Here is a 56,809-nt window from a genome sequence, read left to right as displayed (position 1 = left end):
GGGAGGATCCGTCGAGGTCGAGGTCCTCGGTGAGCACGGGGCCGTCGGGATCGGCGATCGAGAGGTGGGACGTGAGGCTTCCGCCCGCCTCGCCCTGCCGGCCGAGCACGACCGTCTCCCGGATGACCGCGCGTCCGCCCCGGTCCAGGTCGATCCGAGTGCGGCGATCGACGAGCGCGCCCTCGGCCACGACCAGCGGCAGCGCGCGCCAGAGCAGGGTGCCCCCCGAACCCACCCGTGCGGCGAGCGTCAGCTGGGACGTCGACCCCAGGGCGCGGTAGGCCACCATGCCGCCGACGTCTTCGAGCTCGAGGGTGCAGTCGGGCCCCACGTCCACCTCGACCTCGACGCGGTCGCCGCCGAGGAGGAGCATGCCCGCCGCGGTGAGCGCGACGTGCGCGGTGCGGGAAGTCCGACCGACCAGGCGGGGAGCCAGCGCGCCGACGACCAGGTCGACCTGCGCACGGGGATGCCCCGCCCGCACGGCGATCCGCGTCGTCGTCATCCCCGAGTGTCGGAGAGGGAGGGAACGTGTCCCGGTGCACCCGAGTGGTGCTCGTGCCCGCCCTCCTCGTCGTGACTGTGGACGAAGCCGCCGTCGGGGTGTTCTTCATCGGCGTGGAAGTGCGGTGCCATCGGTCCCGGGTCCTGGGGCACGTGCGTTCCCCGGCGGTGGCTCTCGAGCACCCCGAGCACCCAGGCCCGCAGTTCAGCGACGGAGGCTGCATCCGAGCGCGACAGCGCCAGGACGGCCCGGCCGTCGCGCGCGTCCGATGCATCCGCCACCATCTGCGGCACGTCGACCCCGACGTAGGGTGCCAGGTCGGTCTTGTTGACCACCAGCAGGTCGGCCCGTCCGATGCCCGGCCCGCCCTTGCGCGCGACGTCGCCGCCGCCTGCGACGTCGAGCACGAAGATCTGCGCGTCGACGAGCGCCGGTGAGAACGTCGCGGTGAGGTTGTCGCCGCCGGACTCGATGAGCACGACGTCGAGGGGGGCGAAGTCGCGCTCGAGGTCCTCCGCGGCGAGCAGGTTCATCGTGATGTCGTCGCGGATCGCGGTGTGCGGGCATGCGCCGGTCTCCACGGCCCGGATGCGCTCCGGTTCGAGCACTCCCGCCGAACGCAGGAAGCGCGCGTCCTCGTCGGTGTAGATGTCGTTCGTGATGACGCCGAGACGGAGTTCGTCGGCGAGCGATCGGCACACGGTCGCGATGAGCGACGACTTCCCGGTTCCGACAGGGCCGGCAACGCCGAGTCGCAGGGCACGGGTGGGGATGTTCTCAGGCACGGAAGAGCCTCCTCGTGGTCAGGGCATGGGCTTGGGACCATGCCTCGCTGAGCGGCGCACTCGCCGCGGGGATCTGGTGGGTGGACGTGATGCTCGACACCGCAGCGACATGCGGCTCGATCGACGAGCAGGCGTCGAGCACCATCGCGACCCCCTGTGCGGGGTCGCCGGGTTCGAGCTTCAGGAGCGCGGCCACGGCGCAGGCCATATCGTCGTAGACGGTGAGCCGCACCAGGCTCTCGGCATCGATTCCCGTGTGAGCTGCGATGGCCCCGAGCACGAGCGGTCGCGGCGGGGACTCGTCGAGCCCGTCGAGCGAGGCTCGCACCTCGGGCCAGATCCGCCCCGCGAGCCGGAGGAGTCCGCGTCCGAGGTCCTTCGAGGCATCGCGGATCGCGCGACTCGGGGTGCGTGCAGCCCACGCGCGCTCGATGGGTGCGACCGGAATGCAGTCGAGCGCCGCGTGCCGGGCGAGCACGGCGGTACCGGCATCCACCGTGGCCGTCGTCCGCGCCCTGGCGCGCAGGAACGCGGGCACGTCCGCGACCGGCATGCCCGCGAGCAAGGCCGGTTCCACTCCCGACGACTGCGCATGACCCCCGCTTGGGAGCCGTGCATCCGCCAGCAGCAGGCTGATCGTGTGCGATGACGGCTGCATCAGAAGAGGTTGTACAGCTGGGCGAGGGGGAGGGATGCCGCGGGCGCCGGTTCGACGTCTTCGCCGTCGATCGCGATCTCGAACGTGTCGGGACGGATGCGGATCGACGGCAGGACGTCGTTGTTCTTCATGTCGGCCTTGCCGATCTGGCGCGTCGGCTCGACCGCCGCCAGTCGGCGGCGGAGGCCGAGCTTCTCGGCGAGACCGTCATCGAGCGCCGCGGGCGAGACGTAGGTCACCGACAGGTCCGCCCCGATCGCGTCGCCGAAGGACGGTCGCATCATCACGGGTTGGGGGGTCGGGATGGACGCGTTCGGATCGCCGAGCGCGGCCCACGAGATCGCACCGCCCTTGATGACCACGGCCGGCCTGACCCCGAAGAGCTTCGGGTCCCACACGACGAGGTCGGCCAGGCGGCCGACCTCGATCGACCCGACGTCGTACGCGATCCCGTGGGCGATCGCGGGGTTGATGGTGTACTTCGCCACGTAGCGCCGCGCTCGCTCGTTGTCTGCCGGCATCCCGCTGTCCAATCGGCCGCGACGGTGCTTCATGACGTGCGCGACCTGCCAGGTGCGCGTGATCACCTCGCCGATCCGCCCCATCGCCTGCGCGTCGGACGAGGTCACCGACAGGGCTCCGATGTCGTGCAGGATGTCCTCCGCGGCGATCGTGGTCGCACGGATGCGCGACTCGGCGAACGCGAGGTCCTCCGGCACCGCCGGGCTGAGGTGGTGGCACACCATCAGCATGTCGAGGTGCTCGGCGATGGTGTTGACCGTGTGGGGGAGCGTCGGGTTCGTGGACCCCGGGATCACGTTCGGCAACCCCGCGATGGACAGGATGTCGGGGGCGTGGCCGCCGCCGGCGCCTTCCACGTGGAAGGCGTGGATCGATCGGCCGCCCATCGCCTTGATCGTGGACTCGACGAATCCCGCCTCGTTCAGGGAGTCCGAGTGCAGCGCGACCTGCAGGCCCCAGTCCTCGGCCGCCCGCAACGACGCGTCGATCGCGGCGGGGGAGGAGCCCCAGTCCTCGTGCACCTTGTACCCGGCGGCGCCCGCGAGGGCCTGCTCCTTCAGCGCGGCCATCGACACCGTGTTGCCCTTGCCGAGCAGCAGCACGTTGACGGGCAGGGCATCGAGCGCACGGTGCATCGAGGACAGGTGCCATGCTCCCGGAGTCACCGTCGTCGCCTTCGACCCCTCCGAGGGTCCCGTGCCGCCGCCCACGATCGTCGTGATGCCGGTGGCGAGGGCCTCGTGGATCTGCGAGGGCGAGAGCAGGTGGACGTGCGAGTCGATGGCTCCGGCGGTGACGATGCGCCCCTCGCCGGAGATGACATCCGTGGACGGCCCGATGATCATGTCGATGCCGTCGCTCACATCAGGGTTGCCGGCATGCCCGATCCCGACGATGCGACCGTCGCGGATGCCGATGTCGGCGCGGATGACGCCCCACCAGTCCAGGATGATCGCATTCGTGATGACGGTGTCGAGGGCGCCGTCCGCTCGCGTGGTCGTCGCCTGGGCCATGGACTCGCGGATCGACTTGCCGCCGCCGAAGACGGCCTCCTCGCCGCCGACCGTGAGGTCGCGCTCGATCTGGATCCACAGGTCCGTGTCGCCCAGCCGCACCTCGTCCCCGACCGTCGGCCCGTAGATCGCTGCGTATCGTGATCGATCAATCCACACCATCGAGCAGCTCCTGTCCATCGGCCTTGATCCGGATGCCGGGAACCCGGCGTGCGCCCCGAAGTGCCACGGCGTCGAGCGAACGCGATGCACCCGGCTCGAAGCGCTGCGACGTCCCGGAGGGGATGTCGAGGCGGAATCCGTGGGCGGCGGCACGATCGAACTCGAGGGCCCCGTTCACATCCGGGAGGTGGATGTGGGAACCGATCTGGATCGGCCGGTCGCCCGTGTTCACGAAGACGAGTCGGATGCGCTCGGCATCGCTGCGATCGGCGTTCAGCTCGATGCGGCCCGGTTGGATCCGGTAGGCGCCGGGGCCGTGCGAGGAAGTGGATGCCACAGTGACTCCTCAGTCGATCGGGTGATGGACGGTGACGAGCTTGCGACCATCCGGGAACGTCGCCTCGACCTGCACGTCGGCGAGCATCTCGGGAACGCCGGGCATCACCTGGTCGCGGCGCAGCACGGTTCGGCCCTCCTGCATCAACTCCGCGACCCCACGGCCTTCTCTCGCCCGTTCGATGACCCAGCACGAGAGGAGGGCGACGGTCTCGGGATGGTTGAGCAGGATGCCACGATCGAGCCGGTCGCGCGCGATCATCGCGGCGACCGAGAGCAGGAGCTTCTCGGTCTCGGCGGGAGTGAAGTGCATGGGGACCTCCGACGGGTGATGTCAGAAGTGTGCCATACGGGCCCCCGTGCCGAGGAGTGCGTCCCATCGATGATCAGGGGCGCTCGCTCGGTCACGCCTGGAATGGCGCGGCAGTCACCGGGATGCCTCGGGAATGGTTAACCGGATCGGAACAATCGAGAAATGTCAGAGTAATGCCACGGTCGCATGCTGGCACTACCGCAACAGTCGGCGATCACCTTCCGCCGATCCGAACCGGCACGCGAGGCCCGGCACCATCCGGCATCCAGACGCGCTGCACCACCGGCTCGACCTCCTGCACGGCACACCGTGATTCACCGATCAGCACGTTCCGGCATCTCCTCGGCGGCCTCCTCCCGGGGCCTTCGGCCGGCGTCCCCGAAATGACGCCCTCTCGCCGAGGGGTGTCCGGCGTGCCCGCAGGACGCAGCACCGGACCCGAGAACGCATCACCCCTGCATCCCACAGAAACGGAGTTCCCCATGAAAGCGACACGAACTCGAACAGCGCGACGCATGCTGGCCATCCCCGCCCTCGCGACGGCCGCGGTCCTCGTGCTCGCCGGCTGCGGTTCCCGCGCCGGCGACACCGCTGAGGCGGATGCCGGCACCGCGGCGGCGGGGAGCTGCATCGACACGTCCGGCGACACGATCAAGCTGGGCTTCCTCAACTCCCTCACGGGGGGCATGGCGATCTCGGAGCAGACCGTCTCCAACGTCCTGCACATGGCCGCGGACGAGATCAACGCCGACGGCGGCATCCTCGGCAAGCAGATCGAGTACATCCAGGAGGACGGCGCCACCGACTGGCCGACGTTCGCGGAGAAGACCGAGAAGCTGCTCACGCAGGACTGCGTCGCCGCGATCTTCGGCGGCTGGACCTCGTCCTCCCGCAAGGCGGTCAAGCCGGTCGTGGAGGAGAACAACGGCCTGTTCTTCTACCCGGTGCAGTACGAGGGCCTCGAGTCGTCGCCGAACATCTACTACACCGGCGCGACCACGAATCAGCAGATCATCCCCGCGATGGACTATCTCGCCGCACAGGGCGTGAAGACGCTCTTCCTCGCGGGCTCCGACTACGTGTTCCCGCGCACCGCGAACGCGATCATCAAGCTGTACGCCGCGGAACTCGGCATCGAGATCGTCGGCGAGGAGTACGTGCCCCTCGACAAGGACGACTGGACCACCCAGGTCTCCAAGATCGTCGCCGCGGACCCGGACTTCGTCTTCAACACGATCAACGGCTCCTCGAACGTCGGGTTCATCAAGGCCTACTACGACGCCGGTCTCACCCCCGAGACGACGCCGATCATCTCGGTGTCGATCGCCGAGGAGGAGGCACCGGCCATGGGCCACGAGGTCACGGGCAACTACGCGTCGTGGAACTACTTCCAGTCGCTCGAGACCCCCAACAACCCGGGCTTCATCGAACGCTGGCAGGCCTACCCCGACAGCAGCGGGGTGACCTCCGACCCGATGGAGGCCGCGTACATCTCGCTCTACCTCTACAAGGCCCTGGCTGAAGCGGCCGGTTCGTTCGAGGTCGACGACATCAATGCCGCCGCTGCGGAAGGCGGGATCACCGTCGACGCGCCGGAGGGCGTCGTCACGCTCGACGGCGAGAACCACCACATCTCCAAGCCCGGCAACATCGGCAGGATCAACGCCGACAACCAGTTCGACATCGTCTGGTCGTCCGACGGCTTCATCGAGCCCGATCCCTACCTCGAGGGGTACGACTGGTTCCCCGCCGACGTCCGCGATGCGCTGGTAGCCGCCGCGGGCTGATCCCCCCGGATGCGAGGTCCCGTGTCCGCTCGGGCACGGGACCCCGCACCCTCACCGCTCCAGAACTCCGACCGCACAGAGAGCGACCGCACGTGGATGCACTCATATCGCCGCTATTGAACGGCACCGCGCTGGGAGCGCTGCTGCTGCTCGCAGCGCTCGGGCTCACCCTCACCTTCGGCCAGATGGGGGTGATCAACATGGCCCACGGCGAGTTCATCATGGCCGGCGCGTTCATCGCCTACCTGACGCAGACGGTCGTCGCCTCGAGCAACGTCTCCATCCTGCTCGCGCTGCCGCTCGCCTTCATCGGCGCGGGCCTGCTCGGCCTGCTTCTCGAGATCGGCATCATCCAGTGGATGTACCGACGACCCCTCGACACGCTCCTGGTCACGGTCGGCGTGGCGCTGATCCTGCAACAGGTGGCCCTGCAGATCTTCCCCGCGCAGGGCGTGCCCGTGGAGGCCCCCGACTGGCTCAGCGGGCAGATCGACGTCTTCGGCTATGCGTGGCCCCTTCGGCAGGTGTTCACCATCGTGCTCGCGGCCCTGTGTCTGGTCTCGCTGGCGGTCTGGCTCAAGTACTCGTCCTTCGGACGCCGGATCAGGGCGACCGTCCAGAACCGGGACCTCGCCGAGACCAGCGGCATCCGTACTCGCAACATCGACCGCATCACGTTCTTCGTGGGCTCGGGGCTGGCCGGTGTCGCCGGAGTCGCCGCCTCGCTGATCGGCGGCACGAACTCCCAGATGGGCACCCAATACATCATTCCCGCGTTCCTCGTCGTCGTCGCGGGCGGCGTCGGCCAGATCAAGGGCACCGTGTTGGCCGCCTGGGCCCTGGGCATCGCCCTGTCCTTCTTCGCCGAGTGGACCACCGGGAGCATGGCCCAGGTGCTCGCCTTCGTGCTGCTCGTCGTGTTCCTGCAGTTCCGTCCACAGGGCCTGTTCACGGTCCGCACCCGGGGGTTGACATGACCAGACTCAAGCCGTGGCTTCCAGTGATCGGCATCGCGGTGTTCGCCGTCCTGCTCCTGGTCGTCGCTCCAGCCGTGCTGTCGATGCACTGGCTCAACAACCTCGGCAAGTACTGCTGCTGGGCGATCGCCGCGGTCGGGATCGGCCTCGCCTGGGGTCGTGGAGGCATGCTGGTCCTCGGCCAGGGCGTCTTCTTCGGGCTCGGTGCGTACGCCATGGCGATGCACCTCACCCTGGAGAGCACGGCGCCCGGCAGCCTTCCCGTCTTCATGATCCTGTACGACCCGCTGGCGTCGCTTCCCGCCTTCTGGGAACCGTTCCGCAGCGACGCGTTCACGCTGGCGGCCATCGTGCTGCTGCCGGTGATCGTGGCCGGAGTCCTCGGCTACGCCCTATTCAAGCGCAGGATCAAGGGGGCGTACTTCGCGATCCTCTCCCAGGCGCTCGCCGTGGCGCTCGCCGTCCTGATCAGCTCGACGATCCGCGAGACCGGTGGCGATACCGGCCTCAGCGACTTCAAGTACTTCTTCGGGTTCGTCCTGAACGACGACGCGAACAAGGTCATGGTCTTCATGATCGCCGCCTCGCTGCTGATCCTGTGCCTGCTCGCGGTGTGGCAGCTCAACCGCAGCCGCTTCGGCGAACTGCTGGTCGCCACGCGTGATGCCGAAGAGCGCGTGCGCTTCCTCGGCTACGATCCAGCCAACATCAAGCTGGTCGCCTACGTCGTCGCCGCGCTGATGGCGAGCATCGCGGGTGCGCTCTTCGTCCCCATCGTGGGCATCATCACGCCGGCCGAGATCGGCGCCTCCGCCTCGATCCTGATGATCGCCGGCGTGGCGCTGGGCGGGCGTGCGTCGCTCTTCGGCCCGGCTCTCGGAGCGATGGCGATCGGATGGGGACAGTCGAGCCTCGGCTCCAGCTGGCCCGATGGGTGGGTCTACATCCTGGGACTCGTCTTCATCCTGGTGACGCTCTTCCTCCCGATGGGGTTGTCCTCGCTGTTCGGGAAGGCGAAGGGCCTGCTGTGGAGATCGCGCGGGACACCGCCCGACGCGCTCGACGAGCCCGCACCCGTGCTCGAGCCGGTCGGCGACGGGGTGACGAAGTGACCGGCCCCGGTGGTGCGCTCGTCGTCACCGACCTGCGGGTCGAGTTCGATGGATTCGTCGCCGTCGGCGGCGTCTCCTTCGACGCCCATCCTGGCGAGGTCCGGTTCCTCATCGGCCCGAACGGGGCCGGCAAGACCACCTGCATCGACGCCATCACCGGCCTGTCGAAGGGCACGGGCTCGGTCACGCTCGGAGACCAGCAGCTCCTCGGCCGGTCCACCCAGAAGATCGTGCGGCTCGGAGTGGGCCGCACCTTCCAGACCGCGAGCGTGTTCGAGGGGCTCTCGGTGCTGCAGAACCTCGACATCGCGGCGGGGCTCCACCGCTCCTCGCTCTCGCTGCTGCGGGCCCGCCGCGGCGTCGATCCGGCGATCGAATCGGCGCTGGAGGAGATCGGCCTCAGCGAGGAGCGCGAGACTCCCGCCGGCATCCTGTCCCACGGCCAGAAGCAGTGGCTGGAGATCGGCATGATGCTCGTGCAGGAACCCCGCGCGCTGCTGCTCGACGAGCCCGTCGCCGGGATGAGCCAGGACGAGCGGACCGCCACGGGAGAACTGCTGCAGCGCATCGCCCAGCGCCGCATCGTGCTCGTCGTCGAACACGACATGGACTTCATGCGCCGCTACGCGTCGCGCGTGACGGTCCTGCATCAGGGAAAGGTCCTCTCAGAGGGGGCCGTCGCCCAGGTGCAGGCAGACCCCAGGGTGCAGGAGGTCTACCTCGGCACCGCCGCGACCACGACCGCGGGGTCCGTCCCGCCCGACGCGATGACCGAGACGACGACGGATGCCGCACGACACGGAGAGGGAGTCTGACATGCTCGAGCTCAATGAGATCCGGGCGGGGTACGGCCCGACGCTCGTGCTGCACGGCGTGACGCTGCCGGTCGCGAGGGTCGTAGCCGTGCTCGGCCACAACGGCGCCGGCAAGTCGACGCTCCTGCGCGTCGCGATCGGACTCATCAAGCCGCGCAGCGGCCAGGTCGTGTTCGATGGGGAGGACGTCACGTCGCTGCCGCCGAACAAGCGGGTCGCACGTGGCATGGCGTACGTGCCGCAGGGCCAGCAGTCGTTCCCGCAGCTGACGACGATGGAGAACCTGCAGCTCGTCGCCGACGGCCGCAAGCGCGGCAAGTCGCTCATCGAGCAGCAGCTCTCGCGCTTCCCCGCCCTCGAGAAGTTCGCCACCCGCAAGGCCGGCCTGCTCTCCGGCGGCCAGCGTCAGCAACTCGCGATCGCCCGTGCGCTCATCACCGAGCCGAAGATGCTCATCCTCGACGAGCCGACCGAGGGCATCCAGCCGACGATCGTCGCCGAGATCGAGCACACGGTGATGCAGCTCGCGAGCGAGGGCCTCTCCGTCCTGCTCGTCGAGCAGCACATCGGCTTCGCCCTCGAGGCCGCGGAGAAGTACCTCGTGCTCGCGAGCGGATTCGCGGCGAGCACCGGCGACGGCGGGGCATCCGCGGCCGAAGGCGTGCGAGAGGCGATGGCGATCTGACACCGTCCGCGCGCAATGCGGCTGTAACACGCGACCCGGGACAATGGGCCCGACATGCGAGGCGGCAGGAGGGCGACGTGGCGAGGGCGGACAACGCGCGGGCAGCCGCCGATGACAGCCTCGAAGACTATGCCTTCCGCTACGTCCCGCGCTCGTTCCGGCGCTGGAGCGCCGGGTCGATCGGGATCACGGCCCTCGGCTCGATCGCGTTCCTCGCCGACTTCTCCATCGGGGCGAGCGTCGGGATCGAGCACGGGACGAACAACGCCCTGCTCGGCATCCTGTTCGCCTCGGTCATCATCTTCATCGTCGGCCTGCCCATCGCGTACTATGCCGCGAGGTACAACCTCGACCTGGACCTGATCGCGCGCGGGTCGGGCTTCGGGTACTACGGCTCATCGATCACGACCGTGATCTTCGCCGTCTTCACGTGCATCTTCTTCGCCCTCGAGGGGGCGATCATGGCACAGGGACTTCACGTCGCGGTCGCCATCCCACTGCCGATCGGCTACCTCATCTCGACCGTGGTGGTGATCCCGATCGTGATCTACGGGATGCGCGCGCTCGAGCGCCTGCAGTTCTGGACCACACCGCTCTGGCTCGCGCTCGCACTGGTTCCGTTGCTCTGGGTGGTCGTGTCCGACCCCGGTGCGGTGCGGGCGTTCGCCGCGTTCACGGGCGAGACCGACGGCACCGTGAGCCTCGAGGCCATCGTCGCGAGTGCCGCCGTCTGCTTCGCGCTGACACCGCAGCTGGCCGAGCAGATCGACGTGATCCGGGCGATGCCGCCGCGCACGCGCGTGAATCGGCGGTCATGGTGGGCCTCGCTCATGTTCGCGGGGCCCGGCTGGGTGCTCTTCAGCGGGATCAAGCAGGTGATCGGCGTCTTCCTCGCGGTCTACCTCATCACGCGCGTCGACCCGGATCTCGGCGAGAAGGCCGCCGAGCCCGTCCGCCAGTTCATCGCCCTCTACGAATCGATCATGCCGGAGTGGCTGGCGGTCGGGCTGGCTCTGATGCTCGTCGTCGTCGCCCAGGTCAAGATCAACGTCACGAACGCCTACTCCGGGTCGCTGGCCTGGTCGAACGTGTACACCCGGCTCGCCAAGACCTACCCGGGCAGGTCGATCTTCATCTTCTTCAACCTCGCCATCGCGCTCGCCCTGATGTGGATGGACGTCTTCAGCCTCATCAGCTTCGTGCTCAGCCTCTACGCGAACGTCGTGATGGCGTGGCTGGTCACGATCGCCAGCGACATCGCGATCAACAAGCACGTGCTGCGCCTCTCGCCGATCTATCCCGAGTTCCGTCGGGGGATGCTGCGCGACTGGAACCCGGTCGGCCTGGTGTCGGTCGGCCTCGCATCCCTCCTCTCGCTGGCGGCGTTCGGCGGCCTGTTCGGCGAAGGGCCCCGGCCGTTCTCGGTGCTGATCGCCATCGGGGTCGCCGTCATCGCCACCCCGCTCATGGCGCTGGCCACGCGCGGTCGGTACTACCTGCGACGCCGGACGGACGGCATCGCTTCGCCGATGCTCGATGCCGACGGCAACCCGTCGGGGGACCGGCTTCGCTGCCACGTCACCGGGTACACTTTCGAGCGTCCGGATATGCTTGCCTCGGCGGAGCGAGGCGCTCACGGCGAGACGCAGTACGTCTCGTCACTGGCCCTCACGCTCGATGCTTCCGATCGGTACGTGCTTCCGGCCGAGCAGGCGTCGAGCGGCGACCCTCCGCCGGGGCGAACGGTTGAAGAGGTCGCGCAGTCGACGGAGAGGGGCGAGTGATGGCGGATGGGGTCGATACTCCGACCGCGATCCTCGCGAAGACCGCCGCGGCGCTGCGCGAGTATCCGTTCGACGAGATCTCGTACGGCACCCTCGGCGAGGCGGTCGGCGTGTCGGAGCGGACCGTCTACCGTCATTTCCCGACCAGGTCGCATCTCCTGGAGGGTGTCGCGGGCTGGCTCGAGTCCACCGAGTTCCCCTTGCCGCCGTTCATCACGATCGCCCAGTTCGAGGAAGCGTCGCGGGCGCGTTTCCTGGCCTTCGACCAGGCGCCGGCGTTCGCGTTCGTGTGCGCGCGCGCCGCATCGATCTCGCCGACCGGGGACCCGGAGCCGACGTTCTTCACGCGCGCCCTCGTCGCGATGCTCGCGACGAACCACCCCTCGCTGAACGAACGCGATCTGCGCCGGGTCGCGGCCGCGCTCCGCTACTTCGCGTCGGCGCAGTTCTGGGCGCGCATGCGGACGGGGTTCGACCTGAGCGCGCCGGAGATCTCGGACGTCTTCGATCGCTCCGTCGCCCAGGTCCTGACCGTCCTTCCCGCCCCGTCACGGACGTCGAGATGAGTCGTTCCCTCTCCCGAGTCCGGGCGTGACGATGCCGGGCGGCTCCGAACCCGCAGGCGTATCGGCGAGCGACGTCAATCGCACCCAGGAGGCGATCCTCGCCGCCTACGCGGAGCTGATCGAGGAACTCGGCACCGACGACGTCTCCTTCCGACTGATCGCACGACGCGCAGGCGTCGGCGAGCGGACCATCTTCCGCAACTATGCGACACGGGTGGACCTGCTGCTCGCCGAGGCCGTCTGGATCGAGCGCCGGATCTTCCCCCGCGAAGACGCCGCGAGCATCTTCGACATGCCGCTCACGATCCGGGCGGCGATGGAGTCGTACGACCGACGACCGGAACTCGCGCACGTCGTGGCGGAAACGACGATGCGAGGAATCAGCGGCGCGACGCCCAGCCCGCGACGGGCCAAGCTCGAGGCGATGATCGATGCGGAGGTTCCCTCGCTCGGAGCGGCCGAGCGCCGGGCGATCGTCGCCGCCCTGGCCCACCTCGATTCGGCGGCGACGTGGGTCGCCTTCCGTCGGGAGTTCGGCATGACCCGCAGCGACATCGCCGACGCCGCAGGTTGGGCGGCCGAAGCGGTGCTCGACCCGATCCGCTTCCGCGTCGGCTGAGGCAGTGACTGCCCGTCCGCGGCACGGGCACGGTCGACGATCGGTCATCCGGTGGAACTCTGATCTTGCATTGCCCTGGCGCGGTCCAAGGGTGCTCAACCGACGCCGAGCAGCTCCTCGAGCCGGGCGATCGGATCGTAGAGCCCGGCGTCGAGGATCCACGTCTGCAGCTGCCTGTCGAGTCCGGTGATCACCGCCACCCCGACCAGGACGAAGATTCCGCCGATGACCCGGCGGAACCACCCGTTCGGGTTCGCGAGCCAGCCGAGCCGGCGCACGAGCCGCCGCCCCAGCACGGCGATCAGGAGGAGCGTGCCGGCGAGGCCCACCGCATAGGCGATGACGAACCCCAGTCCCTCGAGGAACGACACCGGGAGGACGGCGGCGACGATGAGCGCGTACGTCGGACTGCAGCTGGAGAAGACGGGGCCGAGGGCCGCACCCGTCATGATGTCCCCGGTCGTGCTCCGCCGCGCAACGGCACGATCGAGCATCGCGCCCGATCGGGCCTGCAGGCCGAGCGCCATCGAGATCCGGTCCCAGACGGCCGGAACGAGGAGGTCGACGCCCAACAAGATGATGATGCCGCCCGAGACGAGCTGCCAGGCCTGCGGTGGAACACCCAGCAGCGACGTCGACGCCTTGAGCAGGAGGGTGAACACGACGACGCTCACGGCGAGCGAGACGGCGATGACGAGGGGCCGCCACCGGTCCGTCCGAGTCGCCCGACCACCGCCGGCGGCGCCCCGTGCCGAACCGCCATCGCGCACGATGGCGCCGCCCACGACGACGGGAAGCAGCGGCAGGACGCAGGGCGCGGCCACCGTGAGCACGCCCGCGGCGAGGCTCAGCAGCAGCGATGCCGTCACGGGATGGCCGCGATGAGCGACTCGATCGAGGGGTCGTCGTAGAGCACGGTGCTCGAGATCGCATCGCCGCGGTCGTCGACGAAGACGACGGTGGTCTGGATCGTCACCCCGTACTGCTGGCGCAGGTCGGTGCGATCGTCGTAGTCGACCTTGAACACGGTGAGGCCCTCGGGTGCACCCTCCGAGCGCAGCTGCTCATCGAGCGCCCGGCAGTTCGGGCACCAGGATGCGTGGAAGAACAGCACCTTCGCACCTGGAGTCGATTCGATCGCCCCGTCGGTGTAGTCGACGTACGCGCCGGGTGAGGCTGCATCCTCGGTCGCGGGACTCGAGCCGTCTCCGGGCACGTCGGCGTCGGCGTCGGATTCGGCCGATGGAGCGGGAGCAGGGGCTTCGGATGACGCCGCCTCGCTCGGAGCGCCCGTGCCTGCGGCCGCTCCCGGCGATCCGGTGGTGCAGCCGCTCACGGCGATCGCCACGAGGGCGAGCATCGCCGCGGTTCCGATTCGTGCGCGTGACATCTTCGTCCTGTCGTCGTTGGACCTGTCGTCGTTGGACGGGCATCCGCCCGGGGCCCAACGCTATCCGCGGCACGGCTCGTCGGGCGGCCGGACTGGTTACGGATCCGTGACGTCGAAACGGTGTCCGAGTCCTCCTCCGTCACGGGACCGTAAGGAACCGAGGGACCGGCCTGCCGGTGGAGCGTGCATCGTGGTGGGATGGCGAGCATCGTTGGGCTGATCGGCGGCACGGGTCTGGGCGATCTGGTCGACGGCGACATCCGGCACGTCGCGACCCCCTACGGGAGCGCGGAGATCATCGTCGGGGAGTTCGCCGGCAGGTCGGTCGTGTTCGTGGCCAGGCATGGCGCCGGGCACACCGTCGCACCGCACCGCATCGACGCCAGGTCGAACCTCTGGGCGCTGGCGAGCATGGGGGTGCGCGCCGTCGTGTCCACGGCGGCCGTCGGCTCGCTCCGGTCCGAGCTGCCGCCCGAATCGCTCGCGATCCCCGACCAACTGGTGGACCGCACGCACGGTCGGCCGGACACGTTCTACGACGAGGAGACGGTGCGCCACCTGCCCTTCGCAGAGCCGTTCTGCCCGGTCCTCCGCGGCCTCGCCACGGATGCCCTCCCGGATGCCGCGCCACGGGCGACGGTCGCGGTCATCCAGGGGCCGCGCTTCTCCACGGCCGCCGAGTCGCGGCTGTTCCGCGACTCGGGAGTGGACCTGGTGAACATGACCCTCTGCCCCGAGGTCGCGCTCGCGGCAGAACTCGGCATCGGGACGGTCACCCTCGCCATCGTGACCGACACCGACAGCGGGAACTTCGCCGACGATCCCGACGCCGCCACCGCCGAACTGGTGTTCCGCAGGCTCGCGACGGTGCGCGGACGGGTCGTCGAGGCCGTCGGCCGCATCGTCGAGGCGATTCCCGAGGCCTACGCGCCGCGACCGCTCATCGACGACGAGGCCATCGCCTTGATCTTGGCCCGACCGGCACTGCGATGACCCTCCTCGTGACCGGCGGCGCCGGGTTCATCGGCAGCGAGATCGTCGCGCTCGCCCTGGCCGAGGGGCGCGACGTGCGCGTGCTCGACTCGCTGCGGCCGGACGTGCACCGAACGGAGCACCCGGCGGTGGCGGGCGAGCGGCTGCCGGACGGCGTCGGGTTCGTTCGCGGCGACATCCGCGACCCGGACGTCCTCGATGGCGTGCTCGAAGGCGTCGACACCGTGCTCCACCAGGCCGCGAAGGTCGGGCTCGGCGTCGACCTCGCCGATGCGCCGGACTACGCCGCGACGAACGTGCTCGGTACCGCCGAACTCATCGCGGCGATGGCGCGTGCCGGGGTGCGGCGCCTCGTGCTGGCCTCATCGATGGTCGTCTACGGAGAGGGCGCGTACGTGGACGACGCTGGTCGACGCAGGCGTCCGGCGGCGCGGACCGTCCGCGACCTCGAGGCCGGGGTCTTCGACCCGGTCGACGAGACCGGGCAGCGGCTCGCGCCTGACCTCGTGACCGAGGAGGATGCCCTCGACCCGCGCAATGCCTACGCGCTCACCAAGCTCGCCCAGGAGCACCTCGTCACGACCTGGGCGCGTTCGACGGGCGGAACGGCGGCGATGCTGCGGTACCACAACGTCTACGGGTCCGGGATGCCCCGCGACACCCCGTACGCCGGGGTCGCGGCCCTGTTCCGATCGATGATCGCGCGCGGCGAGGCGCCGCGGGTGTTCGAGGACGGAGCGCAGCGACGCGACTTCGTGCATGTCTCGGATGTCGCGCGCGCGAACCTCGCGGCCGCCGACCGGCTCGTCCACTTCCCGCCCTCGACGGCACGCGCCTTCAACGTCGGGTCGGGATCCGTGACCTCGGTCGGGGCGGTCGCTGCCGGCCTCGCGCGTGCGATGGGCGGCCGGGAGCCCATCGTGACGGGGGAGTACCGCCTCGGCGACGTGCGCCACATCACCGCGTCGTCGTCACGGGCCCGCGAGGAGCTCTGCTGGAAGGCGCTCGTGCCGCTGGAGACCGGGCTGCGCGAGTTCGCCGCGGACGGGGCATCCGCTCACTGAAGGGTCGCGGGCAGCAGCAGGTCGAAGCGGCAGCCGCCCGGCACGTTGCGCACGGCCACCTCGCCGCGGTGCGCGCTCATGATGCCCTTCACGATCGCGAGCCCGAGGCCGGCACCGGCCGAGTAGCCGTCCTGCAGCGACGGCGTACGCGCCTTCGAACCACGCCAGGCCGGTTCGAACACGCGATCGAGGTCGTCCTCGGCGATGCCGCCTCCCGCGTCGATGACCGACACCATGGCGCGGTCGTCGACGAGCCCGACCGCGACGGTGATCGGCGAGCCGTCGGGCGTGTGCTGGATCGCGTTCATGAGCAGGTTGGCGATCGCCCGGGACAGTTCGCGCGGGTCGGCCGTGACGACCAGGTCCTGGGCGAGCGGCACCTCCACGCGGATGTCCCGCCCACGCGACACGGGGCGGAGATCGGCGACGGTGTCGCTGACGATGTCGGAGAGCGACACCTCCTTGAGCGAGAGGTGCAGCGCGTCGGAGTCGATCTTCGAGAGCTCGAAGAGGTCGTCGACCATGCTCGAGAGCTGGTCGGCCTGGATCCGCATCTGCCGGTGGTACCTGGCGGGGTCGGGCGCGATGCCGTCCTCGAGGGATTCCGCCAGCGCCCGGATGCCGGCGAGCGGGGTCCGCAGGTCGTGTGAGATCCACGCGACGAGCTCGCGCCGCGACGCCTCGATGCGCTGTTCGCGTTCGTGCGCCTCGGCGAGCTTGGCGCTCGTGGACACCAGCTCCTCGGCGAGCGCGTTCAGTTCGCTGTTCGAGTAGCGTCCGGCGGATTCGAGGCGTTCGCCCGCACCGATGCGCCGGGCGGCGGCGGAGAGGGAGCGGGAGGTGCGGGCGACGATCCAACTCAACACCGCCACGAGCACGAGTGAGACGAGCCCCGAGATGCCGGCGACCGCGACGGCGACGGTGAGGTCGTGCTCCGAGAGGTACATCTCGTTCGCGACGCCCACCATGCTGGCGACGACGGAGACGATGGCGGTGAGCAGCAGCACGAGCATCTGCACGACGAGCGAGGCGCGTCGCAGCATCAGCAGGGCGAGCACGCTGATCGCGCCGACGATCGCACTCGTGACGAGCGCGACGCTCGCGATCGCGAGGATGTCAGACCAGGGCATCGGGGGCACCGCCCATCGTGAACCGGTAGCCGACGCCCCAGACGGTCGTCAGCATGGTGGGCGAGCGGGGATCCGGCTCGATCTTCTCGCGCAGCCGGCGCACGTGCACGGTCACGGTCGAGAGGTCCCCGTAGTCCCATCGCCAGACCGCGCGCAGGAGGTCCTCGCGACTGAACACCTGGTTCGGATGCTTCAGCAGGAACTCGAAGAGGTCGAACTCGCGCGCCGTGAGTGCGAGTTCCTCGCCCGCCCGGGTCGCGACGCGTGCCGACGGGTCGAGCCGGAACGCACCGCATTCGAGCACGGACTCGGGCGTGAACTCGTCGATCGACCGGCGGAGCACCGACTGGACGCGCAGCACCAGCTCGCGCGGCGAGAAGGGCTTCGCCAGGTAGTCGTCGGCGCCGGCCTCGAGGCCGGCGATGCGGTCGTCCGGGGTGCCGAGCGCGGTGAGCATGATGACCGGCGTGGAGATGCGTTCGCGCAGCCGCCGGAAGACCTCGATGCCGTCGATGCCGGGCAGCATGCGGTCGAGCACGATGAGGTCGGGTTCGGTGCGTTGGACCGCGTCGAGGGCGGCGAACCCGTCGCCGACCTCCTCGACGACGAAGCCGCCCGCGCGCAAATAGCTCGAGGCGACCTCGGCGACCGTCGGGTCGTCATCGACGAGCAGGACGCGCCGGCCGACGAGGTCCTCGTTCCCGGTCGTCGATGGGGCGGTGGGTGGCACGTTCACAGACTACGACCGTGTCCGTCGACGCAACGGCCGGACGGGACATCCGTTCGCGATCCGTAAGACTTGCCCCGGTGCCGGGACGGTGGCGGGGACCTAGCGTCGGAGCATGTCCGGTTCCGGTGTCGACCTCGTGCTGCCCTGCCTCGATGAGGCGCAGGCCCTGCCGTGGGTGCTCGGCCGCGTGCCGGCGGGCGTCAGGGCGATCGTGGTCGACAACGGCTCGACCGACGGTTCGGCGGAGATCGCCCGGGAGCTGGGCGCCCTCGTCGTGCACGAGGCGCGTCGCGGGTTCGGCGCGGCCGCGAACGCGGGCCTCGAGGTCGCGGATGCCGCGTACGTGGCGTTCTGCGACGCCGACGCCTCACTCGACCCTGCCGAGCTGCCTCGACTCGTCGCGATGCTCGAGCACGGCGAGCACGGCGAGCACGGCGAGCGCGGCCGGGGCACCGGTGGCGCGGGACACGACGGCGGAGGAGGCGGTGAGGGCCTGGGACCGGCCGACCTCGTGCTCGGCCGGCGTCGACCGACCACCCGCGGGGCGTGGCCGCCGCATGCCCGGTTCGCCAACCTCGTGCTGTCCGCCGGCATGAGCCGGCGCACGGGCGTGCGCCTCCACGACCTCGGCCCGATGCGCGTGGCGCGCACGGCCGAGCTGCGTGCGCTCGGCATCCGAGACCGTCGCAGCGGCTTCCCCCTCGAGATGGTGCTGCGGGCCGCCGCGGCCGGATGGCGCATCCGCGAGGTCGACGTGCCGTACACGCCGCGAGAAGGCCGCTCGAAGGTGACCGGCACGGTGCGCGGCACGTTCACCGCCGTTGCCGACATGTCCCGGATGTTCGCGGAGGTGCCGCGATGACGACCGTCGTCATCATCGCCAAGGAGTGCGTGCCGGGCCGCGTGAAGACCCGGTTGAGTCCGCCGTTCTCACTCGAGGAGGCCGCGCGGATCGCGGCGGCGAGCCTCGACGACGTGATCGCCGCCGTCGCGGCACTGCCCGCATCGCGCCGTGTCCTCTGCTTCGCCGGCGACCGGGTGCCTGACCTCGCCTCCGCCCTCGGGTTCGACGTCATCCCGCAGGGCGAGGGCAGCCTCGACGAACGCCTCGCGCGACTCTTCGACGAGATGACCGGACCGACCCTCCTCGTCGGCATGGACACGCCGCAGCTCGCAGCGCACCAGGTCGCTGCAGTCTTCGGGACGCCCGCGGCGGGGGATCCCGCCTTCGACGCCTGGCTCGGTGGCGCGACCGATGGCGGGTTCTGGGCGCTCTGGATGCGGGCGCCCCGCGGCGACGTCATCCGAGGCGTGCCGATGTCGCGCCCCGACACCGGTGCCGTGCAACTCGCCAGGCTTCGCGATGCCGGGCTCGCGGTCGGCGCGCTGCCCGTGCTGACCGACGTCGACACGATGGACTCCGCGGCGGCCGTGGCGGCGGCCGCGCCCGGCACGAGGTTCGCGAGCGAGTACCGCCGGCTCGCGCAGGGGGCGTCGAGGGCCGGAGCCGGCTCGTGATCGCGACGTCGGGTGTCTTCGGGGCGGGTCGCGGCGAACCCTACGTGCGCGTGCTGACCGGGCCGCGTCCGGCCTCGCTCGTGCTGCGCAGCGTCGACGGCTCGCACGACCCCTTCCTCCTCGACGTCGGGAGTTGGGTGCGCGCGGCGAGCCCGGCGGACCTCACCGCGCTCGATGCCGCCACGGGGCCGACGCTCGACGTCGGCTGCGGGCCCGGGCGGATGGTGCGCGCCGCCGCTGCCAGGGCGATCCCCGCCCTCGGCATCGACATCGCGTCGCACGCGGTCGCACGCACCCGGGTCGATGGGAGCCTCGCGCTCCAGCGGTCGGTCTTCGACCGGCTGCCGCTCGAGGGCCGGTGGCAGACCATCCTGCTGATGGACGGCAACCTCGGTATCGGCGGCGATCCCGAGGCGCTGTTCCGGCGCTGCGCGGCACTGCTCGCCCCGGGTGGGTCGCTGGTGATCGAGGTCGACCCGGATGACGCCCTCGCGGTCTGCTCGACCTGCGTCCTCGTCGACGACGACGGGCACGAGAGCGATCCGTTCCCGTGGGCCCGCATGGGAACGCTCGAGGCCGAATCGGCCGTGGTGCGTGCCGGCCTCGCCGTCGTCATGCGGTGGGCGGCGGCCGGGCGTCAGTTCCTCCGCGCCGCGCGCGCGGAGGAAGGCGATGCACGCCGCACGCCGGCCACGGCCGCGACGGCGACCGTGATGGCGACGAGGGCCCAGGCGACGGCGAGCGAGCTCGCATAGGAGCCGACGAGGATCGTCGGGTTGGCGTTGCCCCGCAGCGACGCGATGAGCGCGGGAAGGGCGATCGCCGTGAGGATCGCGCCGACGAGCATCGCACCCTGGACGACGGCCACCGGTCCACGGCCCAGGCGCCGGTCCGCGCGAGCGGCGCCGAGCCCGACGGCGACGACGACGGGGGCGACCACGCCGTCGTGCAGCACGATCGCCGCTCCGACCCAGGTCGCGATGCCGAGGTAGCGCTCAGGCGGCACGTCGACGAGCAGCACGATGCCGCCGATCGCGGTCAGGCCGACGCCCAGGGCGATCAGGATGCCGCGGGCGAGCCTCATGCCGTCACCTCGATCGCCCGGAGCCACTTCGTCTGCATGACGCCCGGCCGCCCCGGTGCGATGACCCGCGCCGGGTAGCCGTGGTCGAGGTGCAGGACGGAGCCGTTCAGCTCGAGCGCGACGAGGGTGAGCGGGTCCCGCGCGTACTCGGGAGGCATCGTGGTGCGCGCGAAAGCGCCCTCCGCCTGCACGCTCGTGAACACCAGCGGCCCGCCGGGCTCCGCACCGGCCGTCGCCAGCAGGTCGATGAGTCGCACCCCGCGCCACGAGGCGCTCTGGCTCCACCCCTCGACGCACGCGATCGGCAGCACCACGTCGGTCTGCGGCATCCGTCGGAGCGCGTCGAGGTCGAAGGCGCGAGTGCCTGCGGACGAGTGCACCTCGAGCGCCCATGCCGGCCCGACGGCGGCCGGTGCGATGCCGGCCTGGGCGGCGGTGCGGTTGACGGGCAGGCCCTGCGGCCCGACGCCCATGCGGCGCGGCGCGAAGACGTTCATCGGAGCGAGGGCGTCGACGCTCTGGCCGGCCGTGAGCACCACGGCGGATGCCGCCGCCGCGCCGACGGCCGTCACGAATCCGCGGCGCGAGATGACCCGCCCCGCGGCATCCGACGTGCCGTGCCGGTCCTCGTCCCGCCGCCGCCAGTGCCTCGCGATCACCGGCAGCTTCACCCCCACATGGATGGAGAGCCCGCCGATGACGACCCACGCGAGCGCGAGGTGCGTCGTGCGGAACGAGAACGGGAAGGGATACCACTGCACGATGTTCAGCAGGCCGATCGTCACCTCCACGAGTGCGGCGCCGACGAGCACGGCGATCGACACGCGCTCGAGGAGGTGCGGCAGGGACCGCACCGGCGGCCAGGTGAACAGGTTCGGGAACACGCTCCAGAGCTTCGCCAGCAGGAGCGGCGCCGCGGCGATGCCGCTGATCACATGCGCACCCTGCGTGAACCGGTACAGCTCGACCGGTCGGGTGGGAAGGACGAGCCACGACGCGGGATGCTGCAGCACGTGGCTGTACAGCCCCGTCGCGAAGCACACGAGGAACGCGGTCGCGAGCAGCCGGCCGACCACGACCGCCGTGCGCGGCGACTTCACCGGGTCGTCGGCGGTGTCGTGCGCCCGCCGCATGAGCGGTGCGATGCGCTCGGCGAGGCGCGCGGCGGCGCGGCCGGTGACGTTGGACATGCGATCAAGTCGAGCACCCAGCGTGCCCGGCCGCAGCGGCAGGACCTTACGGTTCGAAGACGCGGGCGTCACGCGGCATCCGGATGTCGCGGCCGTCGTTCCGTCCGTTCCGCTTTCGTAAGAGTCGGTGCGCCCGGCGGCACCCGCTCCTTCGTAGGGTCGGGACGTGGCGATGCATCCGACGGACACCGTACGAGGCGCCGCGCCCCGCACCGGGCGCCTCGCGCCGTGGATCGGACTCGGCGCAGCCGTGCTCCTCATCGGGCTCGCCATGCTCGTGCCGGTGCTGCTCGGGCAGAGCGTGCACGTGAAGTCCTTCCCGCCGCTGCACGCGGAGTGGTCGCCACGGCTCGGGCCGGGCACGCTGCCCGCCGTGGTGCTCGCGCTCGCGGCGGCGGTGTACGGCGTCGATGCCGCGGCCCGCGCGAGGTGGGGGCACCTGCTCGCGGGATCCCTCCTCGTGGGCATCGCGTGGCTCCTGAGCCTCGCGACGGTCGACGGGGCCGACGGCATCGGCGTGATCCTCGACACCCAGTACGAGTACCTTCGCACCGCCCGCGCGGTGACCAACTTCCCGGCGACGCTCCGGGAGTACGTCGAGCACATCCCGCTCGACTCGGCCGACAACTGGCCCGTGCACATCGCCGGTCACCCGCCAGGGGCGCTGCTGTTCTTCGTCGTGCTCGTGCAGCTCGGACTCGGCAGCGGCTTCGCCGCGGGACTCGTCGTGCTCGTGATCGCCGCGACCACGCCCGTCGCCGTGCTCGTGCTGCTCCGCCGTCTCGGATCCGAGCCGTGGGCGCGGCGTGCGGCGCCGTTCCTGGTCATGGGGCCGGCGGCGATCTGGATGGCGGTCTCCGCCGACGGCATGTTCACCGCTGTCGCCGCCTGGGGACTGTGCTCGCTGGGGTTCTCCGCGACCGCTCGCTCGCGGAGCGCGCTGGTCGGCTGGGGCGTCCTCGCCGGGCTCCTGCTCGGGACCTGCGTCATGCTCTCGTACGGGCTGCCGCTGCTCGGCCTGCTCGCGATCGCCGTCCTCGCCCTCGCCCGATCGTGGACGCCACTGCCATGGGCGGTCCTCGCCGCGCTCGCGGTCGTCGGGGTGTTCGCGGCGTTCGGCTTCGCCTGGTGGGAGGCCTACCCCGTGCTCGTGGACCGCTACTGGGACGGCATCGCGAGCCGCCGCCAGTTCTCGTACTGGATCTGGGGCAACCTCGCGGCGCTCGCCGTGAGCGCCGGCCCGCTCGTGGGCGCATCCGCGGCGATGGCGATCGGGCGGGGCATCCGGTGGCGCGAGGTCGCGACCGGAGAGCGCGTGGTCGTGCTGCTCGCGCTCGCGGCCGCCCTCACGATCCTCGCGGCCGACCTCTCGCAGATGAGCAAGGCCGAGGTCGAGCGCATCTGGCTGCCGTTCGTGCCGTGGCTCCTCGTCGGCACGGCGCTGCTCTCGGAGCGGTGGCGACGGCGGGGCTTCGCGGGCCAGCTCGGCTTCGCCCTCGTCGTGCAGCACCTGCTCGTCACGGGCTGGTGATCAGCGATCCAGCTGCAGGCGCGCCCAGACGAGGGTGGTGAGTGCGCCGAACACGAGCGGCACCGACAGCACCGCGACCAGGGCCGCAGGGGAGACCGTGGACGGCGCGATCGCCCAGAGGGCCGGCGTCACGAACGGCACCCACTCGCCGACGCCGATGACCGCCATGACCTGGGCCAGCACGATCGTGCCGACCGTCGCGGCGATGCCGGGCAGGAGGCCGCGCCCGAGCGAGGCGGCCAACGCGGCCGGCGTCGCGATGAGCGCCGTGAGCAGCACGAGGACGGGGACGCGCACGAGTTCCGCCGCGCCCGCGGCATCCGTGTCCGCGTATCCGAGCAGCAGCCCGACCGCCGCGATCACGGACGTCGCGAGGACCGCGACGCCCACGGCCCACCCGAGGAAGACGACGAGCTTCGCGATGGCGATGGCCGAGCGGCGCACCGGCAGGGCGAAGAGACCGGTCACCGTGCCGTCGGCGAACTCGCGACCGAAGATCCAGCTGAGGGCCACGCCGAACGCGAGGAGGCCGCCGGCCGCCGTGATCTGCACCACCACGCCGACGAGGCCGGCCCAGCCCTCGACGTCGGCGAGCGGCCCGAGCTTGGCGAGCACCTGCGCATCGCCCGAGGCGGCCCCGAGCCGCATGCCGACGGTGAGGGCCCCGAGACCGCCGAGGAGCGCGACCGTGATCCAGAGCATGACGCGCGCGCCGCGCGCCTTTCGCGCCTCGACGGCGATGGCCGTGCCGAGCAGCGTGCTCATGCGGCGGACCGTTCGACGTCGTCGGCATGGACGAGCGAGAAGAACGCCCGCTCGAGGTCGATCCCGCCGGGATCGAGCATTCCGATCACGCGGCCCGCGTTGACGACCGTGACCCGGTCGGCGATGCGCGCGACCTCGTCGAGATGATGGCTCGAGACCAGGACGCCGGCACCGGCTCCGACCCGACGGATGAGCGCCTCGCGCAGGAGGATGACCCCCGCGGGGTCGAGGGCGTTCGTCGGCTCGTCGAGGACGATGAGCCGAGGGCCGTGCTGCAGGGCGCCGGCGAGGCCGACCCGTTGCCGGTTGCCGAGGGAGAGTCGGCTCGCACGCACTCCGGCGTAGCGCGCGAGGTCGAACTCGGCGATGGCCCGCTCGGCGACGTCGGCGGCAGCAGCCCGGCGGAGGCCGTGCAGGCGGGCGGCGACCTGCAGGTTCGCACGCACGTCGAGCTCGGGGTAGGCGAGCGGGTGCTCCACGAGGTGGCCCGCACCGGCCCACACCTGCGGCGGGGCGTCGGCGATGTCGACTCCGTCGAGGAGCACGGATCCGGACTGCGGCCCGAGCATGCCGAGCAGGAGCCGCATCAGGGTCGTCTTGCCCGCACCGTTCAGTCCCACGATCGCGTGGACCTCGCCGGGTGCGATCGCGAGGTCGATCCCATTCACCCCCGCGCCGCCCGGGAACCGCCGCACGAGTGCGTGGCCCTCGAGCAGGGGTACCGAGTGCGCCTGGTTCATGCGCGCACCTCGATGACGTCGAGCGCGCGCTCGATCGCGTCGGCGAGCGACGTCGAGGCGGACTCCGCCCACGTGTAGAGGCCCGTGACGAGCGCGGCGAGCACCGCGGCGGCGGCGACGCGCGCGACCTCGACCGGCGCACCGTCGTCGACCAGCTGCCCCACGATGGCGGCCTCGGTGTTGCCGGTCGACCGCCACATCGCGCCCCGCAGCGCGGGTGTCGCCGCGATGAGGCGCACCCGCCGGCGGATGACGGGCGCCTCGGGTTCGGGGAGTGCTCGCCAGGCGCCGCGGACGCCCCGGGCCGCTCGGAGGAACGGGGGATCGTCGAGCGGTTGGGCGCCGATCGCCGCGATGAGCCCCGGGTCGTACGGGTCGTCGAGCAGCACCTGCTCCTTCGCCGGGAAGTGACGGAAGAAGGTCATCTCGGTGACCCCGGCGGCACGGGCGATCTCACCGACGGTCGTCGCCTCGTAGCCCTGCTGCTCGAACAGGTCGAGCGCCGCCTGCACGAGCGCATCGGAGGTCCGCGCGCGCTTGGAAGGTCGACTCATGGTCAAATGTTAGCAGCTAACATTTTGGGCCGGGTCGGTCGGTTCGAAGACCGCGGCCGCGGTGGCGCGGTCCGAGTCGCCCACCGGAGCGCCGCGATCGAAGCGCTCGCGATGGCCTTCGGGGACCGGAGGTGGACGGTGGGCGCCGTCAGCGTTGTTCGTCCGCGCTGACGAACAGTCGCATGAAGGTCTCGAGGAGGGGCAGCGTCGGGCGGTTCGGGTCGAGGAGGGCCTGGATGCGGAGGCCGTCCATCATCGCCATCATCATCGTCACCTTCTCGTCCGCGGTGATCTCCTCGCCGGCGGTCGCCGTGGGCAGGTGCCCGCTCGAGAGATGCGACCGCATCCGTTCGCGTCTGGCGATGAAGAAGTCGTGGGCGGGGTGTTCCGGGTTCGTCGCCGCGACGGTGATGGCGAGCCAGTTGCGCTGGCGTTCGGGGTGCGCGAACTCGTCGGCGAGCACGCTCGACAGCACGCGTTCGGCCGGTACCGGTGACTGCATGATGCGGTGCGCCAGTTCCTCGTCGTCCGCGTCCCGCTGGGCGAGCGCGGCGAGGAGGAGGTCGTCCTTGCTGGCGAAGTGGCGGAGCAGCGCGGCATGCGTGACGTCCGCCCGTGCCGCGATGTCGCGGAGCGACGCCCGTTCGTAGCCGTGCTCGGCGAAGCTCGCGAGCGCGGCGCGGACGATCTCGGCGCGCCGTGCGGGGGTCTTCGCATAGGGGCCCCGGCGCGCGGGGCGGGAGGGAGCGGATGTCGATGCGGCCCCGCGACCGGAGACCCCGCCGTCAGGCGAACGATCCGTCGGTGCGACGGAGGTCGATCCCTGCATCTCGTCTCCTGATCCCAGTTCCACGGTCCCAGTCTGGCAGGCCTCGGGGGAGCCGGACTTGCCAATAGTAACCGATCTGGTTACAGTTGCGCTCAAGTAACCACGGTGGTTACTTTTGGGTGGTTGCCCAGCTCGACTGCGCGTACGATCGCGGGGTCGGTTTCACCCCGATAAGGAGTCAATGGTGACGAAGAACGTGCCCGACGCGGAGCAGCTCAGCGCCGCCGGCATCACTGCGAACACGCCGGTCGGCATCGCACCCGCGTCCGACCTGGATGCCGCGACACGCGACAGCTCCGGCGGCGCAGGCCGGGCACCCGGCGCGACCTCCGAGCCGACGCAGCCCATGAGCAGGGGATACATCCTCTGGCTCATGCTCGCGAGCTTCGGCGCGTCGATGGCGATGATGGTGCCGCTCTCGTACGGCATCGCGGTGCGGATCACCGAGCTCGCGCCCGGTCACGAGGAGGTGCTCGGGTACATCACGGGCACCGCCCAGGTCGCGTACCTGCTGATCAGCCCGCTCGTCGGCATCTGGAGCGATCGAACGAGGTCGCGGTTCGGCCGACGGGCGCCCTTCCTCTTCCTCGGCACCGCCATCGGCCTGGTCGGACTCGTCATCATCGGCCTCGCCCCCGAACTCCTCATCGTCGGGGCGGGCTGGATCCTCGGCATGGTGGGCTGGTCGATCGCCGGTGCGGCGCTGCAGACGCTCCAGGCCGACAAGCTTCCCGAACAGCAGCGTGGCCGCGTCTCCGCCCTGACCGGCCTGATGACGCAGATCGCACCCGTGCTCGGCATCGGCGTCGCCTACGCGGTCTCGTCGAGCACCTTCCTCGTGTTCCTCGTGCCGGGCGTCATCGGCGCCGTGCTGATCGTGCTGTTCCCGCTCGTGAAGCCCGAGGGCAGTTCGAAGGGCCTGGCGCCGTCGACCGAGGTCACGGCGAAGTCCGTGTTCATGAGCTACGGCTTCAGCATCCGCAAGTACCCGGACTTCGCGTGGAACTGGCTCGGCCGCTTCGTGTTCTTCGTCGGCCTGTACTTCAACACCACATTCGGCACGTTCTTCTACGCGCAACGACTCGACATGCCGGTCCGAGAGGTCGCCGGCGTGGTCGCCACCGTGGGCATGGTCGGCGTGCTGGCCGCGACGATCGGCGCACTCGTCGGCGGGTTCCTCTCCGACAAGCTGCAGCGCCGGCGCCTGTTCGTGATGATCGCCGCCGTGCTCTTCGTGGGCGGCGCCGTGCTCGAGGCCACCGCATGGTCACTCCCGCAGATCATCGCGGGTGCCGTGACCATGCAGCTCTCGATCGCCGTCTTCGCGACCGTCGACCAGGCCATCGTGTTCGCGATCATCCCCGAACGCAACGAAGCGGGCCGCTACATGGCCGTCATCCAGTTCGCACAGAAGATCCCGAGCGCGATCGCCCCGATGCTCGCCGGGTTGGTGATCACGATCGGCGCGATCGGCGGCGAGAAGAACTACACGCTGCTGTACCTGGCGGGCGGAGTCTTCGCCCTCATCGGCGGTCTCATCATCCTGCTCAAGGTGAAGTCCATCCGATAGCCGGCCGATTCGCCCGACGCACGACCAGAACCAGGACCTCGAACGGAATCGATCGACCATGCGCACTGCACCCCACGACCTCGCCGTCGACAGCGGCGGAGACGGATTCGCCGTCACCGGGTCACGGCCTCGGCTCTCCTGGAAGGACCCGGTGGACCGCGACATCCGCTCCGCCTACCGCGTGGAGGCCGAGGTCGACGGAGCGACGCCCGCGGTCGCGGAAGTCGACGGTCGCCGCCTGGTGCCGTGGCCCTTCGATGCCCTCGGCAGCGCGCAGGGGGTGCGCTGGCGCGTCCGCGCCACGGCGTCCGATGCCGCGTGGTCGGAGTGGGCGGCCTTCGAGTCGGGCCTGCTGGACCAGGACTGGTCGGCGTCGTGGATCTCGCCCGTGGAGCCCACGGTCGGCTCGTCCGAGGATGCGGGGTACGGGAAGAGGGCGGCGCACGTGCTCGCCGGAACCTTCACGGTCCACGGCGACGTCGTCGCCGCGCGGCTGTACAGCACCGCACTCGGCCTCTCCACGGCGACCGTGAACGGCGAACGGGCCGGCACCAGCGAACTCGCGCCGGGCTCGACGTCGTACGACCGCACGCTCTTTGCGCAGGCCGCCGATGTGACGACGTCGCTGCGCACGGGGGAGAACCGGATCGAGGTCGTCCTCTCCGACGGCTGGTACCGGGGGCAGGTCGGCGCATTCCGTTTGCCGGCCGGGTGGGGCACCACGCTCGGCGCCCGAGCGGAACTGCACCTGCGGTTCGCCGATGGAACCCGGCAGGTCGTCCGCAGCGATGCGACCTGGACGTGCTCCGGATCCGCGATCACCAGGGCCGACCTGATGGACGGGCAGACGCTGGACCTGTCGGCAGCCGAAGCCGAAGCGGTGCCGGTGCCGGTCCTGATCGACGTCGTGGACGCGCCGGCCATCGACTGGTCGCCCGCACCTCCGGTCCGCGTCATCGAGACCCGAGCGCCGCAAGAGCTTCGCCGACTCCCGGGCGGCGCGTGGATCGCGGACTTCGGCCAGAACGCGTCCGGATGGATCCGACTGAGCGATCTCGGCGAGTCGGGAACGCGCACGGTGATCGACTACGGCGAGGCCCTCGATCGCGACGGCGACCTCTGCACCTCGCACCTGGATTCCGAGCGCCCGGGCGAGGCGCCCAAGGCGTTCGTCCAGCGCGACGAGGTCGTCGCGGGTGAGGCCGGCGGCATCTTCGAGCCCCGGCACACGGTGCACGGCTTCCAGTACGCCCGCATCACGCGCACCGACGGCCGGCCCGTCGAGGCCCGGTCGGTCGAGATGCGGATCGTCCACACGGATCTCGTCCGAACCGGGACGTTCGCGTGCAGCGACGACGAGCTCAACCGCCTGCACGAGATCGCCGACTGGAGCTTCCGGGGCAACGCCGTCGACGTGCCGACGGACTGCCCGACCCGGGAACGCCTGGCCTGGACCGGCGACTACCAGGTCTTCGCGCCGACCGCGACCCGCCTCTACGACGTGCTCGGGTTCAGTCGCAAGTGGCTGCGCTCGGTGCGCGACGACCAGCTCGACGACGGTCGCATCGCGAACTTCTCGCCCGACGGGCGCCGCATCAAGCAGCACCTCGACGACCAGTTCGCGATGATGACCGGGTCCTCCGGCTGGGGCGACGCGATCATCGCCGTGCCGTGGGAGCTCTACCGCTCGTACGGCGACGAGCAGGTGCTCGCCGAGAACGTCGACGCGATGCGGCGCTGGGTCGAGTGGGCCCTCGAGCAGGCGCGCACGACGCGGCACCACGCCCGCGTGCAGGCCTCGCCGGACCCGGAGCCGTTCGAGCAGTACCTCTGGGACGGCACGTTCCACTGGGGTGAATGGACCGAGCCGAGGCAGCGCGACGCCGACGGCAATCGCATCGACCCGATCAAGGACGACCCCATGGCATGGTTCATGGCGGACAAGGGCGAGGTCGGTACCGCCTACCTGTACCGCTCGACCGCGACCCTCGCGCGCATCGCCGAGATCCTCGGCCGCCCCGACGAGGCCGCCGGCTACGCGGTCGTCGCCGATCACGTCGCGGCCGCGTGGCGTCAGGCGTACCTGCGTGCTGACGGCACCACCTCGACCGACAGCCAGGCCGCGTACGTGCGCGCCCTCGCGTTCGGGCTCATCCCGGAAGACCTCCGCGATCGCGCGCTCGATCGGCTCGTCGAGCTGATCCGCGACGCGGGGACCCACGTCGGCACCGGCTTCCTCGCCACCGGGGACCTGCTGCCGGTGCTCGCCGACGGCGGTCGTGCGGATGTCGCGTACGAGCTCCTGCAGCAGCGCACCGCGCCGTCGTGGCGGTACATGCTCGACCGCGGCGCCACCACGGTCTGGGAGGACTGGGAGGGCATCGACGAGCACGGCGAAGCCCACGAGTCCCTGAACCACTACAGCAAGGGCGCCGCCATGCGGTTCCTGCACACGCACACGCTCGGGCTCCGCCAGCAGGAGGACTCGATCGGCTGGGAGCGGGTCGTCATCGCGCCCGTCCCGGGCGGCGGCATCACCTGGGCTCGCGGAACGCATGAGAGCCCCCAGGGAACGCTCGCCGTCGACTGGCGCATCGAGGGGGAGCGGATGCACCTGAGCGCCGAGATCCCCTCGGGCACCACGGCCGTCGTGCGCATGCCCGACGGCACCGAACGCCGGATCGGTGCCGGTCGGTTCGAGGCATCCGCCCTGCTGCCGGTCGCCGCGGGCGTCCCCGCCGGTTGAACCCGACCGAGGCATCCGCCGCGGCATCCGTATCCAGAACCTGACCAACACCACGAACGAGAGGATCACCTCATGACGACCTTCCCCGATGGATTCCTCTGGGGCGCCGCGACCGCCGGCCACCAGATCGAGGGCAACAACGTGAACAGCGACTGGTGGGCGCGCGAGCAGATGATGCCCGGCATGGAGCTGTCCGGCGACGCGGTCGACAGCTACCACCGCTACGAGGAGGACATCCGCCTGCTCGCCTCCGCGGGACTCACGTCGTACCGGTTCAGCCTGGAATGGTCGCGGATCGAGCCGGTCCGCGGGCACTTCTCGAAGGCGGAGCTCGCGCACTACCGCCGGATGATCGAGTTCTGCCTCGAACTCGGCGTGACGCCGGTCGTGACGCTCCAGCACTTCACCACGCCGCAGTGGTTCGCCGCGCTCGGCGGGTGGGACTCGCCCGAGGCGGAAGAGCTGTTCTGCGCGTTCACGGAGCAGGCCTGCACGATCCTCGACGGCGTCGAGTGGGTCGTCACGATGAACGAGCCGAACATGCAGGCCGCGATCATGACGGCGATGCGGCACCTCTCGGCATCCGGCGGAAGCTGGACCAGCCCCACGGTCGAGGCCGACGGCGACCAGGAGCAGAAGCAGACGCACAGCGACTTCCTCACCTACGCCGACCCCGAGATCGGTCGCATGTTCACCCGCATCCACCACGCTGCGCGCGAGATCGTGCGGGCCCGCACGAGTGCGAACGTCGGCTGGACGATCGCTGCCGGGGCCCTGACCGCGGCACCCGGCGGCGAGGAGAAGCTCCTGCAGATCCGCCACGGCAAGGAGGACGTCTACTGGGAGGGCAGCCGGGGCGACGACTTCGTCGGCGTGCAGGCGTATTCGACCCAGCAGGTCGACGCGAACGGCCTGGTCGCGCACCCGCCGCACCCCGACAACACGCTCGTCGGCACCGCCTACCGCCCCGACTCGCTCGCCATGGCCGTTCGCCACGCGTGGGAGGTCAGCGAGCACACGCCGATCGTGATCACCGAGAACGGCATCGCGACGGCCGATGACGCCCAGCGCATCCGCTACACCCGCGAAGCGCTGGAGGGGCTCCTCGGCACGATCGCCGACGGCATCGACGTGCGGGGCTACCTGCACTGGTCGTTGCTCGACAACTTCGAGTGGGGGCACTGGGAGCCGACCTTCGGCCTCATCGCGGTCGACCGCGACACGTTCGTGCGCACCCCGAAGCCGAGCCTTTCCTGGGTCGGGCGCGTCGCGCAGCGCAACGCCCTCGAGACGGTCGAGGCGGTCGCATGAGCGGGGGCTTCGCGGATGTCTCCGCCGTCGCGCTGGCCGACCTCCTCTCGCTCCACGGCCGGCGGGCCCTCGTGACGGGCGGGGCACAGGGACTCGGCCTGGCGATCGCCGGGCGACTGGCCGAAGCGGGCGCCGAGGTCGCGATCGCCGACCTCGACCTCGACCGTGCCGCAGCCGCGGCCGCCGGCATCGCCGAGGCGCGCGGCGCCGCGACCCTCGGGGTGCGAATGGATGTCGCGGACTCCTCGTCCGTGTCGGCCGCGGCGTCCCGGGTCGTCGATGCGTTCGGCGGCATCGACATCTGGATCAACAACGCCGGGGTCTTCCCGAGCGCCTCCGTGCTCGACATGAGCGACGAGCAGTGGGACCACGTCTTCGCCGTCAACACCAGGGGCGTCCGCAACGGCGCTCGGGAGGCTGCCCGACGCATGCCCGGCGGCGGCGTCATCGTCAACGTGATCTCGACCGCCGGCTTCCGCGGCACCGCGCCGGGGCTGGCCGCCTACGTCGGCTCGAAGCACGCCGTGCGGGGCATGACGAAGCAGATGGCGCTCGAGTTCGCGCCCCGGGGCATCCGTGTGCTCGGCGTGGCCCCCACCTTCGTCCCGACCGAGGGCAACATGGCGGCCGCCGCGGCCGCCCTCGCAGCCATGGGCGACGCGGGCATCGACGCCTCCAACATGCCCTCCGCGATGTCCCAGAGCCTGATCGGGCGCGTGGGCACTCCCGACGACATCGCCCGCGTGGTGCTCTTCGCCGCGAGCGACCTCGCGACCATCATGACGGGGAGCACGCTCCTCGCGGATGCCGGCGAGACGATCTGACGATGGGGGCGAGCATCGAGACCGCCGCGACCATCAGCGTCCAGCTGTACTCCGTCCGCACCGAGCTGGCCGACCTCGACGCCGTGCTCGGGCCACTCGCGGCGGCCGGTGCCGACGCGATCGAGCCGTTCTCGGCCTACGATCGGCCGGTGGAGATCGCGGCCGCATCGGCGGCGAACGGGCTCACCATCCCGACCGTCCACGCGCCGTTGCTCTCCGACGAGATGCAGTTCGGCGGGCGATCCGTGCCGGTTCCCGCCGCCGCGGCGGCATTCGCGGCCGCTCGGGCACTCGGCGCGTCGCTCGTGATCGACCCGATGGTCGCAGCCGAGCGCTGGCGCACCGCCGACGACATCGCCCGCACCGCCGACCGGATGAACGCGGTCGTCGAGGCGGCGGCCACTGAAGGACTCAGCGCCGGCTATCACAACCACTCCTTCGAGTTCCACCAGCGCATCGGCGACCTGACCGCGTACGAGTACTTCGTCTCCCTGCTCGACGAACGAGCGGCCCTCGAAGTCGACGTGTACTGGGCTGCGGCAGCGGGCCAGGACGTGCCGCAGCTCGTGGAGCGGCTCGGGTCGCGGGTGCGTGCACTGCACCTGAAGGATGCCGTGCACGCCGTCGACGTGTTCGCCGCGGGTGGCGAGTACGATCCCGCGGTCCTCGGCCAGCGCGCACTCGGCACCGGGGGACTCCCGATCGATGCGACGCTCGCGGCGGCCCCGGGCGCCTGCCTCCCGGTGGTCGAGTTCGACCACGTGGACGGCGACGCCTTCGAGGCGATCGCCGCGTCGATCACGCACCTGCGGGCGACTGCGGCGCAGAACCGGTGAAGGGATCCCGGATGACCGGAGTGGTCTGCAACCCGCTCGATCTCGCCTACCGCTATCAGGATGTGCGGACCCCGTTCGCGGGTCGCAGCGTGCACCGGGAGGCCGCCGACCCGACGGTCGTGTTCTTTCGCGACCGCTATTTCATGTTCGCGTCGATGACGCGTGGGTTCTGGCACTCGGACGACCTCGTCGAGTGGACGCTGCAGCCCACCGACCGGCTCCCCGCGGTCGACTACGCCCCCGACGTGCGAGAGGTCGACGGCGCTTTGCTCTTCACGGCATCGCGTCGGTCGAACGGTCGCTTCTTCCGAAGCGTCGATCCGCTCGCCGACGACTTCGTGGAGATCGCGCCGAGCGACATCGCATTCTGGGATCCGGACACGTTCCAAGATGACGACGGTCGCCTCTATCTCTATTGGGGATGCTCGCACAAGGCGCCGATCCAGGGCGTGGAACTCGACCGCGGGACGTTCCAGCGGATCGGCGACCCGGTGCCGCTGATCGCCGCGAACACCTCGGCGCGCGGGTGGGAACGCACCGGTGACGACTACGTGCCCGTCGTCCGCCGCGGCGTCATGGGCAAGGTCATGGACGCCTACATCGGCGACGCCCCGTTCATCGAGGGCGCCTACCTGAACCGCGTCGATGACCGGTACTACCTGCAGTACGCCGGGCCCGGCACCCAGTTCAACACCTACGCAGACGGCTATTACGTCGGACCGGGGCCCCTCGGGCCGTTCGAGTACGACGCCAACAGCCCGTTCTCGTCGAAGCCCGGCGGATTCATCACCGGCGCGGGCCACGGCAGCACCTTCCAGGACCGGCACGGCAACTGGTGGCATGTCGCCACGATGCGCATCTCCGTCAACGCGGACTTCGAGCGTCGCATCGGCCTGTTCCCCGCGGGGTTCGACCAGGACGGCGTGCTGTTCTGCAACCAGAACTTCGCCGACTTCCCCATGAACATGCCCGACCGGGCGTTCGACCCGTGGACCGAAGCATCCGCCGGCTGGATGCTGCTGTCGCACCGGGTGGCGGCCACCGCTTCGTCCTCGCTCGCGGGCCACGGGCCCGCGCTCGCGACCGACGAGTCGGTGCGCACCTGGTGGGTTGCCGGCACCGATCGACCGGGGGAGTGGCTGCAACTGGATCTGGGTGCGGCAGCCGACGTGCACGCCGTGCAGGTGAACCTCGCCGATCACGGTCTCGCCACGCGGGCGCCGAAGCTGCAGGACCTCGCGAAGGCGACGTTCGGCAAGCGCGCCGTGTTCGCGGACCCGCAGCCGGCCGAGGTGCGCGTGGAGCTCTCGCTCGACGGCGTCGAGTGGACGCTCGTGCACGACAGCATCGGCACCGGCGCGGATGCTCCGCACGCCTTCATCGCGCTCCCCGAGGCGCAGCGAGCGCGGTTCGTCCGCGTGACGGCCGGGGCGATGCCGTTCGGCGGGCCCTTCGCCGTCAGCGGGCTGCGGGTCTTCGGCCTCGGCGACGCCGACCTCGCAGCGGCAGTCGCTCCGTCGGGCGAGCGGCGCGATCCGCTCACCGTCGCACTGCGATGGGATGCCTCGGCGGGCGCCGTCGGCTACAACATCCGATACGGCCTCGCGCCCGACAAGCTCTACCACTCGTGGCTCGTCTACGACCGCACGGAGCTCGAGATCGGGTCTCTCAACGCCGGGCACCCGTACTGGTTCGCCGTCGACGCCTTCACCGTGTCGGGCATCACTCCCGGCGACGCCATGCGCATCGACTGACACCCGTCACTTCTTCTTCTTTTCTTCTTCTGCTCTTCCTCCTTCACGAGCTCTACAGACAGGACAGCACATGGACATCGCGAACAAGGTCTTCGTCGTGACCGGCGCAGGCAACGGCATCGGACGCGAGACGACACTCCGCCTCCTCGCGCGAGGAGCCTCCGTCGCAGGCGTCGACCTCAACGCCGACGGGCTGGCCGCGACGGCTCGCCTCGCCGATGTGGGCGGCCGATTCTCCGAGCACGCGGTGAACATCACCGACCGTGATGCGGTCATCGCACTGCCGGCCGCGGTCGAGGCCGCCCATGGCGCGGTCGACGGGATCGTGAACATCGCGGGCGTGATCCAGCAGTTCGTGAAGGTCGTCGACCTGCCGTTCTCCGAGATCGACAAGGTCATGAACGTCAACTTCGGCGGCGTGATGAACATGTGCAAGGCCTTCCTGCCGACGCTGTTGGCACGCCCGCGTGCGGCGATCCTCAACGTCGCGAGCATGGGCTCGTATGCGCCGGTTCCCGGTCAGGCGGTCTACGGCGCGTCCAAGGCGGCCGTGAAGCTGCTCACCGAGGCGCTCTACGCCGAACTGCTCACCACGAACGTGCAGGTCTCGGTCGTGTTCCCCGGTGCGATCGGCACCGACATCGCAGCGAATTCCGGTGTGAGCCTCGCGGGGGACGGCTCCGCCGAGAACGCTTCGTACAAGACGACGAGCCCGGTCGTCGCCGCCACGGTGATCGTGGACGCCATCGAGAAGGGCCGGTTCCGCGCGACCATCGGGTCCGACGCCGCCGCGATGGACCGCCTTTCGCGCCTCAACCCGCGCTTCGCGACCGAGCTGATCGCGAAGCAGATGGGCGGGCTGCTGGCCACGTCGTGACCTCGGGCACCGCGCCGGGCCCTCGGGCGCCTCCTCACGGTGATGACCCGCCGATCGTCGCCGAATGCATTCTGCATCTGCCGACCTGCTTCTATCCCGCCGGTGCGGTGCTTTCCTAATGTTGCCCTCGGCTCAGGCTGACGCCGACGGAACGACCCGTCCACGCCCTGAGCCTCCCTCCGAAGGAGCATGAACGCAATGGTGCGTAACCCGAAGCAGACGGCCAGCGAGACGGACGGCGTGTCCTACCGACGCGCCCGCACGTGGGAGATCGCCCTCTCCCAGATGAACAACGGCTCGGCGATGATCTTCTACGTCCTGGTCGGCCTCATGAGCTACCTGCAGAACTCCGGGTACGGCATCGCGGTCGCCGTCGCCGGCCTGATCCTCACCGTCACCCGCGTGTTCGACGGCCTGATCGACCCGCTGCTCGCGTTGGTCATCGACCGGGTCACCTTCTCGTTCGGCAAGCTGCGCTTCTTCATGCTCCTCGGATGGCTGATCCGGTCGATCGCGATCCTCATGCTGTTCGTCTGGGGCGCCGGCAGCGGCCTCGGTGCCGGCTACTTCATCGCCGTCTACGTCGTGTACATCATCGGCTCTTCGATGAACGACATCGCCGGACAGATGTCGGGGCCCGTGCTCACCAATGACCCCAGGCAGCGGCCGACCGTGCAGGTGTGGGCGACGGTCTACGCGTACTTCGTGCCGGCGGCCTTCACGATCCTCTCGACGCTGGTGTTCCTGCCGAGGCACGGCAACCAGTTCACGGTGGGGATGCTCAGCGAGACGGCGATCACCTACGTCGCCTGCTCGCTCGTGTTCCAGATCCTCGCCTGCGTGGGCGTGTCCCGCATCGACAAGCCCGAGAACTTCGCGCACCTCACCGATGCCCGCAACAAGGTCGACGTTTCGCTCCGCGACATGTGGAACCTGCTCACCAAGAACGGGTCGTTCCTGCGGTACCTGATCAGCGGGGCATCCGACAAGCTCGCGCAGGTCGTGAAGTCGCAGGCGGTGATCGGCACCCTCATGTGGGGCATCCTGCTCGGCAATATGCAGCTCGGTTCGCTGCTCGGCCTGATCGCGATCCTCCCCGGCATCGTGTTCGCGATCTTCGGCGCGCGGTACACCGGCAAGTACGGCTCGAAGGCCGCGACCGTCACCTGGACCTGGATCTGCGTGGCCCTCGCTGCGGTCCTGACCGTGTTCTGCCTGCTGGTCGACATGCGGTCCATCCTGACGAGCCTGCCGCTCACGATCGGGTTCTTCCTCGTGTACCTGCTCCTGAACGGCGCGTCGATGGTGGTCACCGTCGCCTCCGGCACCATGCGGGCCGACGTCATCGACTACGAACTTGACCGCTCCGGCAAGTACCTCCCGGCCACGGTCACCGCGACGTACAACATCGTCGATCAGATCATCTCCTCGCTCGGCGCCGCGCTCGCACTCGGCGCCGTCGCGCTGATCGGATTCTCCACCGTGATGCCCCAGCCCACGGACAGCCCGTCGACGCCGATCCTGATGATGAGCCTGCTCTTGTTCTTCGGCCTCCCGATCCTCGGCTGGGTGTGCACCCTGATCGCCATGCGCGGCTACAAGCTCACCCGCACCGAGATGATCGACGTGCAGAAGCGCGTGGCGGAGCGCAAGGAGTCGCTCCAGTCGCAGGAACCCGTCGGCGTCACCGGCTGACGTCGCCGGCAGATCATTCCGCGTGGGCCTCGCGGTAGGCGGAGGGGGTCATGCCGTGGGCGGCTCGGAACACCTTCACGAAGTAGTTCGGGTCGTCGTAGCCCACGAACAGCGCGATCTCGCGAACACTCTGCGAGGTGGTGGCGAGCAGCCTGGCCGCCCGCTCCGCTCGGTGGCGGGCGGCGTAGGTGGCGACGGTCAGCCCCGTCTCAGCCTTGAAGCGGCGAGCGAGCGTGGACGCGGACACCCCGAGTCGCTCCGACAGCTCGGTCGTCGAGACGTGGTGGCTGAGGTGGAGGTCGATCTCGTCGGTCACCTGCCGCACCAGTGAGGAGTAGCTGCGCTGCTGGTGGCGTCGCACGTGCCGACAGAAATCGGTGACCATCTGCGCCGTGAAGCCGACCGTGCGCCGCGCATCGACAGTGTGGCCGATGCGGTGCAGGCGTTGCGCATACTCCTGGGAGATCGCATCGATCGTGGCGGGAGGCAGTCCTCCGCGTTGCGCTGCGACCCGTGACATGATCCGCAGGATCGTCGTGCCGAGGAACGGGGTGTTCAGGTAGCTGATCGTCTGCGGCATGCCGGCGAGTCGTTGCAGGGCGGCCAGCGCATGCTCGGTGGATCCGTCGGCGACGGCGTCCATGAAGTCCCGCTCCAGCCGGTACCGCTCGTCGATCACCGTGAACGACGCCGACTGCGGAGCCTCGGCGTATCCCGGGGCGATCGTGCCGCCCTCGGCCTCGATCTGATGGAGGCTGCCCAACACGTCCTCGCTGCCGGCGGCATGCAGCACTGCCGCGGCAGCTCGGTGCGCGTGCTCCGCATCGACGATCGCATACCGGGTGCGGTACAGCTTGTACACGGGCAGATGCGCGCTGGGTATGCCCAGCCGGCTCATCATCTCCTCGGCGACCCCGGGGTGCATCGGCTCGTGGGTGTACGGGCCGATGAGCAGCAGCCGCTCGTCCCAGCGCACCATGACCACGGCCATCCCGAGCGGTTCCAGGATCTCGTGGACGACGTTCGGCGCCATCTCCCGGACGAACCCTCGCAATGTGGTGGCCGTGAAGGCGGGTTGTATCCGAGGGTCGAGGCAGTGCGCGTCCTCGAACGCGTCGAGGGTGGAAGCCACGTCGGTCGTCACGACGACGGGGCAACTCAGCACCTCGGCCAGGACAGCGCTGATCGCCTCGAGCGGCGCCCGTGGCTCGGGCCCCGGCTCGGCCCTCGTCGTCGTCACCATCGAGACCTCGATTCGTCGGGCAGGCGAGTGCTGCCGATTCGGTGCTCATCCTGCGTGATCGATTCTATTGCCGCGGGCGAAGGGATCCGTACGGTTGTCTGGTCGCCCGGCGCACGCCGGTGTCATCGCGCCGAAGGAGATCCCATGACGTCGACCGCTGCTGCACCCCACTCCCGTCGGGTCGCTCCCATCCTCACCGGCTGGGCGTTCGCACCGGTGGAACTCCCGCCGACCGCGAGCTGGGATGACGTGCTCGCCGTGGGGGAGCAGGTCGACCTGCCGCACACCTGGAATGCGATCGACGGGCAGGCCGGAGGCGAGTACCGTCGCGGGCGCTCCACGTATGCGCGGCAGGTCGGCGCCGAAGCCGGCGACGTGGAGACCTGGGTCGAGTTCGCGGGCGTGAACTCCTCCGCGGAGGTCTACCTGGGCGGAGCACTGCTCGCCCGGCACGACGGCGGATACTCGACGTTCCGGGTCGACCTGACGGATCGCCTCCTGGCCGGGGCGCAGACGCTCGTCGTGCTCGTCGACAACGCGGTGAACGAGCGCGTGTACCCGCAGCAGGCGGACTTCACCTTCTACGGCGGCATCTACCGCGACGCCAGTCTCATCACGGTGGGGCGAACCCACTTCACGCTCGCCGAGCACGGCGGCCCGGGCCTGACGGTCACCCCGATCCTCGACGGTGATCGCGCCGACGTGGTGTTCCGGGCCGGAGTGGTCGGCGCGGGCGCGGAGGTGCGCTTCACCGTCGACGGGGAGGCCGACCAGACGGTGCCGGTCGTCGACGGCGAGGCGAACGCCACAGTGTCGATCGAGCGTGCGCGACGCTGGCACGGGCTTCGCGACCCCCACCTCTACACCGCCCGTGCAGAGCTCCTCCAGGGTGACACGGTGCTCGACATGGTCGACCTGCGGTTCGGGTGCCGGGAGTTCGCGGTGGATCCGCAGCGGGGCTTCCTGCTGAACGGCGAAGAGTATCCGCTGCGCGGCGTCTCGCGTCATCAGGACCGCGAGGGCGTCGGCAACGCGATCACCGAGGAGATGAAGCAGGAGGACCTCGCGCTGCTGAAGGAACTCGGCGCGACCACCGTGCGACTCGCCCATTACCAGCACGATCAGCGCTTCTACGACCTGTGCGATGAGGCCGGGATCGTGGTGTGGGCCGAGATCCCGCAGATCACCGTCTTCCTTCCCGGCGCGACCGAGAACGCCCGCGACCAGCTCACCGAACTGATCGTCCAGAACCGCCACCATGCGAGCATCATCAGCTGGGGCCTGTCGAACGAGATCACGCTCGCAGGATCGGGCGAGGAGGTGGTCGCGGCGCACCGCGAGTTGAACGAACTCGCCCACGAGCTCGATCCCACCCGTCTCACGGCGATGGCGAACCTGTTCCTCCTCGAGACCGACCATCCGCTCGTCACGTTGCCCGACGTCATGTCGTACAACCTCTACTTCGGCTGGTACGTGGGCGAGGTCGCCGACAACGACACCTGGCTCGACGACTTCCATGCGGCCAATCCCGAGGTCGCGATCGGGCTCGCCGAGTACGGTGCGGACGCGAACCCGCAGTACCAGTCGGCCGAGCCGGAGAAGGGCGACTACAGCGAGAGCTACCAGGCGCGCTACCACGAGCACATGATCACGATGATCGAGGAGCGACCCTGGCTCTGGGCCACCCACGTGTGGAACCTCTGCGACTTCGGCTCTGCCGGCCGCGACGAGGGCGGTGCCGCCGGTCGCAACCAGAAGGGTCTCGTCACGTTCGACCGCAGCCTCAAGAAGGACGCCTTCTACGTCTACAAGGCCGCGTGGTCGCGCGACCCGTTCGTGCACATCGCCGGGCGTCGCCGGGCCGAGCGGGCGGAGGAGATCACCGAGGTGGTCGTGTACTCCAACCAGAGCCGCGTCACGCTTTTCGTCGATGGCGCGGAACACGACACCGTCGAGGGGGTCCGGACCTTTCGCTTCCGTGTCCCGATCTCAGGCGCGCACGAGATCTCCGCCCGCAGCGGCGAGCTCACCGACTCCATCGCGCTGCGCAGGGTGGACGACGTGCCGGCGTCGAACGTGATGCCGACGACCACCATCGCGAACTGGTTCGACAACGCGGACCTGCCCAGCCCCGCCGGCTTCTTCTCCGTCGGCGACACCCTCGGCGACATCAAGCAGTCCGAGGACGGCGCCCGGGTCATCGCCTCGGTGCTTGAGGCCGTGGCGACGAGCCGTGGCGAGGTCGGCCAGGGCGTCGAGATCCCGCCGGCGATGCAGGCGATCGTCGACCGGATGACGGTGCAGACCCTCATCAGCCAGGCCGGCGGCGTGTCCATCGATCAGGTCGCGGCGCTGAACGCCCGGCTCAACCTCATCGCCAGATGATCGGGCCGCATCGAGATCCCGCACGGCTGCTGCCGGCCGATCCGGCAACGCGTGCGGTCGCGCTCGCGCTGTACGAACGGGTCGCCGGCGCGCCGATCATCTCCCCGCACGGGCACGTGCCTCCCTCGCTCCTGCTCCGCGACGAGCCGTACACCGACCCGGTGGCGTTGCTCGTCACCGGCGACCACTACGTGACGCGGCTGCTGCACGCCTCGGGCGTCGACCTCGGCGAACTCGTGGTCGACGACACCGCAGGGCGGGATGCGCGCACCCTGTGGCGCACGCTCGCGTCGCACTGGCACCGATTCGCGGGCACCGCCTCGGGATACTGGATCGAGGAGGAGCTCGACGGCGTCTTCGGCGTCACCACGCCGTTCGGTCCCGACACGGCGGATGCGATCTACGACGAAATCGCGGTCGCGTTGACGCGTCCGGAGTTCCGCCCGCGGGCGCTCTTCGAGCGATTCGGCATCGAGTTCCTTGCGACGACCGACGACCCGCTCGACGACCTGTCCGAGCACGCCGCGCTCGCGGGATCCGACCTCGGCGGCCGCGTGGCGCCCACCTTCCGACCCGACCGGTACCTCGATCCCGAGGCGATCGGGTTCGCGGGCAACGTCGACCGCCTGCTCGCCGCGACCGGCAGGCCCGGCGATTTCGCCGGCTACCTCGGCGCGCTCGAGGAGCGACGAGCGCACTTCATCCGGCACGGCGCGGTCTCGGCCGACCACGGCGTCGAGGAGCTGTTCACGGTCGACCTCGAGGCGGGGGAGGGCGAACGCCTGTTCCAGGCCGTCATCGCCGGCAGAGCGGATGCCGCCCAACAGCGTGCGTTCCGGGGTCACATGCTCGTGCAGATGGCTCGGATGAGCGTCGATGACGGTCTCGTCATGACGATCCACCCCGGTGTCCACCGCAACCACTCCTCGGCGACGCTCGGCCGGTTCGGGCCGGACACGGGCCACGACATCCCGGTCGCGACGGAGTTCACGCGCGGCATCCGACCGCTGCTCGAACGGTACGGGCTGGAACGCGACTTCCACCTCGTGCTGTTCGCGGTGGACGAGACGACGTACTCGCGGGAGCTCGCGCCCCTGGCCGGGTTCTACCCCTCGGTGTACCTGGGCGCGCCGTGGTGGTTCCTCGATGCGCCGGACGCGATCGCCCGCCATCGGGCCTCGGTCACCGAGACTGCGGGGTTCTATCGCAGCAGCGGGTTCATCGACGACACCCGCGCGTTCCTCTCGATCCCCGCGCGGCACGACACGGCACGACGCGTCGACGCCGGGTTCCTCGCCCGACTCGTCGCAGAGGGACGCGTGCGGCTTCCCGCCGCGGAGCAGATCATCGACGACCTCGTCGGTGCCATCCCCCGCGAGGTGTTCAAGCTGTGACCGGCCTGGCTCACGAGATCGTCTCCCACGCGACCGGCAGGCGGCTGACCCGGGAGGCGGCGGGCCTGCCGACGCCGCCCGAGCGGATCGTGCACCTCGGCCTCGGGGCGTTCCACCGCGCGCATCAGGCCTGGTACACCGCGCATGCGTCCGACGCCGCCGACTGGGGCATCGTGGCCTTCACCGGTCGCAGCCGCGATCTCGCCGATCGGCTCACAGCGCAGGACGGCCTGTACACGCTCGTCGAGCGTGGTGCCGAGGGCGACCGGTTCGAGGTCGTGCCGAGCATCGTCCGGGTCGAGGCGGGCGACGACGTGCCCGCGTTCACCGCGGCCGTCGCCGACCCGATGACGGCGATCCTCACGCTCACGATCACCGAGGCAGGCTACCGGCTCGCCGCCGACGGCACGCCGAACCTGGCGGATCCTGCAGTGGCGTCCGACGTCGCGCTCCTCCGGCCGGCCTTCGGGGCCCTCGCGGAGGCGGGCGCGATGCAGGCAGAGGTGGAGGCGCACCCGGCGACCGCACTCGGCCGGATCCTGTTCGCACTCGATGCTCGTCGCCGCGGCGGGGCCGGACCGATCGCACTCGTCTCGTGCGACAACCTTCCCGACAACGGCGGGCTGCTGCGGCGCGCGCTGGCGGAGCTCGCGGGCCTGGTCTCGTCGGAGCTGGGGAGTTGGTTCGCGGAGTCGGTCGCCGTCGTCTCGACGTCGGTCGACCGGATCACTCCGGCGATCGACGTCGAGTCCGAGTCGGCTCCCGTCACCGAGGCGAGCGGATGGCGCGACGCCGCGCCCGTCGTGACCGAGCCGTTCTCGGACTGGGTGCTCTCGGGAGCGTTCCCCGCGGGTCGCCCGGAGTGGGAAGCAGCCGGTGCCCGGTTCGTCGACGACCTCGAGCCGTGGGAGAACCGCAAACTCTGGATGCTGAACGGCGCCCACACGGTGCTCGCCGCGTTCGGGCAAACACGCGGGCACGCACTCGTGAGCACCGCCATCGAGGACCAGGCCTGTCGCCGCCTTGTCGAGGCGCTCTGGGACGATGACGCGCGCCAACTGCCCGGCCTCGATCTCGCCGAGTATCGGGCCTCCCTGCTCGAACGCTTCCGCAACCCCAGGATCGAGCACCGCCTGTCGCAGATCGCCCAGGACTCGACCACCAAGGTGCGGCTCCGCATCGTCCCCGTCGCGCTCGGCGAACGCGCCGCCGGGCGATCGGCGGGCGGATGCGCCTCCGCGATCGCAGCCTGGATGCTCGGCGTCGGCCAGGGGTTCGCGCCGACCCCGCGCGGCCTCGAGGCGGCCGCGATCGCGTCGCTCGAGGCATCCGCCCGTCATGCCCTGCTCTGCGCGCTGGACGAGCGGCTGGCCGCCGACGAGCCGTTCGCGGCACGCGTGGCATCCGAGTTCGCCGTGCTCGAGCCGTCCTGAGCGCGCGCGCATCCCTCCATCGTCGAACCACGACCACCCACGGAAAGAGCACCATGATCATCGACAAGGCTGAGGTCATCGTGACCAGCCCCGACCGCAACTTCGTCACGCTGAAGCTGACGACCGACGACGGGCTCACGGGGCTCGGGGATGCGACCCTGAACGGGCGCGAGCTCGCCGTGGTCGCGTACCTGACCGAGCATGTCGTGCCGCTGCTGATCGGCGCGGATGCCGGGAGGATCGAGGACACGTGGCAGTTCCTGTACCGGTCGGCGTACTGGCGTCGCGGGCCGGTCACGATGGCCGCGATCGCGGCGGTCGACATGGCGCTCTGGGACATCAAGGGCAAGGCGGCCGGGATGCCCGTGTACCAGCTGCTCGGCGGGGCGTCCCGGAACGGCCTGATGGCCTACGGGCACGCATCGGGCAAGGAGCTGCCCGAACTCTTCGACTCGATCCGCTCCCACCAGGAGCAGGGATACAAGGCGATCCGGGTGCAGACCGGCGTACCGACCCTCAAGGCGATCTACGGCATCGCAGCACAGGGCGCCGAGGTCGGCGACGCATCCGTTCGCTACGACCACGAACCCGCACGCCGCGGAGCGAAGCCGGTCGAGGAGGATTGGGACACGCGTGCCTACCTGAACCACCTGCCCGGCGTGTTCGAAGCGGTGCGCAACGAGTTCGGGCCCGATCTGCCACTGTTGCACGACGGGCATCACCGGATGACGCCGATCCAGGCCGCCCGCCTCGGCAAGGACCTCGAGCCGTACGACCTGTTCTGGCTCGAGGATTGCACGCCGGCCGAGAACCAGGAGGCCCTGCGCTTGGTGCGCCAGCACACCACGACACCGCTCGCGATCGGCGAGATCTTCAACACGGTCTGGGACTTCAAGGACATCATCCGCGACCAGCTCATCGACTACGTGCGCGGCGCGGTCACGCACATGGGCGGCATCTCACCGCTGAAGAAGACGCTGGACTACGCGGCGATGTACCAGATCAAGTCGGGCATGCACGGTCCGACCGACATCAGCCCGGTCGGGATGGCGGCCGCCATGCACCTCGGACTGTCGATCCACAACTTCGGCATCCAGGAGTACATGCGCCACGGTGCGAAGACCGACCGGGTCTTCGAGCAGTCCTTCACCTGGACCGACGGCTACCTCCACCCCGGCGACAAGCCCGGACTCGGCGTCGAGCTCGACGTCGATGAGGCGGGCACGTACCCGTACGAACAGGCCTACCTTCCCTACAACCGACTCCTCGACGGCACCGTCCACGACTGGTGAGCGGGCGCGCGGCGCGCTTGCCCTCGCGAGCCTCCGCCCGCTACGCGGACGCGGACTCGGGCGCTGCGGCGGGCTCTTCCTCCGGGATGCCCAAGCCGCGGGAGAACACGCTGTGGCGGAGCTGCGTCTGCATCGCGGCGACGATGTCCGCGACATCCACGTCGGCGAGCTCTGCGGGCTTCCATTCCGGGACCTCGTCCTGGTGCAGCGTCTCGGTGTTCTGCGCCACGAGCGCCTGCACGCCCGTGAACAGGTCGGGCTGCGTGGTGAACCAGCGGGCGAGTCGCAGTTCGCGCTCGAGCGCGTCGCGCAGGGTCTCGCTGTCGCTTGCGGCGCGCACCGATCGAAGGGTCGCGACCAGGGCCGTGGGTGAGAGTCGCAGCAGCGCGTCGGCAGCGGATGCCGCGTTCGACGCCGCGTCGGGATCGTTCGAGTCCGCGGCGGCGAGTCCTTCGACGACGTCGCCGTTCGAGAACGCCCAGAGCCGCTCGAGGATCGCCTCGACCGTGTCGGCCGAGTAGCAGGCGTCGATCCAGTCGCGACGCGCGAGCACTGCGGAGGGGCCGGCCTCCGTGGCGAAGCGTCGAGCCTTCTCGTCGGGGGAGGCCGCGTCGTCGGCGTCCAGGAGCGCCGCCGTGAGGTCGCCGACCCGCTCCGCCGGAACCATCACGTCGGCGAAGCCGAGCTCGATCGCGTCCGCGGGGCTGAGGTCGACGGAGTTCAGCGCGAGGTAGGTGCCGATCTCCCCGGGAGTCCGCGCAAGTCGCCAGCTGGCCCCGCCGTCGGGCACGAATCCGTACCCGGTCTCGGGCTGGCCGAGCTTCACCCGATCGGTCACCACCCGCGTGGACACGTGCCCTGCGAGCGAGATGCCGCTGCCCATCGTCATGCCGTGCATGATCGAGATGATCGGCTTCGGGTATTCGGCGAGCTTGGCGATCAGTCGGTACTCGTTGCGGAAGAACACGGATCCGATCGTCATGCCCTCGGCGGCCCGCGCCAGGATCTCGCGGAAGTCGCCACCGGCGCAGAAGCCGTAGTCGCCGGTGCCGTCGAGCAGGATCGCGGTGACGGCCTCGTCGTCGGCCCACGCGTCGAGCGCCTCGGTGAGGCCGCGCATCATCTCGAGGTCGATCGCGTTGATCGAGTCGGGACGGTTGAGCGACAGGTGGCCGAGGTTGCCGGCGACAACGGCGTTCACAGAGGGATGCACCACCCAACGGTAGCGGGCCGGGGCGCCAGGGAGAGAATCGTGCGATGCCGGAGCCGAGGGGCTTGACATCGACCGGCTGTCCACCCAGCCGATCCCGACGCCCGCCATAGGAGATTCGAGCCGAATATGGTTTGCTGGCGGGTGGGGGAGCACCGGCAGCGCACCATGCACCCGGCAGTGCGCGAGGGCGATGCACCTCGGTGGTACCCGAAGGAGCATCATGCGGCACGGTTCATTGCGCAGGTTCGTCGCGGCCTTGGGCGTCCTCGCCGTCGCGGGCGGTTCAGCGCTCGGCGTCGCGGCATCGTCCGCCACGGCTGAGCCGGTATCATCCGTCACCCTGCCCGCAGTCGCGCCGGCGGCCCTGCCGGCCGGCCTGATCGGCGTCAACCCGTTCACGCTCGCGGGCGGCTTCACCGTCTACGCGAAGGACGACGCGGTCCTCGGCAACACGGAGTTCGAGGGCAGCATCGCGGTCGGCGACCAGCTCCGGGTCACGCAGACGGCCGGATACCAGTTCGCCCATGTCATCGCGGGAACCGGGAGCTACGTCCTCCCGACGATCGACTCGGACCCGACGCGGGTGCTGGCGGGCTCCTACGATCCCGACCCTGCCACGAACTCCGGTCGGGTCGAGATCACGAATGCGGGGGCGACGCAACCGTCCCAGTTCGGCGACCTGAAGATCGTCGACCGAACGACTCCCTTCGTCACCTTCACCCGTGCGTCGTGGCTTCGATACGCGCTGGAGCAGGGCACCGACACCCCGCCGCTCATCGATGCGCGCGACCAGGTCCACCCCGCGGATTCCGTCCCCCCGACGAGCGCCGACGGCGACGGCAGCATCTACACGTACGCGACGGGCGAGGACACGGCCTCGATCGTGGCGAGCTACGTGGAGGCGAACGCCCAGGCGGACGAGGGTGAGATCGACCAGTGCCTCATCGATGTCGTCGATCCTGACAACCTGATCGGATACCCGGTCGAGATCGCCGAGGATGCGGGCGACCGGGTCGTGCTCGGGACGCTCTCGCCCGACCAGCCGAACGTCGTCCAGTACGCCGACATCGAGGGCGCCCGACTCCTGCAGTTCTCCGATGGCACCCCGGGTCCGGCCAATCCGCTCGTCATCCACGTCGAACCCGGTACGACGTCGATCCTCCCGCCCTCCATCGACCCCGAGGGCACCTACTCGCCGTACGTCATCTGGGACCTCTCCCAGGTCAGCGGCTCGGTCACGATCGCCACCGACGGCCGGGGCGACGGTTCCATCTACGCACCGAACGCCGACCTGAGCATCACCGCGCAGCCCTGGGACGGCCAGATCATCGCGAACTCCGTGGACATCACGGGCGGCGAGGTGCACTCGTACCTCTTCGCGGGCGCGCTGCCGTGCGCGGCCCCCGTCGACGCCGGGAACTTCTCGGTGGCGAAGGCGCTGAGCGGCGTCGAGGCCGGCGGGCTCGCGCCGGGCACCGTCTTCGAGGTGGGGTATCTCGCCCTCGAACCTGACGGGACGATCTCGACGGGCATCCTGGCACTCGACCCCGACGGCACCCCCGTCTCGCCCGAAGCCGACTTCCCGTTCGGCACCAGCATCGCGGTGTTCGAGATCCAGCCGGACGATGCGCTCCTTCCCCCCGAACTCGCCTGGAGCGACGTCTCCTGGGACGGCGAGACGGTCTTCACCATCGATTCCACGCATCCGACCGTCAGCCTCGTGGTCACCGACACCGCGGCACCGATCCCGGCCGGATTCAGCGTCACGAAGACGTTGGCCGGCTCAGGGGCCACGGCCGTACCCTCCGGCGAGGAGTTCACGCTCGAGTACGAGGTCGACGGCGGTGCACCGAACGAACTCGTCGTGACGCCGGGGGAAACCGCCGTCGTCGACGACCTGGCGGCCGGCGATGTCGTGACGATCACCGAGGTCGGCCTCCCCGAGGTCGACGGCATCGCGTGGGGGACCCCGACCTGGACGATCGACGGTGAGCCGCTCACTCCCGACGCGAGCGGCGCCGTCGAGTTCACCCTCGTCGGCGGCGAGACGATCGCGCTCGACCTCGTCAACCAGGCCGAGGCCGTCGGTTGGATCTCGGTCTCGAAGACCGTCATCGGCGATGGCATCGGCGCGCTTCCCGATGATCTCGAGTTCCCGCTCGTCTACACGCTCGACGGCGGGCCCGAAGAGACCGTGGTGGTTCCGGCCGATGAGGTGATCACCTTCGACGAGCTGCCCGCCGGCACCGTCGTGACGGTTCGCGAGGGGGAGCTGCCCGAGATCCCCGGTGTCGAGTGGGGGACTCCCGGCTGGACGATCGACGGCGTGCCGCAGACGCCCGATGCCGAGGGCGACATCACGTTCGTCGTCCAGCCCGGCGCGACCGTCGCGCTGTCGCTCGTCAACACCGCGAACGGCATCGGCTCGCTCTCATTCGTCAAGACGGTCAGTGGGGCAGCGTCCGACCTCGTTCCCCCAGACACGACCTACCCCATCGAGTACCGCGTCTCCGAAGGGCCGATCCAGACGGCCGACGTGGTGGCCGGAGAGGTGTTCGAGGCATCCGATTTCCCGACCGGAGTCGACGTCTCGGTCCGGGAAGCCGCGCTGCCGGAGGTCCCCGGCGTGCAGTGGGGCGAGCCCCAGTGGAGCATCGACGGCACACCGGTGGCCCCCGACGACGACGGCTGGGTGTCGTTCATGTCGGCGACGGGCACGACGGTCGCCCTCTCGCTCGAGAACATCGCGCAACTCGCGCCCGGCGGCTTCACCGTGACGAAGTCGGTCGCCGGCGATGGCGCGTCGGCCGTCCCGCCCGAGACGACGTTCACGATCGGATATCGCGTCGATGACCAGCCGGAGCAGATGCTCGAGCTGCGGGCGGGCGAGGCCGCGACGGTATCCGACCTTCCGCCGGGGGCCGTCGTCACGTTCGCCGAGCCCGTGATCCCCGAGGTGCCCGGCGTGACGTGGGGTGAGCCGGTCTGGCAGGTCGACGGGGTCGAGGTGAGCGAGCCGAGCGTCACGATCGGCGCGGGCCGCGTCGTGTCCGTCGCCCTCGTCAACACGGCGGACTCGGCGGCAGGGGTGAGCGTGCTGCCGTCAGCCGGAGCCGACACCGGTCTTCCCCTGACGGCCGCCGTGATCCTCGCCCTGCTCGGAGCGGGTGTGCTGGTGGTCGCGTCGAGACGACGCACGGCGCGACCGTAGGGCGCTGAGGCGAAGGCCCGGCCCGCCCCGTGGGGTACAGTTTTCACGGTCGTCGGGACGCTCGTGATGCCAGGCCGGCAGCACGCGGCCCGACGTTCCGCTGCGCACCGTCGCGCTCCATGACCGCATTTGCCGACTCCGCCGAGCCGGCCGACAGGAGCTCCACGTGGCCACCCTCCGACATCCAGAGACCCAGGCGCGCGAACGACGGACGACCTCCGCCCGGCGTCGACCCTCGGGTGGGGTTGTTCTCGTCCTTCGTGATGGCGGTCACCATCGCCTTCCTCGGTGGGCGGCCCGCGATGATCACGGCCGCCACCGGGGCGGTCGCGCTGGTCATCGCGCCGGTGGCGCGTGAACTCGGCATGGACTACCTCATCGCCACGGTCATCCTCGCCGGGATCTTCCAGCTCGTCATGGGCCTCCTCGGCGTCGCGAGGCTGATGCGCTTCATCCCGCGAAGCGTCATGGTGGGCTTCGTCAACGCCCTCGCGATCCTCATCTTCACGGCACAGCTGCCTCAGCTGATCGACGTGCCCTGGGCGGTCTATCCGCTCGTGGCCGCCGGCATCCTGATCCTCGTGTTCCTCCCCAAGTTGACGCGCGTGGTCCCGGCGCCGCTCGTCGCGATCGTCCTCATCACGTCCGCGGTCCTCATCACGGGGGTGCACGTCCCGACGGTCGGCGACCAGGGCGACCTGCCCGAGAGCCTGCCCGAACTGTTCATCCCGAATGTGCCCCTGACGTGGGCGACCTTCGCCACCATCGCGCCGTACGCCCTCGCCATGGCGCTCGTAGGGCTCCTCGAGTCGCTCATGACGGCCATGCTCGTCGACGAGGTGACCGAGACCCCCTCGCCGAAGACCCGGGAGGCGCTCGGGCAGGGTGCGGCGAACGTGCTCTCCGGACTCTTCGGCGGCATGGGCGGCTGCGCGATGATCGGCCAGACGATGATCAACGTGAAGGTCTCCGGTGCCCGCACGCGCATCTCCACGTTCCTGGCCGGTGTCTTCCTCCTCGTTCTCGTCCTCGTGTTCGGGGACCTCGTCGCCGTCATCCCGATGGCGGCCCTCGTCGCCGTGATGGTCATGGTGTGCGTCGCGACCTTCGACTGGCACTCGATCCGCTGGTCGACGCTCAGGCGGATGCCGAGGAGCGAGACCGCGGTCATGGTCGCGACCGTCGTGGTCGTCGTGCTGACGCACAACCTGGCGATCGGCGTCCTCGTCGGGGTCCTCGTCGCGCTCGTCGCGTTCGCGCGCCGCGTCGCCGAGTTCGCCGGTGTCGTGCGGACCATCGACACGGAAGGCGGAGTGCCGACGGCGAACTACGCCGTGGAGGGCGAGCTCTTCTTCGCGTCGTCCAACGACCTCTCGACTCGGTTCCAGGTCGCGGATGACCCCGATCGCGTCGTGATCGACATGTCGAAGTCGCACATCTGGGATGCGTCGACGGTCGCCGTGCTCGATGCGGTCATCGTCGCGTACGCCCGCCATGGCAAGCACGTGGACATCGTGGGGCTGAACGACCCGAGCGCGGCCATGCACGCGCGGCTCGCCGGGAACCTCGGCGCAGGAGGCTGACTCGCCGCCCGCGGCGTGTCCTGCCGTCGTCTGCAACGGCCGGTCGGCGGTCCGGGAGGGCAGGTCGTCCACCCGGACGACGAAGCGCCGGGTGCGGGCACCCGGCGCTTCGTGATGGAGGGCGGCGACTACTTCGTCGCGACCTCGGAGCCCTTGACGAGCTGTCCGCCGGCGAGGCCCGAGAGGATCGAACTGATGTCGAGTCCGGTGAGGGACTTCACGACCTCGGTGCCCTCGCCGAGCACCTGCCCGACGGTCTTCGTGACGGCGCTCGCGCCGTCGGTCGAGACGACGGTGAGCTTGTCGATGTTGGAGATGGGCTCCGCCGCGGCGCGCACGATCTCGGGCAGCCGCGAAATGATCTCCTGCGCGAGGGCGGCCTCACCGTACTTCTGGAGCGCCAGGGCCTTGGCATCGGTGGCGGATGCCTCGGCGAGGCCCTCAGCCTCGATCGCGGACGCGCGTGCGTCGCCCTCGGCGCGGACACCGGCCGCGAGGGCGACCTTGCGGTCGCGCTCGGCCTCACCGGCGAAACGAACCGACGTGGCCGCCGCTTCGGCATCCTGCACGGCGGCGACCTTGTTCGCCTCGGCGATCTTCGTGCGCTTGAAGGCCTCGGCCTCGGTACTGGCGTTCGCGGCGTCTCGCTTCGCCGTGGCGCGTTGCACCTCGGCGTAGGCCTCGGCCTCGGCGGGCTTGCGGATCTCGATGTCGAGGCGCTCCTGCGTCACGAGCGCCTGCTCCTGGAGGGCGTCGCGCTCCTGCACGGCGACGAGCTTGTCCTGTTCGGCCGTTGCGAGTTGGCCGGCGGCCTGCGCCTCGGCGTTCGCCCGGTCGGTCTCGGCCTTGATGCCGGCCTGCTTGAGGCTCAGCGCCTTCTGGCGCTCGGCGATCTGCTCGGCGGCGTCGATGCGCGCGAACTCGCTCGCGCGAGCCGCCTCGGCCTCACTCACCTCGGCGACCTGGCGGGCGCGGGCGGCCTCGGCGCGACCGAGGTTCGCGAGGTAGTCGCTTCCGGGGGTGGAGATGTCCGAGATGTTCAGCAGGTCGACCTGCAGGCCCTGCTCGACCAGGTCGGTCTTGGTCTCGGCGACGACCCGGTCTGACAGGCTCTTGCGGTCCGAGATGATCTGCTCGATGGTCATGTCGCCCACGATCGAGCGGAGGGAGCCTTCGAGGGACTCCTTGATGATCTCGGTGAGCAGTTCCTGCTGCGAGAGGAATCGTTGTGCGGCCCGGCGGACGCCGTCCTCGGTTCCGCTGACCTTGAAGTTGATCGACGCCTTGATGGCGATCTTGATGCGGTGCTTGTCGACGCCCTCGACGGTGATGCCGATCTGACGCTGCTCGAGCGAGATCGAGAAGCCCTGTTGCAGGATCGGCCAGACGAACGTGCGGCCGCCGATCACGACGCGCTGCCCCGACGAGGTGTCGGCGGCCCGCCTCCCGGCACCGCGGCCGACGATCACGAGCGCCTCGTTGGGCGGCACGCGGCGGATGCGGCGCGCGATGAAGACCAGCAGGGAGAGGAGGGCGACGGCGATCGCGAGGATCGAGATCACCTGGATCATGGTCGTGTCCAGCACGGTGGGGCCTTTCGGGTGGGGTGGTGGGGGTCGGGCTTCGGGGATCCCGCGGGCGAGTTCGACGGGTGCCGGTGGTCGAGCGGATCCGGGCGGGTCAGCCCGGAATGACCTTCACGCGACTGCCGAGGTGCTCGATCACGGTGACGCGGGAACCCTCGCCGATGGGCTCGTCGGAGTAGGCAAGCCGCCGTTCGATCTCGCCGGGCCCCTCGAGGCTGACCTCGCCGCCCGCGGTGGTGATCCGCGAGCGGGCGACGCCGGAGAGTCCGACGGCGGAGGCCGGCACGCCGTCGGACGAGTTCGTGAGGTTGCGGACGGCGAGCGCGGAGAGTGCGTAGGCCACCACCCCGAGCACGATCGCGAGGACGTAGGCCCAGATGAGGTCGAGCCCGGTGGTCGTGATCAGGGCGCCGGATGCGCCGAACACGACGAGCCCCACCGAGAGCGCGGTTCCGGAGATGGCGCCGTCGCCGATGTCGAAGTGATCGAGGATGTCCCCGAGGACCAGCGAGATGACGAGCAACACGAGGCCGAGACCGCCGACGATGAGGAACGGGAGGAGCATCCACAGGCCTTTCTGCGCACCGGAGAATCGCGCAGGACAGGGCGCGGGTCGAGCAACTCTATCGGGATGCGGGGCGGCCGCGGAGCGGTTCTCCACATCGCTCGACGCAGGTGGTCACGACACCGCGGGTGCCGCCACCGTGATCGCCTCGACGGCGGCGTGGCCCCGCAGGACGCGCATGCGGTCGACGACCGCGTCGACGACGGCCGGAGTGAGCGATCGGCACACGATGCTGTTCGAGCCGAGGGATTCCAGGCCGCCCGCCCGGATTCGGATGACCTCCCAGCCGACCTCGTTGAGCGCCTCGTCCTTCTCGAGGTCTGAAGCCTCCTTGAGCCCGAGGTGGGCGCGACGGGAGCGACCGGGATCGTCGTACTCGACGGCGATGCGCAACTGGGGAACGATGACGTCGGGCCAGACCTCTCGTCGACCGAAGAACGTGCGTGCGATGTGCACGGCGTTCACGCGGTGGTGGAGGCGGATGCGCTCCGCGAGCAGAGTGCGCAACCGTTGCTCGGTCATCGACGTGGCGGTGCGCAGACCGGGCTTCATGAAGGGGAGACCCGCCTCGCGGAGGGCCGCCGGGGCGACGGCGCCGGCTCGGCACTTCGCGCAGCCGGTTCCGGTGAGCACGTCGCTCACGGTGGCCTCGTACCGGTCGTGTCCGCGGGAGCAGCGCCAGTGGTACGACGTGCCGATGCGCGTCTCGGCGGCGAGTGCCGATCGCTGGCCGGGTGCGACCTTGCGGAGGAGTTCGGCCCGCGTGCGATGCGTCTCGTCGATGAGCATGCACAGCGGACACGCCCGGCGAAGGCTCAGGACGCCCGGGTCGTCGGGCGCGGCGCCGTGTCCGCACCGGAAGCTCACTGCGACCATCGTCGTCTCCTCTGCTCGGGCATGCCTGGATCCTGCCCGCGCCCACTGACATCCGCGTGTCGGTGCCACCCGCGAGAATGAGGACGTGCAGATCGCCGTGGGCGTCGGCGACGACGGTCGCGTGGAGTTCCTCGACGTCGCGTCGCCCGAGGAGCCGCTGTCGCGCTGCGCTGTCGGGTCGGCGGCGGCCACGTTCGACCGGCTCGAGGCCGAGTACGGTCCACGCTGGGTCTGGGTCGACACGCGGCGCTGGTATCCGTCGCTCCTTGAGCAGGGCGTTCGGCTCGGGCGGTGCCACGACCTGCGGCTGGCGGGCGCGATCCTCGAGCACTCGACGCTGACGGCCGACGTGCGGGCCCGGGCCGGCGAGGCGCCGCCCGCCTGGCTGCCGCCGGGGCCCACCGAAGCCGGCGAGGCCGCTCCGCTCCCGGCGCCCTCTGCCCACGAGACCCTCTTCGAGCTCGAGGAGTTCGCCTCGGGCGGCGATCCCGGCTCCACCGGGCGACCGACCGCCCCGAGGCGGGGCCCAGGGGGAGTCCCGGAACCCGTCCGAGGTCGGTCGCCGTCAGCGGCATCCGTCGCCGGCGAGCTCGGCAGGCAGGAGCGCCTGGTCGAGGGGAGCACCTCGCCCGCGGCGCTGCGGTTGCTCCTGGCCGCCGAGTCGGCAGGTGCCCTCATCGGCGCCGAGATGCGGGCCGCCGGGTTGCCCTGGAGTCGCGAGGTGCACGAGGCGGTGCTCGAGGCCGAACTCGGTTCGCGTCCCGCGCCCGGGCGCAAGCCCGCCCGCATGGAGGAGGTCGCGACGGTCGTGCGATCGGAGCTCGGCGCCCCGGCGCTCAACCTCGACTCGCAGGTCGACGTGCTCCGCGCCCTGCGTGCGGCCGGGGTGGCGACGTCGTCGACCTCGAGGTGGGAACTCCGCGAGCACGAGCACCCGGCCATCGAGCCCCTCATCGCCTACAAGAAGCTCGCCCGACTGCTCAGCGCCAACGCCTGGACCTGGCTCGACGAGTGGGTCCGCGACGGACGCTTCCGTCCCGAGTACGTGCCGGGCGGCACCGCGACCGGCCGCTGGGCGACCTCCGGGGGCGGTGCGTTGCAGCTGCCGAAACTGGTCCGCAGCGCGGTGGTCGCCGATCCCGGTTGGACCCTCGTCGTCGCCGATGCGGCACAGCTCGAGCCCCGCGTGCTCACCGGCATGGCCCACGACGAGGCGATGGAGCGCGCCGGCCACGGTCGCGATCTCTACCGGGGTCTCGTCGACGCGGGCGTGGTCGCGACGCGCGATGAGGCCAAGATCGCGATCCTCGGGGCGATGTACGGCGCGACCACGGGCGACAGCGGGCGTCTCGTCCCGCGACTGTCGCGCGCGTTCCCGAAGGCGATGCGACTCGTCGACCGTGCGGCGCTCGACGGTGAGCGCGGCATGCCGGTCACCACGCTCCTCGGCCGCTCCTCTCCGGTGCCGCCGCCCGAGTGGCGGGAGACCCAGTCGCGGGCGAGCCAACCCGAGGCCACCGCGGTCGACGAGCGCCGGGCGCGATCTGCGGCCCGCGACTGGGGGCGGTTCACGCGGAACTTCGTCGTCCAGGGCAGCGCGGCCGAGTGGGCGCTCTGCTGGATGGCCGATCTGCGGGCGACGCTTCATCGGCTCGGCGCGGATCACGCCGGCGAGCTCGAGCCGGCCGCCGCATCCGGACCGGTGTTCGCGACCGAGCCGCACCTCGTCTACTTCCTGCACGACGAGATCATCGTGCACACCCCGAAACTGCTCGCCGATGCCGTGGCAGAGGCGGTGCGAGACTCGGCCGTGAGGGCGGGCCGGCTGCTGTTCGGCGAGTTCCCGATCCGGTTCCCGCTCGACCTCGCGGTGGTCGACAGCTATGGAGCCGTCGAGCCCTGAGCGATGAGATCCGCGGATGCCGCGGGGCCGGCGCTCCCGCCCGGTCGACGTCCTCGCCGCGGGCGCTCCGTACTCGGCTCGAATCCGAGCCCGCTCGCGCGGCGGGCGCCCTCGAGCCAGTTGATCGCGCTCTCGGCGCGGGCCATCTCCGCGGCCGCACCGAGCACCGCGAGACGCGCGGGCGGGGCATCCGCTGCGTGCGCGGCGTCGGCGCGGATGGCGGAATCGTCGCGACGCGCGGTCCAGCGCGCGAGTTCCGCATCGATGACGGTCGTCGCGTCGAAGCGCGGGAGCGAGGACGCGATCAGCACGCGATCGACGGTCTCGTCCCACGGGTCCGCGCCCGCGGCATCCG

General features: G+C 70.4%; 51 protein-coding genes (2 of these 51 only partly in view). 29 read left to right on the top strand and 22 right to left on the bottom strand.

Translation table 11 applies throughout. The features are described 5' to 3' along the window. The 6 genes in view from GQQ95_RS03670 to GQQ95_RS03645 are tightly spaced (at most 9 nt apart) and all read right to left on the bottom strand, a layout consistent with a single transcriptional unit that may run on beyond the window. Nucleotides 1–505: the 5' portion of an urease accessory protein UreD gene (locus GQQ95_RS03670; protein ID WP_170296949.1), read on the bottom strand. The gene continues 248 nt to the left of window position 1, outside the view; only the first 505 of its 753 coding nucleotides appear in the window; the start codon lies at nucleotides 503–505; its stop codon lies off the left edge, out of view. Then, complete coding sequence (gene ureG / locus GQQ95_RS03665) at nucleotides 502–1,290, bottom strand: urease accessory protein UreG (RefSeq protein ID WP_157426294.1); 789 nt, start codon at nucleotides 1,288–1,290, stop codon at nucleotides 502–504. The genes GQQ95_RS03670 and ureG overlap by 4 nt, the downstream gene beginning before the upstream one ends. After that, a complete protein-coding gene (locus GQQ95_RS03660; protein ID WP_157426293.1) occupies nucleotides 1,283–1,948 on the bottom strand; it encodes an urease accessory protein UreF in 666 nt (221 codons plus the stop codon). The genes ureG and GQQ95_RS03660 overlap by 8 nt, the downstream gene beginning before the upstream one ends. Next, nucleotides 1,948–3,645, bottom strand: coding sequence for an urease subunit alpha (locus GQQ95_RS03655; protein WP_212275262.1), 1,698 nt, complete (start codon nucleotides 3,643–3,645; stop codon nucleotides 1,948–1,950). The genes GQQ95_RS03660 and GQQ95_RS03655 overlap by 1 nt, the downstream gene beginning before the upstream one ends. Beyond that, complete coding sequence (gene ureB / locus GQQ95_RS03650) at nucleotides 3,632–3,982, bottom strand: urease subunit beta (protein WP_157426292.1); 351 nt, start codon at nucleotides 3,980–3,982, stop codon at nucleotides 3,632–3,634. Before ureB ends, GQQ95_RS03655 begins: the two co-directional genes overlap by 14 nt. Before the next feature lie 9 nt (nucleotides 3,983–3,991). Further along, nucleotides 3,992–4,294, bottom strand: a complete 303-nt coding sequence (locus GQQ95_RS03645; protein WP_157426291.1) for an urease subunit gamma — start codon at nucleotides 4,292–4,294, stop codon at nucleotides 3,992–3,994. A gap of 515 nt (nucleotides 4,295–4,809) precedes the next feature. Between GQQ95_RS03645 and urtA the strand changes: the two genes are divergently transcribed. From urtA to GQQ95_RS03605, 8 genes are all read left to right on the top strand, one after another. Further along, nucleotides 4,810–6,081 (top strand): urea ABC transporter substrate-binding protein, encoded by a 1,272-nt coding sequence (gene urtA, locus GQQ95_RS03640; RefSeq protein ID WP_170296948.1) that lies wholly within the window; start codon nucleotides 4,810–4,812, stop codon nucleotides 6,079–6,081. Nucleotides 6,082–6,173: 92 nt separating this feature from the next. Beyond that, a complete protein-coding gene (gene urtB / locus GQQ95_RS03635; RefSeq protein ID WP_157426289.1) occupies nucleotides 6,174–7,058 on the top strand; it encodes an urea ABC transporter permease subunit UrtB in 885 nt (294 codons plus the stop codon). Then, nucleotides 7,055–8,170 (top strand): urea ABC transporter permease subunit UrtC, encoded by a 1,116-nt coding sequence (gene urtC / locus GQQ95_RS03630; protein WP_157426288.1) that lies wholly within the window; start codon nucleotides 7,055–7,057, stop codon nucleotides 8,168–8,170. The genes urtB and urtC overlap by 4 nt, the downstream gene beginning before the upstream one ends. Beyond that, nucleotides 8,167–8,985 (top strand): urea ABC transporter ATP-binding protein UrtD, encoded by an 819-nt coding sequence (gene urtD / locus GQQ95_RS03625; protein ID WP_246205165.1) that lies wholly within the window; start codon nucleotides 8,167–8,169, stop codon nucleotides 8,983–8,985. The genes urtC and urtD overlap by 4 nt, the downstream gene beginning before the upstream one ends. A gap of 1 nt (nucleotide 8,986) precedes the next feature. Continuing rightward, nucleotides 8,987–9,670: an ATP-binding cassette domain-containing protein gene (locus tag GQQ95_RS03620; RefSeq protein WP_157426287.1), complete on the top strand. Its 684-nt coding sequence runs from the start codon at nucleotides 8,987–8,989 to the stop codon at nucleotides 9,668–9,670. A 77-nt stretch (nucleotides 9,671–9,747) separates the two neighbouring features. Further along, entirely contained in the window at nucleotides 9,748–11,454 is a 1,707-nt protein-coding gene (locus tag GQQ95_RS03615; protein WP_212275260.1) for a purine-cytosine permease family protein, read from the top strand. Continuing rightward, on the top strand, nucleotides 11,454–12,020 hold the full coding sequence (locus GQQ95_RS03610) for a TetR/AcrR family transcriptional regulator (RefSeq protein ID WP_157426286.1): 567 nt from the start codon (nucleotides 11,454–11,456) through the stop codon (nucleotides 12,018–12,020). The genes GQQ95_RS03615 and GQQ95_RS03610 overlap by 1 nt, the downstream gene beginning before the upstream one ends. A gap of 31 nt (nucleotides 12,021–12,051) precedes the next feature. Next, nucleotides 12,052–12,639, top strand: coding sequence for a TetR/AcrR family transcriptional regulator (locus GQQ95_RS03605; RefSeq protein WP_157426458.1), 588 nt, complete (start codon nucleotides 12,052–12,054; stop codon nucleotides 12,637–12,639). 95 nt (nucleotides 12,640–12,734) lie between these two features. Here GQQ95_RS03605 and GQQ95_RS03600 read toward each other — a convergent pair whose 3' ends face one another. Further along, the gene (locus GQQ95_RS03600; protein ID WP_157426285.1) at nucleotides 12,735–13,508 is read right to left on the bottom strand and encodes a cytochrome c biogenesis CcdA family protein; all 774 of its coding nucleotides are present in this window, start codon (nucleotides 13,506–13,508) and stop codon (nucleotides 12,735–12,737) included. After that, nucleotides 13,505–14,029 (bottom strand): thioredoxin, encoded by a 525-nt coding sequence (locus GQQ95_RS03595; protein ID WP_157426284.1) that lies wholly within the window; start codon nucleotides 14,027–14,029, stop codon nucleotides 13,505–13,507. The genes GQQ95_RS03600 and GQQ95_RS03595 overlap by 4 nt, the downstream gene beginning before the upstream one ends. Before the next feature lie 198 nt (nucleotides 14,030–14,227). Between GQQ95_RS03595 and GQQ95_RS03590 the strand changes: the two genes are divergently transcribed. Continuing rightward, complete coding sequence (locus GQQ95_RS03590; protein WP_157426283.1) at nucleotides 14,228–15,022, top strand: MTAP family purine nucleoside phosphorylase; 795 nt, start codon at nucleotides 14,228–14,230, stop codon at nucleotides 15,020–15,022. Then, nucleotides 15,019–16,086 (top strand): NAD-dependent epimerase/dehydratase family protein, encoded by a 1,068-nt coding sequence (locus tag GQQ95_RS03585; RefSeq protein WP_157426282.1) that lies wholly within the window; start codon nucleotides 15,019–15,021, stop codon nucleotides 16,084–16,086. The genes GQQ95_RS03590 and GQQ95_RS03585 overlap by 4 nt, the downstream gene beginning before the upstream one ends. Here the strand turns inward: GQQ95_RS03585 and GQQ95_RS03580 are convergent. Further along, nucleotides 16,080–17,216: a sensor histidine kinase gene (locus tag GQQ95_RS03580; RefSeq protein ID WP_157426281.1), complete on the bottom strand. Its 1,137-nt coding sequence runs from the start codon at nucleotides 17,214–17,216 to the stop codon at nucleotides 16,080–16,082. The genes GQQ95_RS03585 and GQQ95_RS03580 overlap by 7 nt on opposite strands. Next, the gene (locus GQQ95_RS03575; RefSeq protein ID WP_425482550.1) at nucleotides 17,203–17,952 is read right to left on the bottom strand and encodes a response regulator transcription factor; all 750 of its coding nucleotides are present in this window, start codon (nucleotides 17,950–17,952) and stop codon (nucleotides 17,203–17,205) included. The genes GQQ95_RS03580 and GQQ95_RS03575 overlap by 14 nt, the downstream gene beginning before the upstream one ends. 106 nt (nucleotides 17,953–18,058) lie before the next feature. Between GQQ95_RS03575 and GQQ95_RS03570 the strand changes: the two genes are divergently transcribed. Genes GQQ95_RS03570 through GQQ95_RS03560 form a run of 3 tightly spaced genes read left to right on the top strand, consistent with a single transcriptional unit; the run spans nucleotide 18,059 to nucleotide 20,219 of the window. Then, nucleotides 18,059–18,808 carry a glycosyltransferase family 2 protein gene (locus GQQ95_RS03570; RefSeq protein WP_157426279.1) on the top strand — a complete coding sequence of 250 codons (750 nt, stop codon included), beginning with the start codon at nucleotides 18,059–18,061 and terminating at the stop codon, nucleotides 18,806–18,808. Next, nucleotides 18,805–19,464: a TIGR04282 family arsenosugar biosynthesis glycosyltransferase gene (locus tag GQQ95_RS03565; protein WP_157426278.1), complete on the top strand. Its 660-nt coding sequence runs from the start codon at nucleotides 18,805–18,807 to the stop codon at nucleotides 19,462–19,464. The genes GQQ95_RS03570 and GQQ95_RS03565 overlap by 4 nt, the downstream gene beginning before the upstream one ends. Further along, the gene (locus GQQ95_RS03560) at nucleotides 19,461–20,219 is read left to right on the top strand and encodes a class I SAM-dependent methyltransferase (RefSeq protein ID WP_212275258.1); all 759 of its coding nucleotides are present in this window, start codon (nucleotides 19,461–19,463) and stop codon (nucleotides 20,217–20,219) included. The genes GQQ95_RS03565 and GQQ95_RS03560 overlap by 4 nt, the downstream gene beginning before the upstream one ends. Here the strand turns inward: GQQ95_RS03560 and GQQ95_RS03555 are convergent. Together GQQ95_RS03555 and GQQ95_RS03550 are read right to left on the bottom strand one after the other, a co-directional pair. Further along, nucleotides 20,102–20,548, bottom strand: coding sequence for a hypothetical protein (locus GQQ95_RS03555; protein WP_157426277.1), 447 nt, complete (start codon nucleotides 20,546–20,548; stop codon nucleotides 20,102–20,104). The genes GQQ95_RS03560 and GQQ95_RS03555 overlap by 118 nt on opposite strands. Further along, entirely contained in the window at nucleotides 20,545–21,738 is a 1,194-nt protein-coding gene (locus GQQ95_RS03550) for a molybdopterin-dependent oxidoreductase (RefSeq protein ID WP_246205164.1), read from the bottom strand. The genes GQQ95_RS03555 and GQQ95_RS03550 overlap by 4 nt, the downstream gene beginning before the upstream one ends. A 172-nt stretch (nucleotides 21,739–21,910) precedes the next feature. Here GQQ95_RS03550 and GQQ95_RS03545 point away from each other — a divergent pair, with 172 nt between their 5' ends. After that, nucleotides 21,911–23,269 carry a hypothetical protein gene (locus GQQ95_RS03545; protein WP_157426455.1) on the top strand — a complete coding sequence of 453 codons (1,359 nt, stop codon included), beginning with the start codon at nucleotides 21,911–21,913 and terminating at the stop codon, nucleotides 23,267–23,269. Here GQQ95_RS03545 and GQQ95_RS03540 read toward each other — a convergent pair whose 3' ends face one another. From GQQ95_RS03540 to GQQ95_RS03525, 4 genes are all read right to left on the bottom strand, one after another. Continuing rightward, a complete protein-coding gene (locus GQQ95_RS03540; RefSeq protein ID WP_157426276.1) occupies nucleotides 23,270–24,034 on the bottom strand; it encodes an ABC transporter permease in 765 nt (254 codons plus the stop codon). Beyond that, on the bottom strand, nucleotides 24,031–24,774 hold the full coding sequence (locus tag GQQ95_RS03535) for an ABC transporter ATP-binding protein (RefSeq protein WP_157426275.1): 744 nt from the start codon (nucleotides 24,772–24,774) through the stop codon (nucleotides 24,031–24,033). Before GQQ95_RS03535 ends, GQQ95_RS03540 begins: the two co-directional genes overlap by 4 nt. Next, nucleotides 24,771–25,328 carry a TetR/AcrR family transcriptional regulator gene (locus tag GQQ95_RS03530; protein ID WP_157426274.1) on the bottom strand — a complete coding sequence of 186 codons (558 nt, stop codon included), beginning with the start codon at nucleotides 25,326–25,328 and terminating at the stop codon, nucleotides 24,771–24,773. Before GQQ95_RS03530 ends, GQQ95_RS03535 begins: the two co-directional genes overlap by 4 nt. A gap of 148 nt (nucleotides 25,329–25,476) precedes the next feature. After that, nucleotides 25,477–26,157 (bottom strand): TetR/AcrR family transcriptional regulator, encoded by a 681-nt coding sequence (locus GQQ95_RS03525; protein WP_157426273.1) that lies wholly within the window; start codon nucleotides 26,155–26,157, stop codon nucleotides 25,477–25,479. A 181-nt stretch (nucleotides 26,158–26,338) separates the two neighbouring features. Here GQQ95_RS03525 and GQQ95_RS03520 point away from each other — a divergent pair, with 181 nt between their 5' ends. From GQQ95_RS03520 to GQQ95_RS03485, 8 genes are all read left to right on the top strand, one after another. Beyond that, nucleotides 26,339–27,727: an MFS transporter gene (locus GQQ95_RS03520; protein ID WP_157426272.1), complete on the top strand. Its 1,389-nt coding sequence runs from the start codon at nucleotides 26,339–26,341 to the stop codon at nucleotides 27,725–27,727. Between the two features lie 58 nt (nucleotides 27,728–27,785). After that, complete coding sequence (locus GQQ95_RS03515; RefSeq protein WP_157426271.1) at nucleotides 27,786–30,473, top strand: family 78 glycoside hydrolase catalytic domain; 2,688 nt, start codon at nucleotides 27,786–27,788, stop codon at nucleotides 30,471–30,473. A gap of 72 nt (nucleotides 30,474–30,545) precedes the next feature. Next, entirely contained in the window at nucleotides 30,546–31,784 is a 1,239-nt protein-coding gene (locus GQQ95_RS03510) for a glycoside hydrolase family 1 protein (RefSeq protein WP_157426270.1), read from the top strand. Then, nucleotides 31,781–32,608, top strand: coding sequence for an SDR family NAD(P)-dependent oxidoreductase (locus GQQ95_RS03505; protein ID WP_157426269.1), 828 nt, complete (start codon nucleotides 31,781–31,783; stop codon nucleotides 32,606–32,608). The genes GQQ95_RS03510 and GQQ95_RS03505 overlap by 4 nt, the downstream gene beginning before the upstream one ends. Before the next feature lie 2 nt (nucleotides 32,609–32,610). Further along, complete coding sequence (locus GQQ95_RS03500; RefSeq protein WP_157426268.1) at nucleotides 32,611–33,444, top strand: sugar phosphate isomerase/epimerase family protein; 834 nt, start codon at nucleotides 32,611–32,613, stop codon at nucleotides 33,442–33,444. Between the two features lie 11 nt (nucleotides 33,445–33,455). Continuing rightward, the gene (locus GQQ95_RS03495) at nucleotides 33,456–35,198 is read left to right on the top strand and encodes a family 43 glycosylhydrolase (RefSeq protein WP_157426267.1); all 1,743 of its coding nucleotides are present in this window, start codon (nucleotides 33,456–33,458) and stop codon (nucleotides 35,196–35,198) included. Nucleotides 35,199–35,268: 70 nt separating this feature from the next. Then, nucleotides 35,269–36,075 (top strand): SDR family NAD(P)-dependent oxidoreductase, encoded by an 807-nt coding sequence (locus GQQ95_RS03490; RefSeq protein ID WP_157426266.1) that lies wholly within the window; start codon nucleotides 35,269–35,271, stop codon nucleotides 36,073–36,075. 198 nt (nucleotides 36,076–36,273) lie between these two features. Further along, nucleotides 36,274–37,770, top strand: a complete 1,497-nt coding sequence (locus GQQ95_RS03485) for an MFS transporter (RefSeq protein ID WP_157426265.1) — start codon at nucleotides 36,274–36,276, stop codon at nucleotides 37,768–37,770. 13 nt (nucleotides 37,771–37,783) lie between these two features. Here GQQ95_RS03485 and GQQ95_RS03480 read toward each other — a convergent pair whose 3' ends face one another. Then, nucleotides 37,784–39,013, bottom strand: coding sequence for a helix-turn-helix transcriptional regulator (locus GQQ95_RS03480; protein ID WP_157426264.1), 1,230 nt, complete (start codon nucleotides 39,011–39,013; stop codon nucleotides 37,784–37,786). Between the two features lie 144 nt (nucleotides 39,014–39,157). On the opposite strand from GQQ95_RS03480, the gene GQQ95_RS03475 reads away from it, so the two are divergent. Genes GQQ95_RS03475 through manD form a run of 4 tightly spaced genes read left to right on the top strand, consistent with a single transcriptional unit; the run spans nucleotide 39,158 to nucleotide 45,517 of the window. Further along, on the top strand, nucleotides 39,158–41,398 hold the full coding sequence (locus tag GQQ95_RS03475) for a glycoside hydrolase family 2 protein (RefSeq protein ID WP_157426263.1): 2,241 nt from the start codon (nucleotides 39,158–39,160) through the stop codon (nucleotides 41,396–41,398). Then, nucleotides 41,395–42,792 carry a glucuronate isomerase gene (gene uxaC / locus GQQ95_RS03470; protein ID WP_157426262.1) on the top strand — a complete coding sequence of 466 codons (1,398 nt, stop codon included), beginning with the start codon at nucleotides 41,395–41,397 and terminating at the stop codon, nucleotides 42,790–42,792. Before GQQ95_RS03475 ends, uxaC begins: the two co-directional genes overlap by 4 nt. Next, the gene (locus tag GQQ95_RS03465; RefSeq protein ID WP_212275254.1) at nucleotides 42,789–44,225 is read left to right on the top strand and encodes a mannitol dehydrogenase family protein; all 1,437 of its coding nucleotides are present in this window, start codon (nucleotides 42,789–42,791) and stop codon (nucleotides 44,223–44,225) included. Before uxaC ends, GQQ95_RS03465 begins: the two co-directional genes overlap by 4 nt. Before the next feature lie 53 nt (nucleotides 44,226–44,278). Further along, on the top strand, nucleotides 44,279–45,517 hold the full coding sequence (gene manD / locus GQQ95_RS03460) for a D-mannonate dehydratase ManD (protein ID WP_157426261.1): 1,239 nt from the start codon (nucleotides 44,279–44,281) through the stop codon (nucleotides 45,515–45,517). Between the two features lie 40 nt (nucleotides 45,518–45,557). Here the strand turns inward: manD and GQQ95_RS03455 are convergent, their stop codons facing one another. Then, nucleotides 45,558–46,730 carry an enoyl-CoA hydratase/isomerase family protein gene (locus GQQ95_RS03455; protein WP_170296947.1) on the bottom strand — a complete coding sequence of 391 codons (1,173 nt, stop codon included), beginning with the start codon at nucleotides 46,728–46,730 and terminating at the stop codon, nucleotides 45,558–45,560. 220 nt (nucleotides 46,731–46,950) lie between these two features. Here GQQ95_RS03455 and GQQ95_RS03450 point away from each other — a divergent pair, with 220 nt between their 5' ends. Then, on the top strand, nucleotides 46,951–49,941 hold the full coding sequence (locus GQQ95_RS03450; protein WP_157426259.1) for a DUF5979 domain-containing protein: 2,991 nt from the start codon (nucleotides 46,951–46,953) through the stop codon (nucleotides 49,939–49,941). A gap of 182 nt (nucleotides 49,942–50,123) precedes the next feature. Next, on the top strand, nucleotides 50,124–51,524 hold the full coding sequence (locus GQQ95_RS03445) for a SulP family inorganic anion transporter (protein ID WP_246205177.1): 1,401 nt from the start codon (nucleotides 50,124–50,126) through the stop codon (nucleotides 51,522–51,524). Between the two features lie 128 nt (nucleotides 51,525–51,652). Here the strand turns inward: GQQ95_RS03445 and GQQ95_RS03440 are convergent, their stop codons facing one another. The 3 genes from GQQ95_RS03440 to GQQ95_RS03430 form a co-directional block, all read right to left on the bottom strand. Next, complete coding sequence (locus tag GQQ95_RS03440; RefSeq protein WP_157426453.1) at nucleotides 51,653–53,095, bottom strand: flotillin family protein; 1,443 nt, start codon at nucleotides 53,093–53,095, stop codon at nucleotides 51,653–51,655. A 109-nt stretch (nucleotides 53,096–53,204) separates the two neighbouring features. Then, on the bottom strand, nucleotides 53,205–53,675 hold the full coding sequence (locus GQQ95_RS03435; protein WP_157426257.1) for a hypothetical protein: 471 nt from the start codon (nucleotides 53,673–53,675) through the stop codon (nucleotides 53,205–53,207). A gap of 114 nt (nucleotides 53,676–53,789) precedes the next feature. Further along, nucleotides 53,790–54,551: a hypothetical protein gene (locus GQQ95_RS03430; RefSeq protein ID WP_157426256.1), complete on the bottom strand. Its 762-nt coding sequence runs from the start codon at nucleotides 54,549–54,551 to the stop codon at nucleotides 53,790–53,792. An 85-nt stretch (nucleotides 54,552–54,636) separates the two neighbouring features. Between GQQ95_RS03430 and GQQ95_RS03425 the strand changes: the two genes are divergently transcribed. Continuing rightward, nucleotides 54,637–56,454, top strand: a complete 1,818-nt coding sequence (locus GQQ95_RS03425; RefSeq protein WP_157426255.1) for a bifunctional 3'-5' exonuclease/DNA polymerase — start codon at nucleotides 54,637–54,639, stop codon at nucleotides 56,452–56,454. On the opposite strand, the gene GQQ95_RS03420 is transcribed toward GQQ95_RS03425, so the two are convergent. Then, a protein-coding gene (locus tag GQQ95_RS03420; protein ID WP_157426254.1) for a PadR family transcriptional regulator crosses the window boundary here: on the bottom strand, nucleotides 56,433–56,809 show its 3' portion. 247 nt of this gene lie beyond the right edge of the window; only the last 377 of its 624 coding nucleotides appear in the window; its start codon lies beyond the right edge, outside the window — the gene reads right to left on this strand; its stop codon occupies nucleotides 56,433–56,435. The genes GQQ95_RS03425 and GQQ95_RS03420 overlap by 22 nt on opposite strands.

It is taken from the genome of Agromyces salentinus (assembly GCF_009749395.1).
Lineage (GTDB): Bacteria > Actinomycetota > Actinomycetes > Actinomycetales > Microbacteriaceae > Agromyces > Agromyces salentinus.
The sequence above is the reverse complement of the archived record's forward strand: the minus strand, read 5'-3'. Positions and strand labels throughout refer to the sequence as shown.

Bases quoted from the DNA above. Each gene is read 5' to 3' on its own strand.
- GQQ95_RS03660 (WP_157426293.1), bottom strand. From the start codon at position 1,948: ATGCAGCCGTCATCGCACACGATCAGCCTGCTGCTGGCGGATGCACGG.
- GQQ95_RS03655 (WP_212275262.1), bottom strand. From the start codon at position 3,645: ATGGTGTGGATTGATCGATCACGATACGCAGCGATCTACGGGCCGACG.
- GQQ95_RS03645 (WP_157426291.1), bottom strand. From the start codon at position 4,294: ATGCACTTCACTCCCGCCGAGACCGAGAAGCTCCTGCTCTCGGTCGCC.
- urtA (WP_170296948.1), top strand. From the start codon at position 4,810: ATGCTGGCCATCCCCGCCCTCGCGACGGCCGCGGTCCTCGTGCTCGCC.
- urtC (WP_157426288.1), top strand. From the start codon at position 7,055: ATGACCAGACTCAAGCCGTGGCTTCCAGTGATCGGCATCGCGGTGTTC.
- GQQ95_RS03620 (WP_157426287.1), top strand. From the start codon at position 8,987: ATGCTCGAGCTCAATGAGATCCGGGCGGGGTACGGCCCGACGCTCGTG.
- GQQ95_RS03610 (WP_157426286.1), top strand. From the start codon at position 11,454: ATGGCGGATGGGGTCGATACTCCGACCGCGATCCTCGCGAAGACCGCC.
- GQQ95_RS03605 (WP_157426458.1), top strand. From the start codon at position 12,052: ATGCCGGGCGGCTCCGAACCCGCAGGCGTATCGGCGAGCGACGTCAAT.
- GQQ95_RS03595 (WP_157426284.1), bottom strand. From the start codon at position 14,029: ATGTCACGCGCACGAATCGGAACCGCGGCGATGCTCGCCCTCGTGGCG.
- GQQ95_RS03590 (WP_157426283.1), top strand. From the start codon at position 14,228: ATGGCGAGCATCGTTGGGCTGATCGGCGGCACGGGTCTGGGCGATCTG.
- GQQ95_RS03585 (WP_157426282.1), top strand. From the start codon at position 15,019: ATGACCCTCCTCGTGACCGGCGGCGCCGGGTTCATCGGCAGCGAGATC.
- GQQ95_RS03580 (WP_157426281.1), bottom strand. From the start codon at position 17,216: ATGCCCTGGTCTGACATCCTCGCGATCGCGAGCGTCGCGCTCGTCACG.
- GQQ95_RS03570 (WP_157426279.1), top strand. From the start codon at position 18,059: ATGTCCGGTTCCGGTGTCGACCTCGTGCTGCCCTGCCTCGATGAGGCG.
- GQQ95_RS03565 (WP_157426278.1), top strand. From the start codon at position 18,805: ATGACGACCGTCGTCATCATCGCCAAGGAGTGCGTGCCGGGCCGCGTG.
- GQQ95_RS03555 (WP_157426277.1), bottom strand. From the start codon at position 20,548: ATGAGGCTCGCCCGCGGCATCCTGATCGCCCTGGGCGTCGGCCTGACC.
- GQQ95_RS03550 (WP_246205164.1), bottom strand. From the start codon at position 21,738: ATGTCCAACGTCACCGGCCGCGCCGCCGCGCGCCTCGCCGAGCGCATC.
- GQQ95_RS03545 (WP_157426455.1), top strand. From the start codon at position 21,911: ATGCATCCGACGGACACCGTACGAGGCGCCGCGCCCCGCACCGGGCGC.
- GQQ95_RS03540 (WP_157426276.1), bottom strand. From the start codon at position 24,034: ATGAGCACGCTGCTCGGCACGGCCATCGCCGTCGAGGCGCGAAAGGCG.
- GQQ95_RS03535 (WP_157426275.1), bottom strand. From the start codon at position 24,774: ATGAACCAGGCGCACTCGGTACCCCTGCTCGAGGGCCACGCACTCGTG.
- GQQ95_RS03530 (WP_157426274.1), bottom strand. From the start codon at position 25,328: ATGAGTCGACCTTCCAAGCGCGCGCGGACCTCCGATGCGCTCGTGCAG.
- GQQ95_RS03525 (WP_157426273.1), bottom strand. From the start codon at position 26,157: ATGCAGGGATCGACCTCCGTCGCACCGACGGATCGTTCGCCTGACGGC.
- GQQ95_RS03520 (WP_157426272.1), top strand. From the start codon at position 26,339: ATGGTGACGAAGAACGTGCCCGACGCGGAGCAGCTCAGCGCCGCCGGC.
- GQQ95_RS03515 (WP_157426271.1), top strand. From the start codon at position 27,786: ATGCGCACTGCACCCCACGACCTCGCCGTCGACAGCGGCGGAGACGGA.
- GQQ95_RS03510 (WP_157426270.1), top strand. From the start codon at position 30,546: ATGACGACCTTCCCCGATGGATTCCTCTGGGGCGCCGCGACCGCCGGC.
- GQQ95_RS03505 (WP_157426269.1), top strand. From the start codon at position 31,781: ATGAGCGGGGGCTTCGCGGATGTCTCCGCCGTCGCGCTGGCCGACCTC.
- GQQ95_RS03500 (WP_157426268.1), top strand. From the start codon at position 32,611: ATGGGGGCGAGCATCGAGACCGCCGCGACCATCAGCGTCCAGCTGTAC.
- GQQ95_RS03495 (WP_157426267.1), top strand. From the start codon at position 33,456: ATGACCGGAGTGGTCTGCAACCCGCTCGATCTCGCCTACCGCTATCAG.
- GQQ95_RS03490 (WP_157426266.1), top strand. From the start codon at position 35,269: ATGGACATCGCGAACAAGGTCTTCGTCGTGACCGGCGCAGGCAACGGC.
- GQQ95_RS03485 (WP_157426265.1), top strand. From the start codon at position 36,274: ATGGTGCGTAACCCGAAGCAGACGGCCAGCGAGACGGACGGCGTGTCC.
- GQQ95_RS03480 (WP_157426264.1), bottom strand. From the start codon at position 39,013: ATGGTGACGACGACGAGGGCCGAGCCGGGGCCCGAGCCACGGGCGCCG.
- GQQ95_RS03475 (WP_157426263.1), top strand. From the start codon at position 39,158: ATGACGTCGACCGCTGCTGCACCCCACTCCCGTCGGGTCGCTCCCATC.
- uxaC (WP_157426262.1), top strand. From the start codon at position 41,395: ATGATCGGGCCGCATCGAGATCCCGCACGGCTGCTGCCGGCCGATCCG.
- manD (WP_157426261.1), top strand. From the start codon at position 44,279: ATGATCATCGACAAGGCTGAGGTCATCGTGACCAGCCCCGACCGCAAC.
- GQQ95_RS03450 (WP_157426259.1), top strand. From the start codon at position 46,951: ATGCGGCACGGTTCATTGCGCAGGTTCGTCGCGGCCTTGGGCGTCCTC.
- GQQ95_RS03440 (WP_157426453.1), bottom strand. From the start codon at position 53,095: ATGATCCAGGTGATCTCGATCCTCGCGATCGCCGTCGCCCTCCTCTCC.
- GQQ95_RS03435 (WP_157426257.1), bottom strand. From the start codon at position 53,675: ATGCTCCTCCCGTTCCTCATCGTCGGCGGTCTCGGCCTCGTGTTGCTC.
- GQQ95_RS03430 (WP_157426256.1), bottom strand. From the start codon at position 54,551: ATGGTCGCAGTGAGCTTCCGGTGCGGACACGGCGCCGCGCCCGACGAC.